The organism is Phaeobacter sp. B1627 (assembly GCF_006265095.1).
Classification (GTDB): Bacteria; Pseudomonadota; Alphaproteobacteria; order Rhodobacterales; family Rhodobacteraceae; genus Epibacterium.
The window spans coordinates 56280-113950 of the sequence record NZ_VCNK01000013.1 but is presented as its reverse complement, the minus strand read 5'-3'; the positions used below and the strand labels follow the sequence as shown (position 1 = coordinate 113950).

Here is a 57671-nt window from a genome sequence, read left to right as displayed (position 1 = left end):
GGAACAGAGCAGGACAAACGGAAGATCTGGCGCTTGTTTGCCCGGAATTTCCATCTGTTTCGCGGCACTCCGTCGCGCCTTTGGATTACCCATGCCTTTGAGCAGGTGTTTGGCATCACAGAACGGTTCTCCGAAGCGACTGCCGATGCCATCTACGACCGGATCGCAGAGTGTCTGTCACAGGATGCCTATCGGCCGCGCGCGTTGTTTGAGCGGTTCAATATCGAGGCGATCTCCACGACCGAAAGCCCCCTTGATGATCTGCGCTGGCACGAGATGATCCGCGCCAGCGGCTGGAAGGGGAGGGTTGTGACCGCATACCGACCCGATGCTGTGGTCGACCCGGAGTTCGAAGGCTTCGCGCGGAATATCGGTCGGTTTGGCGATTTGGCAGGCGAAGATGCAACCACATGGAGCGGTTATCTGGCTGCGCATCGCAACCGTCGTGCCTTCTTCAAAACCTATGGCGCCACCTCCAGCGATCATGGCCACCCGACGGCCCGGACCGAGGATTTGCCGCAGTCAGAAGCGGCAGAGCTCTTTGACAAGGCGTTGAGGGGCAAATGTTCGGCGGAGGAGGCAGACAGGTTTCGCGGCCATATGCTGACTGAAATGGCGCGGATGAGCCTCGATGATGGCCTGGTTCTGCAAATCCATCCGGGCTCCTTGCGCAACCATTCGAAAGACATCTTTGCACGGTTTGGCCGCGACAAGGGCTATGATATTCCCATGCGCACCGATTATGTCAGCAATCTGCGCCCCTTGCTGAACGCGGTCGGCGCAGCGCCCGGCCTCTCGGTGATCGTCTTCACATTGGACGAAACCAGCTATGCCCGCGAGCTGGCGCCCCTGGCAGGGGTTTACCCGGCGCTCAAGCTGGGGCCGGCATGGTGGTTCCACGACAGCTATGAAGGCATGATGCGGTTCCGCGAGATGACGACGGAGACGGCAGGTTTCTACAATACCGTCGGTTTCAACGACGACACCCGCGCATTTTGTTCCATTCCCGCCCGTCACGATGTGGCGCGGCGCGTGGACTGCTCGTTCATTGCCAATCTGGTCGAAACCGGCCGGCTGGACAGGGACGAAGCACACGAGGTCGCAACTGACCTCGCATACCGGCTTGCAAAACAAGCCTACCGGCTCTGATGGAGCCATTTTCTGGGAGGAAAACAATGACATATATGAAAACTCTGGGGGCGGCCTTGCTGGCGTCCGTGGCGATGGGAGCAGCGGCAACCGCCTGCGAAGTGACGCTGCGCTCCTCTGATACCCATCCCGACGGATATCCGACGGTCGCTGCCGTCAACGCGATGGGCGAGATGCTGAAAGAGCGCTCCGGCGACCGGCTGTGCATTGAAGTGTTCCACTCTGCGCAGCTCGGCGAAGAAAAAGACAGCATCGAACAGACACAATTTGGCGTGATCGATCTGAACCGGGTCTCGCTTGGCCCCTTCAACAATATCATCGAAGAAACCCAAATCCCGTCCCTGCCGTATATCTTCCGGTCGGTTGAACATATGCACAAGGTCATGGATGGCCCCGTCGGCCAGCAGATCCTTGATGCGTTTTCCGATCACGATCTGGTCGGGCTGGCCTTCTACGACAGTGGCTCCCGCAGCTTCTACAACTCGGAAAAGCCGATCAATTCCATGGCGGACCTGGCCGGTATGAAATTCCGGGTGATGCAGTCCGACATGTTCGTCGACATGGTCTCCGCTCTGGGGGCCAATGCGACGCCCATGCCCTACGGGGAGGTCTATTCTTCCATCCAGACAGGGGTGATCGACGGGGCCGAAAACAACTGGCCGTCCTATGACAGCTCCGGTCACTTTGAAGTGGCAAAGTTCTACACTCTGGATCAGCACCTGATTGTGCCAGAGGTGCTGGTGATGTCCAAAACCTCCTATGACAAACTGAGCGCCGAGGATCAGGCTCTGGTGCGTCAGGCTGCCAAGGACTCGGTCCCGATCATGCGGGAACTCTGGGCCGCGCGGGAATTGGAATCAGAGACCCGCGTGCGCGAAGCCGGGGTCGAGATCGTGACGGATATCGACAAGACGCCCTTCATCGAAGCAATGGCTCCCGTCTATGAAAAATATGTGACCTCGCCTGTTCTGAAGCAGCTCGTCGCAGACATTCAGGCAACAGAGTAAGCCATTTTCAGGCCCGCTGACCTCGGTCGGCGGGCTTTTTCGTGGTCATGGGAATACGACATGGAAGAGACGATGAAGTCGGTTGCGCGGGCCACATCACGCATCGCGCATATCGCATTGTGGGCTGCGGCCTGCGGATTAATTCTGATGACGGCGCTGATCGCAGCACAGGTCTTCTGGCGCTACGTCCTGAATGACAGCATCGTCTGGACCGAACCTGCCTCGGTGATGATCATGGGCTGGTTCATTTTCCTCGGCGCCGCGGTGGGCATCCGCGAAGGCTACCACCTGTCCTTCGATGTGGTGCTCTATATGAGCCCGCTTCGGCTCAAGAAAATTCTGCATTCCGTGTCCGATCTTGCGGTCGCGGCATTTGGCGGCGGCATGATCTGGTACGGCTGGCAACTCGCGGAAAAGACGTCTGGAAATATACTGCCGAGCCTCGGAATCTCCGGCGCTTTTGATTTCGTTCCATTGGTCATCGGCGGCGTTTTGATCGTGCTCTTCTCAATTGAGCGGGTCGCACGCCGGGCAGCGGGTCTGGCGACCGCGCGCTTTGGCGAAGATGCGACAGGGGACTGAATATGGAACTATACGTCCTCTTTGGCACTTTCGTGGTGCTGCTCCTGATCGGCACGCCGGTCGCATTTTGCCTCGGTATGTCGAGCTTTGCGACGATTGCATACCTGGGCCTGCCGCCGGTCGTCGTGTTTCAGCGGCTCAATTCCGGCGTCTCGGTCTTTGCGCTCATGGCGATTCCCTTTTTCATCTTTGCCGGCGATCTGATGGTTCGCGGCGACATCGCGCGCCGGTTGGTGGCCCTCGCGGGGGCTTTTGTCGGGCATTTGCGCGGCGGATTGGGGCAGGTCAACGTTCTGTCATCCGTCATGTTCGGCGGTGTGTCCGGTTCGGCCGCCGCTGATGCCTCTGCGGTGGGCGGGCTGATGGTGCCGCAGATGAAAGAGCGGGGCTATGACGTGGACTATGCCGTGAACATCACGGTCGTCAGTTCCATCATCGCCCTGCTGCTGCCGCCGTCGCATAATATGATCATCTACTCGATCGCGGCAGGCGGGCGGATCTCGATCGCGGATCTCTTTACCGCAGGCATCCTGCCCGGTTTTCTGCTGGCGCTGGCGCTGATGATCGTGTCCTGGTGGGTGGCAAAGCGCAAAGGCTACCCGGTACAGCCCTTTCAGGGGTTCCGGATGATCGGAGTGCTGTTTGTCGCTGCTGCTCCGGGTCTTGTTCTGGTGGCGATCATTTTCGGCGGCGTCCGGTCAGGGATCTTCACCGCCTCTGAATCCTCCAATATTGCCGTTGTCTATGCGCTGCTGGTGACGTTCTTCGTCTACCGCACCCTCAGCTGGCATGATTTTATCCAGGCGACCTTTGCCGCCGTCCGCACAACGGCCATGGTGCTGATGGTGATCGGCTGTGCCGCGTCCTTCGGCTGGCTGTTGGCCTACACCAAAGTGCCTGCGTCGATGGTCGCCTTGCTGCAGGGGGTGTCGGACAATCCGATTGTCATCCTGCTGCTGATGAACGTGGTCCTGCTGATCCTTGGAACATTCATGGATATGTCGCCGCTGATCGTGATCACGACACCGATCTTCCTTCCGGTGGCGCTCGCGTTTGGGATCGACCCGGTTCACTTCGGAGTCATCCTGATCCTGAACCTCGGCATTGGCCTGTGCACGCCACCGGTGGGGGCGGTGCTATTCGTCGGCTGCGCAGTGGGGCGCATTCCGATTGGCAATGCCGTTCGCTCGATCTGGCCGTTCTACGGTGCGGCCTTTGCTGTGCTGCTGCTTGTCACCTATATCCCCGGGCTGTCCTTGTGGCTGCCCTCCCTTTTCAGATGAGGACACTATGAGCTTTCCCGTTGTTGATGCCGATCCCGGCGTGACCCGCCAGGTGCTCGCCGAGACCCCCGATCTGATGGTTGTTGCCTTCCGGTTCGACACCGGTGGCGAGGGCAAACTGCATCACCATCCCCACGTCCAGTCCACATATGTGCAAAGCGGGCGGTTCCTGTTCCATGTGGACGGGACCAGCCACGAACTTGCGCCGGGCGACAGTCTGGTGATCCCCGGCAATACGGAACACGGATGCACCTGCGTTGCCGCGGGCACTCTGATCGACACGTTCACGCCGCGCCGTGATGATTTTTTATGAACAGAAAGCGATGATATCATGCTGAAATCCGAAACGCGCTATGCGATCGACCCGGCGACGGCCAAGACCCTTGATACGGAGCAGCTGCGGGATCATTTCCACGTCGGTGGCCTGTTCGCCGACGGCGAGATCAACCTGGTCTACAGTCACTATGACCGGCTCATCCTGGGATCGGCCGTCCCCGGCGGAGGAGCGCTGACGTTGGACCAGATGGAGGCCACTGGTACGGCCAGCTTTCTGGAACGCCGCGAAATGGGTGTGCTCAACATCGGCGATGCGGGCACGATCACCGTGGACGGGCAGACCTTCGAGGTAGACACCGGCGAGGTGCTGTATATCGGCATGGGGGCCGGAGCCGTCGAATTTGCCGGGGCGGGGCGGTTCTATATCCTGTCGGCGCCCGCGCATCAGACCTATCCCACCACCTTGATCAGGGTATCGGACGCCCGCCGCGTTGAAATGGGGTCGAAAGAAACTGCGAACGAACGGGTCATCATCCAGCTTTTGCACCCCGAGGTCTGCAAAAGCTGTCAGTTGCTGATGGGCTACACCCAATTCGCCGAGGGATCGGTATGGAACACCATGCCCGCACACACACATGACCGCCGCATGGAAGCCTATCTGTATTTCAACATGCCCAGCGACGCCCGCGTCTTTCACATGATGGGAGAGCCGAGCCAGACCCGCCATCTTGTCATGGCCAACGAGGAGGCGGTGATCTCGCCGCCCTGGTCCATTCATGCCGGTGCGGGCACGTCATCCTATACGTTCTGCTGGGCGATGGCGGGCGACAACGTTGATTTCACGGATATGGACATGATCGCGATGGAGGATTTGCGTTGAGTACAGCCTTTTCTCTCGCGGGGCGACGGGCGTTGGTGACCGGTGCCAACACCGGTATCGGGCAGGCGATTGCGCAGGGGCTTGCCACCGCCGGGGCCGAGGTCGTCTGCGTCGGGCGCCGGGCCTGTGACGAAACGGTCGCAAAGATCCAGGCCGCCGGCGGGGTGGCGACCTCCGTCCTCGCGGATTTCAGTGATCCGATGGCGGGCAGGGCGCTGTTTGACGGCGAAGCGGTGGATATTCTGGTCAACAATGCAGGTCTCATCCGCCGCAATGATGCAATCGACTTTACCGAAGACGACTGGGACTGCGTCATGGATGTGAACCTCAAGGCGCTTTTCTTTACCACGCAGGCGTTTGGCAAGGCCGTGTTTGCCCGCAAAGGACGCGGCGCGGTGGTCAATATTGCCTCGCTCCTGTCCTTTCAGGGCGGTATCCGGGTGCCGTCCTATACTGCATCGAAACATGGCGTGAGCGGGCTGACCAAGCTCCTGGCGAATGAGTGGGCCGCCAAGGGGATCAACGTCAATGCGGTCGCGCCCGGCTATATTGAAACCAACAACACGCAAGCGCTCCGGGATGACCCCGCGCGCAATGCCGCCATTCTGGAGCGTATTCCGGCGGGCCGCTGGGGCGCCGCAGAAGATATCGCCGGAGCAGCGGTCTACCTTTGTACGCCTGCTGCCCAATATGTGCATGGCGCCATCCTGAATGTTGATGGGGGTTGGCTTGCCCGTTGAACAGAAGTCTCCTGCGGCCGGTATCGTGCATCTGGGACTTGGCGCATTCTTCCGCGCCTTTGGATGTGTGTATGTGGCCGATGCGATGGCGGCCTCCGGTGGCGATTGGGACATCATCGGGGTCTCTTTGCGCAGCCCGGCAACCCGGGATGCGTTGCGGGCGCGAAATTGGGCCTATACCTCGGTAACGCTGGCGCCCGGGCAACAGCACTTCCGCGATGTCACGGTATTGAATTCCGTGTTGGTGGCACCGGAAGACCCACAGCGCGTGCTCGACGCGTTGGCCGCTCCCACCACGCGGATCGTATCGCTGACGGTGACGGAAAAAGGCTATTGTCACGACCCGGCCACGGGGCTTTTGAACATGGCGCATCCTGACATCCGCCACGATCTGACCCACAGGATACCAACATCGGCTTTGGGCTATCTGGTGCGCGGGTTGCAGATGCGCCGGGCGGCCGGCACCGCGCCCTATACCGTGCTGACCTGCGACAACCTGCCGGAGAATGGCAGGCTGGTCCGCCGTCTGGTGCTGCAACTCGCGGCAGAAATCGACCCGGAGCTGGAGCGCTGGATTGCTGTGGAAGGGCGGTTTCCGTCAACCATGGTTGATCGCATCACCCCGGCCACAACAGAGGCCGACATAACGCGGATCAGCGAGAGTCTGGGTTACCGAGACGCGGCCCCGGTCCTGCACGAGCCGTTCTCCCAATGGGCAATCGAGGATGATTTTGTCGGCGGGGCGCGCCCGGATTTCGCGGCGGCCGGCGCTGAAATGGTGACGGATGTCACCGCCCATGAACACATGAAACTGCGCATGCTCAACGGTGTCCATTCAGCCTTGGCCTACACAGGCTATCTTGCGGGGCATGCGACCATCGCCGAAACAGTGGCCGACCCGGTTTTTGCGGCTTACGCGCGCAGACTATGGGAGGAGATCACGCCGACCGTAGAGGCCCCTGAGGGGGTCAGCCTCACACAATACGCAGAGGCGTTGTTCGCCCGTTTCGCAAACCCTGCCATTCATCACAGAACCTGGCAGATCGCGATGGATGGCAGCCAGAAATTGCCTCAGCGCCTGCTTGGGACGCTGCGCGACAATCTGGAAAACGGGCGCGAGGTCGGCGCGCTCTGCCTCGCGGTTGCCGCATGGATGCGATACGCGGGCGGTGTGGATGAGGCGGGCCAGCCGATTGACGTGCGCGATCCAATGGCCGACACGCTGCGTCATCTGTCCGAGCGCGCCGCGTCGCCTGCTGAAACAGTGTCGGCTTTTCTGTCGCTGAGCGCGATCTTTCCACCGGATTTGGTCCAGCCGCTGCGCGCACCGTTGACGACGGCCGCCGCCCGTCTGTGTGCGCTGGGGGCGCGTGACGCAGTGAAAGATGTGACCTCATGATCGAGAGCTGGCGATGGTACGGTGACCTCGACAAGATTTCGCTATCGGAGATTTCGCAAACTGGTGCAGGCAGCATTGTGACCGCGCTCCATGAAATCCCCTATGGGGAGGTCTGGCCTACGCAGACGATTGCCGCGCGCAAATCCAGGATCGAAGCTGCGGGTTTTGACTGGACCGTAGTGGAAAGCCTGCCGATCCATGAGTCGATCAAACGCGGCGAGGGGGACTTGTCCCCGCTGTTTGCGAACTACCGCCAGTCGATGGCCAACCTCGCATCCCAGGGTATCAAAACGATCTGCTACAATTTCATGCCGCTTCTGGACTGGACCAGAACCGATCTCGCTGCGCCCGTCGCAGGGGGTGGGACTTGTTTGCGGTTCGATGCTGTCAAGATGTGTGCGTTCGAACTCCATATGCTCGGGCGTCAGGATGCGGCGCATGACTACCCGCCGGATGTTCTCGTCAAGGCTGGTGATTGGTATCAGACCTCTTCCGAAAGCGAGCGTTCCGCTCTTCTTGCTGCGATCATGGCGGGGATTCCCGGCGCGTTCGAACGGTATGACATTGCGGGTCTTCGCGGGGCGCTGCTTGCGTACGAAGGTGTTGGCCGGGATGAAATCCGCGCCAATGTCAAACGCTTCCTCAATGAAGTCGGGCCTGCCGCCGAAGATCTCGGCCTTCGCCTTGCGGTGCACCCGGATGATCCGCCACGCGATATCCTCGGCCTGCCACGCATCGTCTCGGACGCCGAGGATCTGAGGTGGCTGTTCAGCGCTTTTGACAGCCCGGCAAACGGGCTGACCCTGTGCTCCGGCTCTCTCGGGGCCAATCCAGAGAATGATGTCCCTGCACTTGCCGAGGAATTCGCGGACCGTATCTATTTTGCGCATTTGCGGAACGTGGCGAAGGAAGCAGATGGCTCTTTCGAAGAAGCGGCCCATCTGGAGGGGGACACAGATATGGTGGCTCTGATCCGGGTATTGCTGGCCGAGCAGGAGCACCGAAAATACGCGGGTCATGAGGATCACCTGATCCCGTTTCGCCCGGATCACGGGCATGTCCTGCTCAGCGACCATTCGCGCGAGCTGGTGTCGGGATACCCGCTGATCGGGCGATTGCGTGGGCTGGCGGAACTGCGTGGCGTGATCAGGGGCGTCGCGGGCTCCTGATCCACCGCAGGCGAATGCGCATCTGCGCTGGGCGGCCGACGTCCCCGTTCTGGTTCGAAAACCGGGCCGGAAAAAGTGGCCTGTCTGCCAGCTTTGCCCGTCACGCCTGGCCCCTCACCAGCGCCTGTTTTCTGAGCATCTTTTGATGAGGCCCTAGTGGCGCCGATACAGATCGGCCGCTTCGAAGATGTGCCTGGTTGACAGCATGGATCCTGAACCAATATGTAATTGGTGCAATGCGTTCAGGCCCAGCAGCTGCCAGAGGAGACCCGGATGTCGTCCGATCAACGAGTTCCAATAGAAGGGCCGACCCGGGTTTCCCCGGCAGCCATCCTACGGTTGGATGATTTCACACTGCGCTTTCGCGGGCAAACGGTAGCCACCGTCAACGGTATCAGCCTATCGGTTTCGGCGGGCGAAATCCTGTGCGTCGTGGGCGAATCCGGATGCGGCAAGAGCGTAACGGCGATGTCGATCATGGGGCTTTTGCCGAAAGGCGCCTCCGATGTTCTGTCCGGTGATCTTTCTTTTATGGGGAAATCCTACGATCTGCGCCGGGAAAACCTACCGTCGCATTTGCGCGGGAATCAGATCGCAATGATCTTTCAGGAACCGATGACCTCGCTCAATCCGGCCTTTTCCGTGGGCGATCAGATCGCGGAATCTGTATTGCAGCACCAGGGGGGCACCCGCGCTGAGGCCCTGCGGCGTGCGCGTGATTTGCTGGTCAAGGTGGGGATATCCGCGCCGGATCAGCGGCTGAAAGAATTCCCGTACCAATTGTCCGGTGGTATGCGTCAGAGAGTCATGATTGCTATCGCGCTCGCCAATGATCCCAAGCTGTTGATCGCGGATGAGCCGACCACCGCGCTGGACGTGACCATTCAGGCGCAGATCCTGAACCTGATTGACGACCTGCGCCGCGACACCGGCATGGGCACGATGATGATCACCCATGATCTTGGAGTCGTGGCCGAAATTGCCGATAGCGTGGCAGTGATGTATGGCGGCGAAGTCGTCGAATATGGTCCCGTGCGGGAGATCTTCGCCAACCCGCAGCATCCCTATACGATTGGTCTCATGAGTGCGATGCCGCGGCTCGACCGTCCCGGCGGGCGTCTGGCCATCGTTCCGGGCTCTGTTCCGGCGATTGAAAACATGCCCTCCGGATGCCGCTTTCGCACTCGTTGTGCCTTTGCCAATGAAACCTGTACCGAACGTCCCCTGCCGATGGCGGCCGGATCGGGCCATCGCGTCGCCTGCCATTTCGCGCCGTTGGAAGAGCACGTGATGGTGCAGGCATGAGCGGCGATCTGATCCTGCGGGCTTCGGGCCTGACGAAGCGATTTGGTGGCGGTGGTTTTCTGACCAGAGCGCCGGTGGTGCAGGCGGTCGATGATGTCTCGCTTGAGGTGCGCCGGGGGGAGACGTTTGCCATCGTCGGAGAGTCGGGATGTGGAAAATCCACGCTTGCGCGCCTCTTGATGCGGCTGCTGGAGCCGACGGCCGGTCAGGTCGTTTTCGACGGCGAGGACATCAGCCATGCCGCTGGTCCGGACCTGACCCGGTTGCGTCGCGACATGCAGTTCATCTTTCAGGACCCGTTTTCCTCACTCAACCCGCGGATGACAGTGGGCAAGCTGATCGGGGAGCCGCTGGAAGTCCATCGCCCCGACCTGACGGCACGGGAGCGGCGCGCCAAAATCGGCGATCTGTTGCGGACCGTGGGCCTGACCGACGCGCATGCAAACCGCTATCCGCACGAGTTCTCCGGCGGTCAGCGACAGCGGATCGGGATCGCGCGCGCGCTGGCTTCGGGACCCAAGCTGGTGATCGGGGATGAGCCTGTTTCGGCGCTCGACGTCTCCATTCAAGCGCAGGTTATCAACCTGATGGGGGATCTCAGCCGCGATCTGGGGCTGACGCTTGTGATCATTGCGCATGATCTTGGCGTTATCCGGCACATGAGCGACCGGGTCGCGGTCATGTACCTGGGACGCATCGTCGAAACCGGCACCGCAGCGGAGGTTTTTGACAGCCCCCGTCACCCGTATACGCAGGCGCTTCTCGCCTCCATTCCCGCCCCGCGCGTCGAGGGAGAAGGGCGTGCGCCGCAACTTTCCGGCGAAATGCCGAGCCCTACCGCGCCGCCGCCGGGCTGTCGGTTTCACACCCGCTGCCCCTTTGCCGGGCCAGAGTGCAGAAACTCCGTCCCGGAGCTTGCCCCTGTCGACACAGGCGAAGTCGGCTCACGCAAAGCTGCAACGGGCACAGATCACCGGGTGGCCTGTCACCATTGGCGAGAGATCCCCTTGCCGGCCGGTGCAGCCCGCTCCGCGCCTCATTCCGAACCGGTAGAGGCTCGGTTTGCCTTGTACCGCGCAGCGATCGAGGGAGGGCAGGTCGTGCTCAAGGCCCGCGTTCCCACTGCTGCGACCTGATCCGAATAAAACCAAAAAAAGACCAACAGACCAACACCAACAGAGAGGAAGACATCGATGAAACACCTGAAACCAACGCTCATGGCAGCGCTGCTGGGGGCAACTGCTCTGGGGTTGTCCGCCAATGAAGTCGCAGCCAAGGATCTGCGCATCGCCCTGCAATCGGATGCGGATGTGCTCGATCCGGATCAATCGCGCACCTTCGTCGGGCGCATCGTCTATGCCTCCCTGTGTGACAAGCTGGTCGACATCACTCCGGATCTGGAAATCATTCCCCAGCTCGCCACCGCATGGCAGGTTTCGGAAGACGGCACCGCCGTGACATTGCAGCTGCGCGAAGGGGTGGTGTTCCACGATGGCACGCCCTTCAATGCCGAAGCGGTGGCGGCGAACATAGAACGGTCCAAAACCATGGACGAATCCCGGCGCAAATCAGAGCTGGCGTCGATTACCTCGACCGAAGTCACCGGCGAATACGAGATCAAGCTGCTGTTGGCCGGTCCGGACGCGACGCTGATGGCGCAATTGGCAGATCGCGCCGGGATGATGGTCTCGCCGACGGCGGCGGCGGCTGCCGGGGTCGATTTTGGCCTCAATCCGGTCTGTTCCGGGGCCTTTACCTTTGCCGAGCGCGTGGCACAGGACAAGATCGTGCTGAAACGGTTCGCGGATTACTGGAACGCAGAGGCGATCGCCTTTGACAGCGTGACCTTTCTGCCGATCCCCGACACCACCGTGCGTCTGGCAAACCTCCAGTCCGGTGACATCGACATGCTCGAACGGCTGGCCGCAACGGATCTGAGCCAAGCCCAAGCCGACGCAAATATCACCGTCGCGGATGCGGTTTCGCTGGGCTATCAGGGGATTACCTTCAACGTGGGCAATGGGGCCAAGGGCGACAATCCGTGGGGCAATGACAAGCGCCTGCGCCAGGCCTTCAGCTATGCCATTGATCGTGACGCGCTGAACCAGGTGGTGTTTGAGGGCGCCTTTGCGGCCGGAAACCAGCCGTTCCCACCAACGTCGCCCTGGTATTATGCCGACTATCCGGTGCCTGCTCGGGATGTGGCCAAAGCCAAGGCGCTGCTGGCCGAGGCTGGCTACCCGGATGGGCTGCAGCTGGAGGTTCAGGTGCCCAACACCACGGTCCCGCTGCAGCTGATGCAGGTGGTTCAGGCGATGGTCGCAGAGGCCGGGATTGAGCTGAAAATCGTCTCCAAGGAGTTCGCGACCCTTCTCGCGGATCAATCGGCGGGCGATTTTACGGCCAGCCAGATCGGCTGGTCCGGCCGGGTCGATCCGGATGGCAATATTCATCAGTTCGTCACCACCGGAGCAGGCCTCAACGACAGCCATTTCTCCAACCCGGTCGTGGATGAGGCTCTGAACGGCGCTCGTGTGGCCGCCAGCACCGCCGACCGCAAGGCGGCCTATGATGCTGCCCGGGATGTGCTGGCTGACGAATCGCCCTTGGTCTACCTCTATCACCAGACCTGGATCTGGGCGCACAACAGCAAGCTCGAAGGGTTCACCGCCTACCCGGACGGGATGATCCGCCTCGAGGGTGTCAGCTGGGCTGACTGACGGTTTTGGTGCGTGCCGCTGGTTTTCGGAACCGGCGGCACGATCTTTTCGCTTTCCAGGATGCTCCCCGCACCCTCCAGACCTCCCAAGGCCACGCCATGTTCCTGTTTTTGACACGCCGCCTTCTGATAGCCGTGCCGACGATCCTTTTGATCTCGATCTTTGTCTTCGCCCTGCAAAAGCTCCTGCCGGGGGATCCTCTGCTGGTGTTGGCCGGTGAAGAGCGGGATCCGCAGGTGCTGGAGCTGCTGCGTGAGAAATATCGCCTGAATGATCCGCTGGTGGTGCAATATTTCACCTGGGTCACCAACGCCTTGCAGGGGGATCTGGGAATTTCGCTGCGCACCAATCAGCCGGTGAGCGAGCTGATTTTGCAAAAACTGCCGGTGACCCTGCAACTGGCGGCCATGTCGATGCTGTTTGCGCTCACGATTGGCGTGCCGGCCGGTATTCTGTCGGCCTACAAAAAAGGCTCCCTCACCGATTATATTGCCAATGTGATCGCGCTGTCCGGGCTCTCGATCCCGAATTTCTGGCTGGGCATCATGCTGATCCTGCTGGTTTCGGTGAAATGGCAGCTCTTGCCCGCCTCCGGCTATGTGCCGCTGAGCGAGGATTTCGGCCAGTCGCTCCGCACGATGCTGATGCCGTCGTTCGTGTTGGGAACCGCATTGGCGGCCACCATGATGCGGCACACCCGATCCGCCATGCTGAGCGTGCTCAGCGCCGACTATGTGCACACCGCGCGGGCCAAAGGGCTGCGGGAGCGGCGCGTGGTGCTGAAGCACGCGTTCCGCAATGCGCTGACTCCGATCGTGACGCTGACCGCGTTATTGTTCGGAGAATTGGTTGCAGGGGCAGTGCTGACCGAACAGATCTTCACCATTCCCGGCTTTGGCAAACTGGTCGTCGACGCGGTTTTCAATCGGGACTACGCGGTTGTACAGGGCATCGTTCTGGTCACTGCGGTGGGGTTCATCTTCATGAACCTGTTGGCAGACGCGATGTATTTCATCCTCAATCCCCGCCTGAGAGGGCTGTGACATGAGGGATGCAACCACCACAGCGGTTTCAGCATTCGAGGACCAGCCCGGAAAGGCCGAGAACCGCGTCTGGAAGAAATTCAAAACCCACCGCAGCGCCCTGTTCGGCGGGGTTTTGGTCAGCTTTTTCGTTCTGATTGCAGTGCTGGCACCGGTTCTGCCGATCCCGGACCCGGCAGCCACCGATTGGGGCGCGGTCCGCAAGGCGCCGTCTGCCGCGCATTGGATGGGCACCGATGAAATTGGTCGCGATGTGATGACGCGGCTGATCTGGGGCGCGCAGGCTTCATTGCTCGCAGGCGTGGTCTCGGTCGGCATTGCCCTGTGCATGGGTGTCCCTCTCGGCATCCTGGCCGGGTATTTCGGCGGCTGGACCGATGCCGTCATCTCGCGCTGTACCGAGGCACTGCTGGCCGCCCCCTTCCTTATTCTCGCGATTGCGCTGGCGGCCTTTCTCGGGCCGTCGCTGACCAACGCGATGATTGCGATCGGTATTTCGGCCACGCCGATCTTTGTGCGCCTGACCCGCGGGCAGGTTCTGAACGTGCGATCCGAGGACTACGTCGAGAGCGCCCGTGCGATCGGCTTGCCCACCGCGAAGATCCTGCGCCGCTACATCCTGCCCAACGTGCTGCCGCCGATCCTTGTGCAGGCAACGCTGACCATCGCGACGGCCATCATCGCCGAAGCCTCCCTGTCGTTCCTTGGCCTTGGACAGCAGGCCCCCGAGCCCAGTTGGGGATCAATGCTGAACACGGCGAAGAACTTTCTCAATCAAGCCCCCTGGATGGCCCTGTGGCCGGGCATCTCGATCTTTCTCGTGGTGCTGGGGTTCAACCTACTTGGCGATGGCCTGCGTGATGCGCTGGACCCGCGCGAACACTGAAAATAACGGAGTACACCATGTCCGATTTCACCACACGGCCCGAGATCCGTGGCACTTTCGGGGTTGCCACCTCGACCCACTGGATCGCCTCGGCCGTCGGCATGAGCATTCTGGAAAAGGGCGGCAATGCCTTTGATGCCTCTGTCGCCAGCGCTCTTGTACTGCAGGTGGTCGAGCCGCATCTGAACGGGCCCGCAGGCGATATGCCAGCGATCTTTCACAAGGCTGATACGGGCGAGACCAAGGTGCTTTGCGCTCAGGGTGTCGCTCCGGCGGCGGCCACCATCGAGGCCTATCAGGCGCAGGGCCTGACCCTCATTCCCGGGTCCGGCCTGATGGCGACGGTGGTGCCGGGCGCATTTGACGGCTGGATGCTGATGCTGCGCGACCACGGCAGCATGACCCTGCGCGAGGTGATGGAACCGGCAATCGGCTACGCCCGTGACGGCCACCCGATGCTGCCACGGGTGGCCAACACCATTGCAGGCCTCGCGGAGTTCTTTGCCGAGGAATGGCCAACGTCGGCCGCAGTCTGGACCCCCGACGGCAAAGCGCCACAGGCCAATGCCTTGTTCCGCAACCCTGATTTGGCCCGCACCTATGAGCGGCTGGTCGAGGCCGGAGAGGCCGCAGGCGGCGACCGGGCAGAGCAGATTGACGCCGCCCGCCAGGAATGGCGCGAAGGTTTTGTCGCAGAGGCAATCTTCACCTACCTGAAAGATGCCCATGTGATGGATGTGTCTGATGAAAAACACAGCGCCGTGCTGGCACCCGATGATCTTCGGGACTGGCGTGCCACCTATGAGGACACGCTGTCATACGAATACGAAGGCTGGACGGTCCACAAAACCCAGGCCTGGAGCCAGGGGCCTGTGTTGCTGCAGGCCCTCGCAATCCTCAAGGGCTTTGATCTGGGGGCGATGGACCCTCTGGGGGCCGAGTTCATCCATGTCGTCACAGAGGCGATGAAGCTCGCCTATGCCGACCGCGAGGCCTACTACGGCGACCCGGCCCACTCTGATATTCCGATGGAGTACCTGCTGAGCGACGGCTATAACGCAGAGCGGCGCAAGCTGATCACGGACGCAGCCTCGACCGAACAGCGGCCAGGGCGGGTGCCGGGCTTTGAACATCTGGCGGAGGCGTATATTGCGCGGGCCGCGCGTGATTTCAACGTGGGTCCGGTTGCCGCGCAGGAACCGACGATGTCGCATCTGACGGAAAAGCGCGGTGATACGGTTCATCTCGATGTGATCGACCGCTGGGGCAATATGGTCGCGGCAACCCCCTCCGGCGGCTGGCTGCAAAGCTCTCCGGTCATTCCGGGGCTGGGCTTTCCTTTGAATTCGCGCGCGCAGATGTTCTGGCTGGAGGACGGTCTGCCCACCTCGCTGGCTCCGGGCCGCCGCCCGCGCACGACATTGACGCCGAGCCTTGCCGAAAAGGACGGCGTCCAGATGGTGTTTGGCACGCCGGGCGGCGATCAGCAGGACCAATGGCAGTTGATCTGGTTCCTGCGCTTCGTCCATTTTGGTATGGAACTGCAGCAATGCATGGATGCGCCCTTGTTTCACTCCATGCATTTCCAGGGCTCCTTTTTCCCGCGCGAGGTGCGCAGCGCTGAAATGATGGTGGAGCCTGCCTTTGGTGAGGCGGTGATCTCCGAGTTGCGGGCGCGCGGGCACAAGGTGATCGTGGCCGACCCATGGACGGTCGGGCGTCTCACTGCGGCGCTGCGGGAACCGGACGGGCTCTTGCGGGCGGCAGCGACACCGCGCCTGATGCAAGCCTATGCGGTCGGACGATGACCTGGTCGTTGATCGCCCGCTGTCCTCAGGAGGGCGCGATCGGCGTGATCGTGGCCTCGCGGTTCTTTGCCTGCGGGGCGGCGGTGCCCTATGTGGGCGCACGGGTGGCCGTCGCCACACAGGCCTTTTGCAACCCGGTCTGGGGCACCGAAGGCAAGGCCCGTATGGCGGCCGGAGAAGCGGCGCAGGATGTTCTCGATGATCTGGCCGGGCGGGATTTGGGGCAGGCCATCCGTCAGGCCCACATGATGGACGCGGAGGGCCGGTTCGCGGCCTTCACTGGTGGCGATTGCACCGATTGGGCTGGGCATCTGACGGCGGAGGATCACTCTGTTGCGGGCAATATGCTGACAGCTGCCGAGGTGATCGAAGCGACCTCTGCCAGCTATCGCGAGAATGCCGATTTGCCCTTCGCCACGCGGTTGATCGTTGCGATGCAGGCGGGGGAGGCTGCGGGCGGGGACAAGCGCGGACGGCAGGCGGCAGGTCTTGTGATCCACCGCGGCGAAGAACACGCCTGGCTCGATATTCGCGCCGACGATCATGCTGAACCACTGGGGGAACTGGCACGCCTTTGGGACGTGGCCCAGGAACGCTATGTGCATTTCGCCAAGGGGATGCCCGGCGCCGCGAATTTTTCCGGCACTCCGGGCCGCGAAGGCATAGATGCGGATATCGCCCGCGCCGAGGCGCAGCGGATCGCAGACGGCCGCTGCAGCCGCTCATTCGCGGTCGATACGCCCCCTGATGAAAGAAAGTGACGTGTGGTCCCGCAGATGCTTTTTTTGATCTCCCATAGGAAAGCGGGCTTTTCTTCGCTGATCATTTCGGGGAATTTGCTGAAATGACATCATCAACACGTATTCCGTCGGTCGAGCCGATCAAACAAAAAGTCCTGTCCCTTATCAGATCCGGGGATCTCACCGCCGATGGTAAATTGCCGACAGAACGGGTTCTGGCCGGGCAATTCGACGTTAGCCGCCGGGCGGTGCGTCTGGCCTTGGACAGTCTGGAAGAAGAAGGCCTGGTCTGGCGCAAGCAGGGCAAGGGAACCTTTGCGGGCCAGCCAGCGGATCCTACCGCCGAACTGGCTGCCAAGATTGCCGGTGAAACCAACGCGTTGCAGGTGATGGAGGCGCGTTTGTGCATCGAGCCGGAGCTGGCTGCGCTCTGTGCCAAGCGCATGCAACCGGAGGAATTGGCGCGGCTCCGCCGCCTGGCGCAGCGTCAGTTTGAATCCAATGGTTCCGAAGCGATCGAACTCTGGGATGGTGCCTTTCACCGCCTGATCGCGCAATGCGCCCGCAATCGGCCCTTGCTCACTTCCTTTGCGCTGCTCGACAAAATTCGCTCCAACCGGGAGTGGATCCGCATTCGGGCACGCGCCCGCAGCGGGCCGTCGCTGGAAGTGTCCCATTGCGAACATGTCACGATCATCGAAGCTATCGAAACCGGCGATCCCGATGTGGCCCGCACGGCGATGCGCGATCACCTCACCACGCGATTTGACGCCCTGCGGATGGAGATGGACCCGGCGGATGACAGCTGGGATACTGAGCTGTTCGACATTGATACGGGCACCTGACGGGGCCTGTGAGGTGCTGATTTGACGCTGATTTCGCAACGACGGCATCAGCGCCAGCAGAGGAGGTGCGGTGCTCTCTCAGAGCCGCGTCGCCGCGCACGGCCGCTGATGCATGCACGGCGGGGTGGCTGCGCAGGGTGGGGGACCGGTTGCTAGCCGTAGGACGATCATCCGCACCGACCTTTCGCAGGGCAGTACGGATTTGAAATGGCCGTGTTCTACGCCTTTGGCCGATAGGCCTTGAGATCGATATCAAAGAGGATCGGGATCTCATCGGAGCCTTCGGCTTTGTTCGCGGCGGCCAGACGGTCATTTCCGGCCTTGATGCCTGTTGCCACGCCAGAATAGGCGATATCGGCAACGGGGCTGGTCTTTTGGCGACCAGCTGCGCGATGATCTGACCCGAGTTCTTTTGTCATGTGGCATCCCGGCAGCCGTCATGTTTCTTTTGAGCGCGGGGAGGCGAGAGCGTTGCCCCGGCGCCCAAGGTGAAGGGCAAAACGCAGTGCAAGAAAGCCGGGCTTGCGTTGTCATTCCGCAGCCGTATGCACGTGCGACATCCTTGATTGTGACCTTGGATTTCGCAGGTATGTTCCATAGCGCAGATTGCAACGGAAGCGTTTCTACATGCCGTTTACCTGATGTTTCCTACACACATATGATAGCAGTTCAGTTGGCCGAAGATTGCGGGTTACCCGTCAAATCGATGCCCGAGTTCGTTCCGAAGGATATTTCGGTCAATGATGTTCAGTTAACAAAACGAGAAGAAATCTCTGCGATAAAGCAGCAATACGAGTTTGAGAGGATCTCCCCATGAGATGGAGGCGGTCATAGTACCTAAGTTGGTTCGGGCATTTGAATATGTCATGGGGAATCGCACGTATCTTCCTGCGTGGATTGCCGTTTTTGTGGTGCTCGTCGCCATGGTATTTGCGGAAGCGCAGAACAGAATCATTCATGATCAGAGCGTCCGGGCGGATGTGTACCACGAGGCAGGCCTGATCCAGTCTCGTCTTGAAGGGTACGTGAATGCCGATATTCAACTGGTAAAGGGCCTGGTTGCGGTTCTCGCGTCTCGGCCGGATATGACGCAGGAGCAATTTAGCGAGATTGCCGCGCATGCGATCGGCGACAAGACGGAAATTCTGAACATTGCGGTGGCTCCGGATCTGGTCGTGCGTCTGGTCCACCCTCTGGAGCCCAACAGGGCTGTTCTTGGGCTCGATTACAACAAATCCGAAGCACAGCGGGAAGCCGCGCTGCGTGTGCGGGACGGCGGCGAAATGGTGCTGGCCGGACCGGTGGAGCTTGTGCAGGGCGGGACCGGCTTTATTGGCCGGTTTCCGATCTTTGTTGGCACGGGTGCATCCCGTCGCTTCTGGGGAATCGTGTCCGCGGTAATCGACACAACAGCGCTCTACGAAGAGACTGGCGTGATCAGCAAGGACATGTCGCTGGATCTTGCGCTGAGGGGACGGGATGGCACCGGGCATCAGGGAGAGCTGTTTTATGGGGATCCGGACATCGCGACCCAGAACCCGGTTCTGATGGATATTGCTCTGCCGACTGGGGGCTGGCAACTGGCGGCGATCCCGCGAGGGGGATGGCCGGACCATCCGAGCAACCTCTGGGCGATGCGGCTGGTCCTCTGTGTCGCAGGCATCCTGATCCTTGTGCCGACCTTTCTCGCCTGCCGCCTGTCAGCCATTCGGCGGGGGGCGATCAAAATCCTGCGCAAACGGGAGCAGGAACTGGAGCGCAAACAGGTCGAGCTGGAACAACTTTCGGCTGTCGCTCAGAACGCGTCGGACAGTATCGTTTTGACGGACCGGCAGGCACAGATCATCTGGGCAAATGACGCGTTTTCCACCATGACCGGCTATCCACTGGAGGAGGCATTGGGCAAAACGCCCGGTGAATTGCTCAACGGACCCGAAACCAACCCCGATACAATTCGTGAAATCGCCGAGCATGTCCGAGAGGGCAGGCGGTATCGGACCGAGATCATGAACTACACCAAAACCGGTGAGGTTATCTGGGTGGATACCCATCTCGTACCCGTCCACGACGAGAATGGTGAAGTGCGAATGGTGATCGGTATCGAGCGGGATGTAACGCTCGCCAAACGCCACGCCGCGGAGTTGGCCGAGGCCAAACGGGATGCCGAGCTCGCCGATCGGGCCAAATCAGAATTCCTCGCAAATATGAGCCATGAGATCCGCACGCCGATGAATGGCATCATTGGCATGGCAGATTTGCTTGCCGACATGGGTCTGCCCGAAGAAGAGCGACAATATGTTGAAAACATTCGGACATCTTCCAAAGCCTTGCTGAAGATCATCAACGACATTCTTGACCTGTCGCGGCTGGAGTCGGGCAAGTTGTCCTTGTCTGAAGTAGATTTCAATCTTCACGCCTGCATCAAGAACGCAGTGGAGATGTTGCGGCCCGTGGCACAGGACAAGGGGGTGGCACTGAACGTCAGCTATGCCACGAGCTTGCCGCAGGATGTGCGCACAGATGACGGGCGCCTGCGACAGGTCTTGGTGAATTTGATCGGGAACGCGGTGAAATTCACCTCCGTCGGGCAGGTGGATGTCCGGGTGTCTCATGCAAGGGACGATCCGTACAAAATTTCCATTGATGTGGAAGACACAGGGATCGGATTGTCTGAGACCCAACGCAAAAATATTTTCGAGCGGTTTGCGCAGGCGGATGCGGCAACCACACGGTCGTTCGGCGGAACAGGTCTGGGTTTGACGATTTCTCGACATCTCGCTGAACAGATGGGAGGAGGCATCGACGTGCGTTCTCAAATCGGAAAGGGCAGTTGTTTCTCCCTTACCGTGCAATGTTCGGCTCCGCTTGGGGTTGAGGAGCCCGCCGAAGCAGAGCAAATCGTTGATTTGGACCGGCTGCGGGGCCGCCGGGTGCTCTTGGCGGAGGATAACCACACCAACCGTCTGCTGATCCGTAAATACCTGGCGGGCTTGTCTATTGATCTGATCGAGGCCGACAATGGCTTGCGTGCGGTTCAGCTCTGCGCGGAGCGGAGCCCGGATGTGGTTCTGATGGATATGTCGATGCCGGAAATGGATGGCATCGCTGCGACGCGGGCGATCAGGGCGCTGTCGATCCCTCAACCGCCGATCCTGGCGTTGACCGCGAACGCCTTTGACAGTGATCGCGACGCATGCCTTGCGGCAGGTATGAACGGTTTCCTGTCCAAACCGGTGAACAAACCACAGCTATTGAGCTACATGGCCTCAATGATGAATGAGGCAGAGGAGATCCGCAGCGCCGAATCCGCCTGAGACAGGACTGCGGATCAAATGCGGATCAAAGGGTGCCTTCCCCGCAGGCGACCCGGATGCCGACGGGGAAGGGGGCTCTTTACTGCTATTCTGCCGCCGGCGCCATTGCAGTAGCCCGCGCCGTTTGCGGCAACACAAAAACACCTGCGTCTTGCGGGACAACCCCGGTGCGCAATGCGCAGCCGTAGACTTGCTTGAGGCGGGCGTCGGTTATTACTTCGGCAACAGGGCCGTCTCCGGCCGACCGTCCTGCTGACATGACATGAACATGATCGGCATACATCGCGGTGAGATTGAGATCATGCATCACGGCGACCACGCCGCCGCCGCCTGCAGCAAATCGCCGCGCCAGATCCATCACTGTCAGCTGATGCGCGATATCGAGGCTTGAGACAGGCTCGTCGAGGAACAGCCAGCAGGGTTTCCCGTTGCGGTGTGGTTGCCAGACCTGTGCCAGGACGCGGGCCAGCTGCACCCGTTGCTGTTCCCCGCCGGACAGTTCCTGATAGAAACGGCCCGCGTAGCCGTCCAGGCCGACGCGCGACAGGGCCTGGAACGGCAGGTCCGGGCTATTGGCGTCGGGACCTGCCGCAAGCCCAAGGCGCACCACCTCCAGCACGGTAAAGGGAAAGGCCAGAACGGTTGCCTGTGGCAGAACTCCGCGCAGGCTGGCGAGTTCCCAGGCCGCATAATCTGCCAGCAGCCGGGAGTTGAGCATGATCTGCCCGCTACAGGGCAACTCCCCCACCAGCGCTTTCAGCAGGGTGGATTTGCCGGATCCGTTGGGGCCGACGATGGCGGAGATTTCGCCGGCGCGCGCCTGGAAGGTGACGCCTTGCAGGATTGTCTTGCGCCCGATGGTCAGGTCTATGTTTTCTGCACGTAGGGTCATTGCTCTACCAACCCCCGACGATTCAGCAAAATCCACAAAAAGACCGGCGCGCCGATCACAGCCGTGACGATGCCGATCGGCAGTTCGGCCGGCGCTATGATGGTGCGGCTGATGAGGTCGGCACAGAGCAGGAGCGTCGCCCCCAACAGCGCCGCATTCGGCAACAGCGTGCTGTGGTCCGGGCCGGTGGCCAGCCGCAGAACATGCGGGACCACGATGCCGACGAACCCGATGCCGCCGGTCGCTGCAACCGCAACGCCGGTGGCGGCGGCAACGGAAAAAACGGCTGCGTTCTTCATGCGCTGGACCGGAATACCCATGTGGGCGGCCGCCGCCTCTCCGAGGGCCAGACAATTGAGCCCATGCGCCAGCCAGACCGACCCGGCCGTGGCCAGTACGATCACAGGTCCGGCAATGAGCGATCTTTCCCAAGTGGCTCCCGCCAATGACCCCATTTGCCAGAAAGTGAGGTCTCGCAACTGCTGGTCATTCGCCATGTAGATCATGATCCCAGACAGGGCTATCGCAAGGGCACCGAGCGCGATCCCCGCCAGCAGCATCGTTGCGACAGAGGTGCGCCCCCCGCGCGTGGATACCCGATACAGCACCAACGTGGTGCTCCAGCTGCCGATGAAGGCGGCCAGCGGGGTCATGTAGCCGCCAAGAAAACTCTGCAGGCCCAGAGGGAGCAGGCCGCCGAGGACAATCGACGCAATCGCACCGAGGCTGGCGCCGGCACTCACGCCGACCAGACCGGGATCCGCGAGCGGATTGCGAAACAGACCTTGCATCACCGCACCGGACACCGCAAGTGCCGCCCCGACGAGGATGCAGAGCACCACCCGTGGCATGCGAATGTCCCAAAGGACGACGCGTTCCATCGTGCTGAGGGGGGCTCCGGTGAGGAGCTTTGCGACAGCGCCCCAAAGGGATGTCCCCGAGGCGCCGAATGCAAGATTGACAACCGCCGCAACCGCAAGCAGACAGAGCAGCAAAACGCTCAGTTTGCGGGCCAGGATGCGCCGGTCAAGACCGCGCATGTCGGGTTGCAGCGGACTGGTTTCAGTCGGATTTATGGCCACCATCGATCATAGTGCTCCATAGAGGGTCTGGGCGAGGTCCAGCGCCGCCGCCGCCGTGCGCGGGCCAAAACCCAGCAGGTACAAACCGTTCATACGCACCACAGAGCCGGTCTTTGCGGCCGGGGTGGTGACGATGGCGGACATGGCCAGAAGGTCTTCGGTGGCAGCACCGTGATCTCCGCCGCGATCCATCATCAGGATCACGTCCGGTGCGGCTTCGGAGATCGCCTCGTCCGACACCAGTTTGTAGCCCTCAAACCCGGACAGCGCGTTGATGCCGCCTGCCATGGCGATGATCCCATCCGCCGCCGTCGCGCGGCCAGAGGCCATGATGCGTCCGCCCTGTGTGGACAGGATGAAGAGAACGCGTTTGCGCTTTGTGTCATCAATGGTCGCGATCTTTTCAGCAACATCGTTCAGTCCGGCCTCGACGTCCTCTGCGAGAGCCGCCGCCTCGGCCGAGCGGTCAATCGCGTGACCGACGGCGTTGATTTTTTCAATGATGCCCGCCCCTGTATATACTTCGGGCACTTCGATAAATGGGATCTCGGCGTTCTGGAGAACCTCGATCGTTTGCACAGGCCCGGCGCCAGCCTCCGAGACGATGAGGTCCGGGTTCACGGCGAGAACCCCCTCAGGGGAGAGCGCACGCATGTAGCCGACATCGGGAAGCTTCCGTGCGGCCTCAGGGTAGATGGATGTGGTATCACGGGCGATCAGCCGGTCACCGGCGCCAAGGGCGTGGATGATTTCGGTGACCGAGCCGCCAATCGACAGGATACGATCAGCGGCCGCAGCCGGCAACGGTGCACTCAGGGTGGCGGCCAGCGCGATGAGGGTCAGAAAAGCCGGGCGCTTCATGCGTTTTCCTCTTGTTGGATGCGCGGCAGGTCAGCAACGATAGCGTCCCATGCCGGACGGCTGTCGAGAGCTTCGGTCCGGCGTCCGAAAATTTGCAGGATGATACTGCCGTCGGCGTCGAAGGCTTCGACGGAGACCGCATCGCCACGCTGGGTCGGCTTTGTGACGGCGTAGACCTCGGTGATGTGGTCGAGCCGCAGATGCAGGTTGAACCGCGGGTCCATCACGTTTTGCCATGGCCCCATCGCGCGCAGGGTTTCGATAGGTCCGCCGTGGATCTGGATGCAGCCCTTGTTGCCCACAAACACCATGATTTCGGTGCCCGTTCCGGCTACGGCCTGCAATGCGTCGTTGACGGCGGTTGTTTCAAGCCGGTTGACGAAAGGGGCGCCGACGTGGCGATAGGCTCCAAGTCGGTTCATCCGGAGCTTGGAAGTCAGCCGCATGAATTGATGGGTGTCGGTCATCTTTGCCCATTCGCTGCGCAGGATGTCCATTTTCTCGAGGTTGGCTTTGGGCGCTTCCGGCGCCTTGCGGGCCTCGACCTCCAGCCGGTCGGAGGTCTCGCCAGTGGCAAGCGTCGCCACCACATCTTCCCAAACGTCATGCTCCGAGGTGTCACGCAGGTGAATTTTATGGATCGCGTCCCCTGCGGCATCAAAGACCTGGATGGAGCGTTTCACTCCGGATTCGCTCTCGTTCTCCACCGCGAATGCCGTGACCCAGTAGGATGGGAAAATCCGCAGATCGATTTCCGGCTGCAGAATCATCGCCGCATGAGGACCGCTTTTGTAGTTGCCATAGGTTCCGACCCGTTCATGAACACAGGACGCATTGCGTGTCAGGGCCATCACTTCGCCGAGGCGTTCGATCTGGGGCATCAACGCGTCCGGATGGGCCGAAATCCGGGTCACTCCCTGACCTGTATATGCTGCCACCAACTGTGCCTCGGCGATGTCGTGGCTGTCGCAAAAGTCGCGGGCGCGCAAAGTGTTCTTTTCTGCGCGTAGTGCACGGATTTCTTCCGGAGAAGTCAGTATATCCTGGGCCATCATGGTCCTCGATTTTGTGTTGTGATTTTTGCTGGCTTGCGGCCGGTGATCCCGATCCGTCAGGCTGACGTCCGGCAAGGATGGGGTCATCACAATGCCGGGATATTTCTTGACAGAATTAATAAATTAAATTAGGCGCCGCAAGAGAGAACGCCCGATTGCCAACACTTATCGGGGTTAAATCAAAGCCAGATACCAAGCCAGCCCTGAGGCAAGCATGCGGTACCAGCCTGCATCGAACTATTGGGGACGTTATGAAAATCAAAAATATGCGCCGGGCACTCCTGTGCTCTGTCTCAGGCGTGGCACTCGCCATGACTGCAAACGTAAGCGCCGCACAAGACCTGGCCGAGGACGAAGGCTTCCTGGGCTTTTTGGTCCTGGGCAATAACAAAAGGGACGTTCAGACAGACACGGCCACGCCGGAAACTGTCATCAACGCCGAAGAAATTCAGGATCGCCAGGCTGCCAGCGTTGCTGAGCTGATCGATTCCGTGCCGGGCGTGACCCTGGTCAATGCCGGAACGCCAACAGGTGCCGGTATCAACATCCGCGGTTTTGGCGCCGATGGCACCTACGGTTCCAACCAGAAGGTGCAGATCCTTCTGGACGGTGCCAGCATGGGATCCGAAGAGCTCTACCGTATCGGCACGCAACTCTATACTGACCCGTCGCTGTTCCGCGAAGTCTCGGTGATCCGCGGCACCGTGGGATCGTTCGAATACGGCTCCGGTATTGTCGGTGGCGTGGTGAAACTGGAAACCATCGATGCCGCCGATTTGACCGATGGCGAGATTGGCCTGTCCGGTCGGCAGACCTTTGAGCATTACGGCAACGGCAACACTCGTGTATCTTCGACCATCCTGGGCTGGCAGCCGACGGAGCAGCTGGAATTCCTTCTGAACTACACCTACCGTGAGCAGGATAACTACAAGGACGGTGACGGCAACGAAATCGGCAACACCGGCTACGAACTGCCGTCCTATCTTGTCAAAGGTAAATACAGCTTCGGCGAAGCCGCCGATCAGTCGCTGACTTTCTCCTATTCCCACACCACCTCTGAGGAAAAGGACGTCCCCTATGACGCCTTCCAAGCGCTCTGGTTCTTCGGCAATGTGGATCGCTACATCGAAACGACGACCAGCAGCCTGGAATATGCCTACAATCCAATCGGCAACGACCTGATCGATCTGACGGCGACCCTATCCTACGCGGATCAGTATATTGAACAAGAGGAAGTGGTTAACACCAACGATGAACTGTTGAATGCTGACCACCGCTACGAGACCACCAAACTGACGGTAAAGAACACCTCGCTGTTCCAGACATTTGGTGTGGGCCACAGCCTGCGTACCGGTGTGGAGGTCATCCGCAAGGAACGTCTCGACGCCGATTCTGCGCCCGGCGGAACGGACAAGCGGTTTGCGCTGTTTGCAATCGACGAAATCGACTTCGGCAACGGACTGAGCCTGACCCCGGCGCTGCGCTACGAGATTCAGGATCTGAAAGCGAGCTCGGACGGGACCTACGTGACGGCCGGCGAAAGCTTCAGCAACAGCGAAGTGATGGGCGGGATTTCCGCGCGCTATGCTTTTGAAAACGGTTTCGCGATCTTCGGTTCGCTTGCCTACACCACCGGCATGCCGATCCTCGACGATTTCGACTATGCGACCTATGAGACCTTAATGGCCCAGAGCGAAAAGGCCGTGACCTATGAACTGGGTGCGTCCTATGACAAGGTCGGTCTCTTTTCCGATGATGATCAGCTGAAAGCCAAGGTCAACTACTGGACCACGCGCCTGTGGGATTACACCTCCGGCACCAACTACCAGACCATTGACCGCATCGAGACAGAAGGCTTGGAAATCGAGGCGTCCTACAGCCATGGATCCGGCGCCTATGTTGACATGAACGCCAACCTGTCCAGCGGTGAATGGACCTACGTGGACACCTCGGTTGCGGATTATGAACGTATGCCTGCCAACAGCATGGGCCTGACCGTCGGCAAGAATTTCAACGACACCCTCGACCTTTCTTGGGAAGCCGTGCTGACAAAGGACATCGGGACCACATCCGGCTACGCGGTGCATAATGTGCGTGCCACCTATGCGATCGAAACCGGGTTCCTGAAAGAAGCCGAAGTGCGCCTGGGGATCGAGAACCTGTTTGACGCTCAGTATACGCCGCATCTGGCCACTCGCGCCGCCGCCGGCCGCAATGTCAAACTGTCGCTTGCAGCCGCCTTCTGATCACGAGGTTTGAACAATGAGAAAACTTAGCCAGGTTCACACACTCGCTTGTGCCGCTCTCGTCCTTTCCTCCCTCGGTGGGGCGGGCGTGGTACATGCGGGAGACACCCCGCCACAGTCGGGCGTTCAGATCGAACTCAATGCGCTTTCGGATCAGGGCGGCGCGTGCCGCCTGTCGTTCCTCGCGCAGAACGCCCGGAACACAAACATTGAGGAGGCGGTCTATGAGACCGTCCTCTTCGATCAGACCGGCGGCGTGATGATGCTCACGCTGTTTGATTTTCGTGACCTTCCCGCTGCCCGCCCGAGAGTACGGCAGTTCGATTTGCCGGGTATTGCCTGCGCCGATGTGGGCCGCGTGCTGATCAACGGTGCCAGCCGCTGCACAAGCGGCGGTAACGACAGTCTGATATGTGAAGACGGACTTGTCCTCAGCAGCCGTACCGATGTGGAGCTGCTGGGATGAACAACTTGACCGAGATCTGGACAGGCGTGCTGGCTTCGGTTGCCGAAATCGTCACTGTGGGTGGCCCGGTTGTGGTGTTGCTGATGGCGCTGTCCGTCGTGAGCTTTGCCACGGTTCTCTATAAAATCTGGCAGTTTCGCCGGGCAGGCGTGGGGCGCCACCGTCGCGTCAAACTGGCGTTGCAGGCCTTCGAAAGAGGCGATATGGCCACCGCAAACGCGACCCTGTCCGCCTCGCGCAGCTACCTTGCAAATGTCGTCGCACGTGCGATCAAAGGCACCGGCACGGCGGAGAGCCCGGCCTGTTCCGATCGCTGCGATGCCGAGGCAGAAGCCTTGTTCCTGCGTCTTGAAACGGGTCTGGGATTTCTCGACCTGGTGGCGCAGCTGGCACCACTGATCGGACTGTTCGGGACTGTTCTGGGCATGATCGAAGCCTTCCAGGGTCTGCAGGCTGCCGGGACTTCGGTGGATCCGACGGTTCTGGCCGGAGGCATCTGGGTCGCTCTGTTGACCACCGCGGCGGGGCTTGCGGTGGCAATGCCGGTCGCCGCCGTTCATGGCTGGCTGAGCGGCACGGTCGAACGGGATCGGGTGTTCGCCAATTGCGCGTTGCGACAGGCGTTCTCGCCAGAGCAGGTCGCCGACACCCACGCGGCCCCGCGCGAGGTCGCCTGATGGCCTTGCGGATGGGCAAGCGCAGCGCCCGGCGTTTGTCGATGACCTCGCTGATCGATGTGATATTTCTTCTGTTGCTGTTCTTCATGCTCTCTTCGACGTTTTCCCGCTACGGTGCCATCGATCTGATGGCTGCAGAGGGCGGGCAGGGCGTGGCGGCCGACAGTCGCCCGCTGTTTCTGAAACTGGACACGGCGCAGATTTCATTGAATGGCGAGACGCTGGCACTGGCGGATCTGGACCTGCGGCTCAAGTCGATGACCGGCGCGGCTGCTTCGCCAGAGCAGCAGACGCAGCAGGTGCTTCTGAGCCTCTCGCCCGAGGTCACATCGCAGCGTCTGGTCGACGTGCTGGCGATCCTGAACCGGCAACCCACGCTGACTGTCACGGTTTTGGGCTAGGCACATGTTATCGCGACGCGGCACACAAAAACGCCACCGGGAGCCCACGATCGCACTGATCAACGTGGTCTTCCTGATGTTGATCTTCTTCATGGTCGCCGGATCCCTGGCGCCCTCGATGGATCCGGCCGTGCGCCTGGTCGAGGCCGCCGATCTGGAAGCCAGCCCGCCACCCGACGCGTTGGTCATCCGCTCCGATGGCACGCTGACCTTTCGCGGGGCCGAGATGACCTCGGCGCAGGCCTATGTGCGTATCGTGCGCGAGGAAGACGCCGATTTCGCGGCCCGAGTGGTTCCCGACCGGGATCTGCCGGCCATACAGCTGGTGGCGGTGGCAAAAGAACTGCGCGCCCTTGGTGCGGCGCGTATCACCTTGTTGTCAGAACGGAATTTGCCATGATTCCGCGTTCGCCCGTGATCGGAGCGGTGTCCCTCCTGCTGGCTCTTGCGGCCCATGGGGCGATGCTGGTGGACACGGACCTCAATGCAGTCGAGATCGAAGGCGGCGGCAATGTGGCGCCTGCGGCCTTGGGCAGCAGTTTCGCTGACCTCGCCCGGGGAACCGCCACTCCGGTCGAGGCAGAGGTCACGTCTGAGGCTGAGAGCGAGACGACGCCTGTTCCCCCTGTGCCGGTTCCTCCTGTCGAAGAGAGTCCCGTCACCCAAAGAACGGATGTCGTGGCGGCGCAAAGCCCGCTGCCGCCAACTGCAACGCGATCCGAGGTGTCCTCCGAAACTCCTGTGGCAGTCCCGACTGTATCAGCGACAGTGGCGGCGCTGCCGGAGGCGACGGCTCCGGCGACCGAGGTTGCGGCCGTCGCTGTTGCGGTCGCGCCGAATGCGCCCGTTCCGACTACGCCCCTGCCGGCGACTCCGGTGACCCCGACCCCGGTGACACCAGAGGTTGCGGCCACACCCGCCCCCGAATCCGTCCCCGAACCCGTCGAGCCCACACCGCCCGAAGAGGTCGCCCCGGTTCAGGAGCCGTCAGAGCTCGCACCGGAAACCAGCATGCGACCCGCGACAAGGCCTGCACCCGAGCCGAAACGGGAAAAACCGCCTGAGAAAGTGGAGAAGCCGCGCAAACCTGCCGAAAAACCAGCGGTGGCGCCCCGTGGAAACAGCACTGTTTCAGCTAGGGCCGGAACGGAAACAGGGGACGAGGATCAGAGCGCCGCGCAGGCGGCCAGTCAGAAGCCCGGCCAGTCCACAGGGGCCGGGAACGCGGCTGCATCCAATTACCCCGGCAAGGTGCTGCGGCAGATTTCCCGATTGAGAAAGCCGAAAACTTCGGTCAAGGGCACCGCGCATGTGGCCTTTGCAATCGGACCCGGCGGCGCGTTGACCTCGGTCAGCATCGCACGCAGTTCCGGCTCGGCTGAGCTGGATGGGCTGGCGATGCAGCAGATCCGCAAGGCCGCGCCCTTTCCGCCACCGCCCGCAGGCGCCCGCCGCCAGTACACCATCGGGATCAAAGGACGCTGACGCGGTCCCCTCTGCGGTTTGCAATGCGCCCGCTGCGGTCGCATCAACCGCCTTGCGCGGGCAAAAACGGGTCTTCATGCGCGGGGCCACCTTTTGTCTGATGCGCGTCGCAGAATGTATTTGAAATGACCCCCTGTTGCCGACAGTCTGAAGGGCAACATCGGACAGGGAATTCACATGTCATCTCAGCATATTGTTGTCGTCGGCGCCGGTATCGTGGGCGCTGCCAGCGCCATCTGGCTGCGTCGCGCCGGGATGGCGGTCACCCTCGTCGACAAAGGCGCACCCGGCAGGGGGGCCTCCTATGGGAATGCCTGCATTCTTGCCCGTTGTGCGATGGTGCCGGTGACCACGCCCGGGCTCATTGCGAAGGGGCCGAAATACCTGCTCGACCCGGAGTTTCCCTTGTTCATGCGGTGGTCATATCTGCCCCGCCTGCTGCCCTGGCTGACCAGGTATCTGAAACATGCCAATGATGCAGATACCCGGCGGATCGCCAGGGGAGTGGCGACAATCGTCGGTGACAGTGTCGAACAGCACAAGGCGCTGACAGCGGGAACACCGGCGGCGAAGTGGATCCGGGACAGTGATTATAACTTTGTCTACCGCGATCGCGCCGCCTTTGAAGCCGATGCATATACCTGGGCCCTGCGCCGCGAGGCGGGGTTCGTGCCCGAGATCATCGAAGGGCCCGCGGTGCAGGAACATGAACCGATCCTGTCACAGGAAATGGGGCTGTTGGCGGTCAACAAGGATCACGGCTATATCCTCAATCCGGGTGACTACGTCGCCGACCTTGTTCAGCAGCTGCAGGCCATGGGCGGTCGCTTCATCCAGGCCGAGGTGAAGGATTTTGACCTTCTGGGCGGTCAGATCACCGCAGTGGATACGGATCAGGGGCGCATCGCCTGTGACAAGGCGGTTCTTTCTGCCGGTATCTGGTCCGGGGAGCTGGCGAAAAAGTTGGGCTTGAATGTGCCGTTGGAGGCCGAGCGCGGCTATCACATCGTATTCAAGAACCCGAGCCAACTGCCCAAAAGCCCGATGATGCTGAGCGAAGGCAAGTTCGTCGCGACGCCGATGGATCAGGGGCTGCGCTGTGCCGGCATCGTCGAGTTCGGCGGCCTCACCGAGGACAAATCGCCGAAACCACTGGAGTTCCTGCGCCGCACCGTTGCCCGGACCTTTCCGGATCTCAGCTACACTTCGCAGGAGGAATGGCTCGGCTTTCGGCCTGCTCCGGCTGACAGCCTGCCGCTGATTGGTGAACTGCGCGGCAGTGGCGTCTACACGGCCTTTGGCCATCACCACATAGGCTTGACAGGCGGGCCCAAGACAGGCCGACTGGTGGCCGATATGATCACGGGCGACTGGCCGAATGCGGATGTCAGCGCCTATGATCCAATGCGTTTTGCAAAACCATAATAACAAAAGAGATAATACCAACACGGGAGATAGAAAATGACCCTCATGACCCTGAAAGCTACGGCAAGGGCTTCTGTCGCGGTTGCGGCGCTCGCGGTTGCAGCGGGCAGTGCACAGGCCGAAAAATGGGATATGCCCATGGCCTATGCGGCCTCGAACTTCCACACCGAGATGGGCGTGGAGTTCGCTGACAAGGTTCGCGACTATACTGGGGGAGCCGTTGATATCACCGTGCATCCGGGCGGGTCCCTGTTCAAGGGCGGCGAGATCAAGCGTGCGGTGCAGACCGGTCAGGCCCCGATCGGCGAGCGTTTCATGTCTGCCCATGCCAATGAAGTTCCGCTGCTGGGCTGGGACAACCTGCCGTTCCTCGCCACCTCCTATGCTGACAATGCCAAGCTCTGGGCCGTCGCAAAGGATCAGGTCAACGCCCAGCTGGCGGACCAGAACCTGGTGACCCTATATACCTGTCCGTGGCCAGGGCAAGGGTTCTACTTCAACAAGGAAGTCAGCTCCTCCGAGGACACTCAAGGGGTCAAGTTCCGCTCCTACAACACCGCGACGGCCACTTTTGCCGAACAGCTCGGCATGATCCCGGTCCAGGTTGAGGCGGCCGAACTGTCGCAGGCTCTGGCGACCGGCGTGGCGGAGGCGTTTATCTCCTCCGGTTCGACGGGTTATGACCGCAAGGTCTGGGAACATCTGAGCCACTACTACAAGGTCAACGCATGGCTGCCCCGCAACTATGTGATGGTGAACAAACAGGTCTGGGACGGGCTGGACGCGACCACTCAGGCGTCGGTCCAGAAGGCAGCCGACGAGACCGGAGCCGCCTGCGCCGCGAAATCCGAAGAGTTGGCGAACTGGTACTTCGAGCAACTCGAAGCCAACGGCATGACCGTGGTCGACGCAGGCCCGGAATTCCTCGCAGAGCTTCAGAAAATCGGCAGCACGATGACCGAGGACTGGCTGGCAGCGGCCGGTGAGGACGGTCAAGCGATACTCGACGCCTTCAAAGCCGCCAACTGATCCCGCGCGCGGATCGGTGATGCCTCCGAGGGGCCGTGCTCCGCGCCCTCTGATCAGACATCAGAACTGAAGGACAAGATATGCGTGACTGGCAACCTGTTCTGGGCTTGCCCCTCTGGGTCTGGCTTTTCGTCCTGCCCGGGGTGCTGATGCTGCTCTGTTACCTGCGCCCGCAGGTGATGCGGCGGGTGCTGCAGCCGATCTGGCGGGTTCTGGATCGGCTCTACAACGGCGCCGGAGTGATTGCCGCCTGTTGCATGGTCACCATCCTTCTGCTGATTATGGGCCAGATGGGTGCGCGCTGGGCGTCGCTGACCTTTCCCGGCTCAACGGAATACGCAGGCTACGCGATGGCGGCGACGTCCTTCTTTGCACTGGCCTATACATTGACCCATGGCGGCCACATCCGGGTGTCGATTTTCCTCAACCTCGGTGGGCGCCATCACTTTTGGCTGGATGTGGCCGCGATGCTGGTTTCGGCGGTCATAGCCACGTATTTCGCCCGCTACGCGATCAAAACCAATCTCCTGTCGGAGATGCTGAATGACCGCACGCAGGGACAGGACTTCGTGCCAGAGGCGCTGCTGACCGCTGTCTCCATGTTTGGCACCTGGCCGTGGAACTGGGGGGAGCTTTGGGCCAGCAGCGGATCCGGGTGGGTCTATACGCCCGTCTGGCTGCCGCAATTGCCGATGTCGATCGGCACCGTGCTTCTGGCCATTGCGCTCTGGGACTATCTTTCGCGCATGCTGGTCACGGGGTCGCCGCAGATCCGGGGCGAGGTTCTCGAATGATTGAAATCTACACCACGGTCATCTTTCTCTTTGTCCTGTTCGCGCTGCTTGGCGGCTCCGTCTGGATCGGCCTTGCGCTGATGGGCGTGGCATGGGTCGGAATGGAGCTGTTCACCCTCCGCCCCGCAGGTGACGCGATGATCACCACCATATGGACCGGGGCCTCAAGCTGGACCCTGACGGCGCTGCCTCTGTTCATCTGGATGGGCGAAATCCTCTATCGGACGCGATTGTCCGAGGACATGTTTCGGGGACTGGCCCCCTGGATGCGGTTCCTGCCGGGGGGACTGCTGCACACGAATATTGCCGGATGCACGATCTTTGCGGCGGTTTCCGGGTCCTCGGCTGCAACGCTGAATATGGTCGGCAAAATGTCGATCCCCGAACTGCGGGCAAGGGGCTATCCGGAGTATATGATTATCGGAACCCTTGCGGGGGCGGCCACGCTTGGTCTGATGATCCCGCCCTCGCTGACGCTGATTGTCTACGGGGTCACCATCAACGAAAGCATCACCAAGCTCTTTATGGCCGGCGTCTTTCCCGGTTTGGTGCTGGCGGGGCTGTTCATGCTCTATATCGTGGGCTGGCATTTCCTTGGCACCGGCGAACGCCCGCAGCAGGAACCAAGGCTGAGTTTTGGTGACATGATTGCCGAGAGTCGTTTTCTGCTGCCGATTTTCGGCCTGGTCGTTGTGGTGATCGGGTCGATGTACATGGGGTTTGCGACCGCGACCGAAGCGGCCGCCGTCGGGGTTCTGGGCGCGCTGGGCCTCTCGCTGATGCAGGGGAGCCTCGGTTGGCGAACCTTCTCTGAAAGCCTGATGGGCGCGACGCGGACGTCGGCAATGATTGCCTTCATCCTGATGGGGGCGGCGTTTTTGTCGCTGTCGATGGGGTTCACGGGGCTGCCGCGGGCGCTGGCGGGGGCCATCGACAGTTTCAACCTCTCTCCGATCGCGTTGATTGCAGTTTTGACTGTCTTTTATTTGATCCTCGGCATGTTCATGGACGGATTGTCCTCGGTTGTGCTGACGATGGCGATTGTCGAACCGATGATCCGGCAGGCTGGGATTGACGTGATCTGGTTCGGGATCTTTCTCGTGGTGGTGATTGAAACGGCACAGGTGACGCCCCCCATCGGCTTCAACCTCTTTGTGCTTCAGGGGATGACACGACACGAGATCTCCTACATCGCCAAAACCGCTATTCCTATGGTCGGTCTGATGCTGGTGATGGTCGGCATTCTGATTATCTGGCCTGAGCTCGCGACCTGGCTGCCGGACAACATACGTGGCCAGTAGCAGCCGTCTGCCTGACCGTTTGCCGAGCATTCACCGGCGGGCGGCATATGTCTGCTGCTGCGAATCGCCAGGCAGTGGCTTCGGGTGTCGTCAATTTTGTTAAAATACCTCAGATAAAACACCGCTCTGGCGATGGCATGGCACCCGCAAGACCCGTGAAATCACTGCAATGACAGGGTCAAGCTCACAGCGTTTCATCGAATATTAAGCGCCCGCGTCACAGTGTAGCCGGTAATAGAAACTGGAGACGTTTGTGACCTTTGAAATTTGTCAGGTAGATCCAAAGTGGAGCCAGCCCCGGGTTGTCCGGCGTCGCTGTGTCCTTTCCGATCCCTGCGATCAGATGACAAAAGCTTGCGGCTCAAAAATCCAATTTTCCCCTTCATATGACCGCATGATGCATTCTTTGCACATTGTGGTCTCTCTTCATCGCTCAGGGTAACATGATGTCTGATACCAATGAAACCAACACGCCTCCTCGTCGCCGACGCGGCATCTTGCGCAGTATCCGGGCGAAGATGGTGCTCATTTTGTTGATGATGGCAGGATCGGTCGGCACGTTTGGCTACTTTATGAACAATGTCCTTGTCGGCATTGAGAAAAACATGGCGGTGTTGACCGAGGCGCGATTGCCTGCGCTGACAATCACCGGTGAAATCACCAAGACGGCCGGTCACACGAAGGACAATATGATTGCGCTGATGGTGGCGACAGAGGTTGCCGACATCAATGCCGCCAAAGCCGATATGGTGGAGACGGTTGCCACGCTCGACAATCTGATTGCAGGCCTCGACGCTAGCGTGCGCGCGGACCTCGAAGTCAAACTGCAGGCCGCAGAGGTCGCTTTGAACCGGCTCGCGGATGCACGTCAAACGCTTGTGGAAAGCGATCAGCAGATAGAAGAACGGGTGGGTGAACTGCAAAATATCAGCGGTGAACTCCGCGATATTATGACAGAGATGTCGCAGACTGCCTCGGTCGAGCTCAACAAGGGCGCGGTCAACACCTACAACGCAATCGACACATCGCTCAAGAACCTTGTCCAGGTCGACTTCGAGATGCTGCAGCTTTTGTTGGAGGCACGCGCCGAGCTGAACCTGCTCGCCGGAACGGCCGTGGCCTTCGGGGGAACCAAGGATAAGGAAACGCTGTCGCGTTTGACAGACATAGCCGAGAGTTCCGACGCGAGACTGCTTGAGATCGCCGACGAACTTCACGAAAGAGCGCCGGATATCCTCGATGTGCAGCTCCTGCATACGGCGTCATTCACCCTGCAATCCGTTATCGCGCAGAGCCTCTTTCCCTCGGAAACCCTGCGCCGGGCGGCAATGACCGCGCGGGCCGACACCGACGCCATTCTGGCCGAGGCCGTCGCGAGCCGCGTAGTCGCACTGGAAGAGGCTGCGAAACGCGCCAGCAGTGAAAATGGCGAGGCACTGCGCCAGTTGATGTCCAATCAGGTGGGTTTCCTGAATACCCTGATGGAAATCAGTACCTGGGTCAGCAGCTTTCAGGTCGCAGCGATCAATGTGCTGACATCCCGCGATGAAGCCGGTGTCAAGAATGCCGCCTTCGACATGGAAGGCGCAAGTCTGAACCTGTCCTTCTATGAGGATTTCGGGGATGCCCGAGTGGGCGATCTGTTGAAAAAACTGACCGTTCTCAATGATCCCGAACAGGGGCTCGCGGCTCAGAAATATATCGCTCTGAAGGCGCAGGAGGCTGCGGACGAGGCGACGCAGACAACCGAAGGGGCCGTTGTGCAGATTTCGGCCGAGGCCGGAGCGCTCTCAGTCAAGACCAGAGACACCATCGCCGGGATGGCCAAAGAGATCTCTGAGGAGGTGGTGGATGCCGAAATGAATATGTACGGCGCCCTGGCTCTTGCTGCGGTTGTGTTCACTATGGCCTTCTTTTCCATTCAGTTGATGATGCTGCGCCCGCTGAACCGGATCAGCGCCAGTACCGAAAGGCTGGCGGACGGTGACCGCGGCCCGATCACCGGCTTTGAGCGGTCCAGTACCGAGATTTTCAGGATCGCACGGTCTCTGTCAGTCTTTCGCGACGGAATCGTCGAAAAGGAAGAAATGGAGCGGCTGGCCGAGGAGGAGCGCAATCACCGCATGGCGGCACAGAATACTGCGGTCGCCGCATTGGGGAGCGGTCTGTCACGCTTGTCGGACGGGGACCTGACTGCGCGGATCGAGGAGGAGCTTGCGGAAGGATATGAGAAGCTTCGCCAGGACTTCAACCGGACTTTGGATACGCTGAATGACACGGTCGGGCAGGTGGTCGAATCCTCCAGTTCGATCCGCAACGGAGCGTCTGAAATCAGTCAGGCCTCTCAGGATCTGTCGCACCGGACTGAGAGCCAGGCGGCCACCCTGGAACAAACCGCAGCCGCGCTTGATCAGATGACCGCCAGTGTTAAATCCGCCGCAGAAGGTGCACGCGATGTGGAGCGCACGACCAACGAAGCCCGGAGCGAGGCAGAGGCCAGTGGCGAAATCGTGCAAAATGCCGTGGCCGCAATGACGGAGATAGAACAAAGTTCCGGAAAGATTTCCCAGATCATCAGCGTGATTGACGACATTGCTTTCCAGACCAATCTCCTCGCGCTCAATGCGGGCGTTGAGGCGGCGCGTGCGGGCGAAGCCGGGCGTGGGTTTGCTGTGGTTGCCTCCGAAGTGCGTGGTCTTGCGCAGCGCTCGTCAGATGCGGCACATGAGATCAAGACCCTGATCAGCGATAGTTCCACACAGGTGGAGCGTGGTGTGGACCTGGTTGGCAAAGCGGGGGACGCTTTGCAATCCATCCTGCAGCGTGTTGGCCATATCTCTGAATTGATTTCCAATATTGCAACGGGATCGCAGGAACAGTCGACAGGCCTCTATGAGATCAACACCGGAATGAGCCAGCTGGATCAAGTGACGCAGCAAAATGCGGCTATGGTTGAAGAAGCAACTGCAGCCGGGCAACTGCTGAATTCCGATGCACAGAAGCTGGGTGAACTGGTCGCGCGCTTCCAGACCGCCAAATCCGGAACTGCACGGGTGGTCAGTGTGTCGGATGCCGCGGAACCTGCGCCTGCTCCGACCAGTTGGGGGGAGGACGAAAATACCGATTGGGATGTAGATGCGGCGGTTCCGGTCGAAGCGGCTGCCTCCTCTGCTGAGACGGACTGGTCAGATTTCAACTGGGACGAAGACGAGCAGGCCACCGGAACGTCCTAACGTCCACACGCCCAATCAGAAAAATTCCTCGCACCCCCGGCGGTCTGATGACCTCGCCGGGGGTGTTGCCGTTTAAAATGACGCTGCGGAGGAACTGTAGATCTAAATTCCACAATGGAAGACTAAATTCCACATATTGAAATTATTGAGGTTCCGCCGTAGGAATAGATCAGAATCAATGCCACGCTGTGGAAAGAGGAGCCGCCCCGTGTCAAACGTCGTGCTGAACGTCGAGCCTGATCCTGTTTCCACCGAGGTCCTCGACGGCATTGCCATCGTTGCAATCGCCAATCCGCCGGTCAACGCATTGAGCCACGCCGTACGGGCAGGGCTGGACACTGCCCTGGCGTGTATTGAGCAGGACGACACCATTCGCGCAGTGGTGATTTACGGTCGCGACCGGACGTTCATTGCCGGCGCTGATATCCGCGAATTCGGAAAGCCGCCGCAAGCTCCCTTGTTGCCGGACGTGATCAACCGGATTGAGGCCTGCGACAAACCGGTTGTCGCGGCGCTGCATGGTACAGCGTTGGGAGGCGGGCTCGAGGTCGCGATGGGCGCGCATTATCGCATCGCCGTGCCGTCCGCACGTTTTGGCCTGCCCGAGGTGACCTTGGGGATTTTGCCCGGAGCGGGCGGGACACAGCGTTTACCAAGACTGACGGGCGTTCGTGTGGCTCTCGATCTGATCACCTCCGGCCGTCAGGTGGATGCGGAGGAGGGGCTGAGGATGGGGCTGATCGACCGTATCGCAGCCCCGACAGACCCTGTTGAAAACGCGGAACCCAGCGCCGCCGCGCGCGCTGCCGGGCTTGATTTCGCGCGTGATCTCATCGCAGCCGACGCCCGCCCGCGCCGAACCCGCGACATCGACCTTGCCGACGGATCCGACGAAACATCGGGTGTATTTGCGGAGTTCCGGGCCAAGATGGCCAGTAAATCCCGTGGCCAGCTCGCGCCGCAGAACTGTATCAGCGCCGTCGAGGGCGCCGTGAACCTACCGTTTGCCGAAGGGCTGTCCAACGAACGCATCCTGTTTCAGGAGTTGATGAACAGTGACCAACGCGGCGCATTGATCCATGCATTTTTTGCCGAGCGCGAGGTTGCCAAACTCCCCGAGATCAAGGGCGTCTCTGCGCGCGAACTGGCCAGGCTGGGGGTGATCGGCGGCGGAACCATGGGGGCCGGGATAGCGGTGGCGGCGTTGCTTGCTGGTTTGGACGTGACATTGATCGAACGCGATGCCGGGGCGGTGTCGCGTGCGCAGGCCAGTGTCGCGCGCATATTGCAAGGCTCCGTCAAACGGGGAAAGCTGAGCGAGGGCGCATACAACACCCTCATGGCCGGTTCGTTCCGCGCCAGCAGCGACTACGGGTCCCTGTCTGCGGCGGATATGGTGATCGAAGCCGTATTCGAGAGCATGGATGTCAAGAAGGACGTGTTCACCCGGCTTGATGCGATCTGCAAACCCGGCACCGTGCTGGCAACCAATACGTCATATCTCGATATCAATCAGATCGCCGCAATGACCGCGCGGCCAGAGCATGTGATCGGATTGCACTTCTTCTCGCCCGCCCATGTGATGCGGTTGTTGGAAGTCGTCGTGGCCGAGAAAACGGCACCCGAGGTGACGGCGACCGGGTTCGCGCTTGCCAAGCGATTGAAAAAGATCGCCGTTCGGGCCGGTGTCTGCGACGGGTTTATCGGCAACCGGATCCTCAGCCACTACCGCAAGGCCGTGGATGGCGCGGTGCTGGCGGGAGCCAGCCCCTTCGCCGTGGATCGCGCATTGGTTGAATTCGGCCTGGCGATGGGCCCCTTCGCGGTCAGCGATCTGGCGGGGCTCGATATCGGCTGGGCGACCCGCAAGCGGCTGGCGCCGACGCGCGACCCGCGGGAAACCTATGCCGCGTTTGCCGATCGCCTGTGCGAGGCGGGCCACTTCGGGCGCAAGACGGGCATGGGATTTTATATTTATGATGCCGACGGCACACGCCCAAATGATGAGGTTCTGGACCATGTTGCCCGGGATCGCATGGCGAAGGGAATGACCCCGCGCGAAATTTCCGATCAGGACATTGTCGACCGGTATATGGCCGCCATGGTGAACGAAGCCGCCCGCGTGGTGGAAGAGGGCATTGCCCTCAGGCCGCTTGATGTCGACGTGACGCTTCTCAATGGCTATGGGTTTCCGCGCTGGCGGGGAGGGCCGATGCACTACGCCGATACCGTCGGGCTGGACAAAATTCTCGCCGATATTGAGCGGTTTGCCAGGGAGGACGATTTTCTCTGGCAGCCGGCGCCGCTTCTCAAACGTCTGGTCGCCGAGGGCAAGACCTTTGCCGACCTGAATGCCGCCTGATCGCACCGAAGGACTTCTGATATGAAACAAGCCGTTATTGTCTCTACTGCCCGGACCGGGCTTGCGAAATCCTATCGCGGGGCGTTCAACGATACCCACGGCGCGCATATGGCCGGTCATGCGATCGGGCAGGCGGTGTCACGGGCGGGCATTGACCCGGCCTTGATCGAAGACGCCTTTGTCGGCTGCGGCTACCCCGAAGGGTGGACCGGCGGCAATATCGCGCGCCAGGCCGTCATTCGTGCCGGTCTGCCCGTCACCGTCGCCGCGGCAACGGTGAACCGGTTCTGTTCCTCCGGCCTCCAGGCCGTTGCCATGGCGTCCCATGCGATCACGGTGGAAGGGGCCACGGCGGCGATCGCGGGCGGCGTGGAGAGCATCAGCCAGATGCCTCCCTCGCGCCCGGCGCAACGCCGCGATGCATGGGTCGAGGCCAATAAGCCAGCGGTCTACATGACCATGATCGAGACCGCCGATATCGTGGCTCAACGCTACGGTATCAGCCGCGAGGCGCAGGATCAGCTGTCATACGAAAGTCAGATGCGCACCGCAGCCGCGCAGGCCGCAGGGGTCTTCGCGGATGAGATCGTCCCCGTCACGGTCACGCAGAAGATCGTCGACAAGGACACCAAAGAGGTCTCGTTCAAGGAGGTGACTTTTGCCATGGACGATTGCAACCGTCCGGGCACCACGCTTGAGGGGCTCTCCGGTCTGAAGCCCGTGCGGGGAGAGGGGCAGTTCGTCACGGCCGGCAATGCCTCACAACTCTCTGATGGGGCGGCGGCGCTGGTCGTGGTGGATGCGGATCTGGCGGCAAAGCAGGGTCTGGAGCCGCTGGGCGCGCTCAGGGGCTTTGTCACCGCGGGCTGTGAGCCGGATGAAATGGGCATCGGTCCGGTCTTTGCCGTGCCGCGTCTGCTGAAACGTCACGGACTGAAGGTGTCCGACATTGACCTGTGGGAGCTGAACGAGGCCTTCGCCTCGCAGGCGCTCTATTGTCGCGACCGTTTGGAGATTGATCCTGCCATCTGCAACGTCAACGGCGGCTCGATTTCCATTGGCCACCCCTTTGGCATGACCGGTGCGCGGATGACCGGTCATCTGCTGCTGGAAGGCAAGCGGCGCGGCGCCAAACTGGGTGTGGTCACAATGTGCATCGGCGGTGGTCAGGGCGCGGCCGGCCTGTTTGAAATATTCTGAGCGGAGGCGGAGATGGATCTGAACTACACCCCCGCCCAGCAGGCCTTTCGGACGGAGGTGCGCGATTTTCTCGCCACCGCCCTGCCCAAACGGCTGAGCGACAAGGTCCGGCTTGGCAAGCGTCTGAGCAAAGCTGAGATGGAGGAATGGCACGCCATTTTGAACGCGCGCGGCTGGCTGGCGCCGAATTGGCCGGCAGCCTACGGCGGCGCGGAATGGGATGCGGTGCAGCGGCAGATCTTTGAGGAAGAAGCCTGCCTCGCACATGCGCCACGGGTGGTGCCCTTTGGCCTGATGATGCTGGCGCCGGTCCTTTTGGCCTTTGGCTCCGAGGCGCAGAAGCAGCACTATCTGCCACGCATCCTGAATGGCGATGACTGGTGGTGTCAGGGCTATTCCGAACCCGGGGCGGGGTCTGATCTTGCCAGCGTCCGCACCCGTGCAGTGCGCGATGGCAGCCATTTCGTCGTGAACGGGCAAAAGACCTGGACCACCTTGGGACAGCACGCCAACTGGATCTTTTGCCTTGTCCGCACGGATCCCGACTGCAAACCACAGGCGGGGATTTCCTTTCTTCTGATCGACATGGACTCGCCCGGGGTGAAACTGCGCCCGATCACCCTGATCGATGGCGAAGCGGAGGTGAACGAGGTCTTTTTCGATGATGTTCGCGTGCCGGTGGAAAATCTCGTCGGCGAAGAGAACAAGGGCTGGACCTATGCCAAGTACCTGCTGACCCATGAGCGGACCAATATTGCGGGCGTCGGATTTTCCAATGCGGCGCTTACCACGCTGAAGCGGGTGGCGGCTGCGACCATGTCCGGGGGGCGCCCTCTGGCCGAGAACCCGCATTTTGCAGCGCGCATGGCGCAGGTGGAAATCGATCTGATGGCGATGAGAACCACCAACCTGCGGGTGGTCTCGGCGGCGGCGCGCGGACAGGCACCGGGGGCAGAAAGTTCGATGCTGAAGGTCAAGGGGACGCAGATCCGTCAGGAACTCACCTCCCTGTTGCGGCGGGCGGCGGGGCCCGATGCCCTGCCGTTCCTGCCGGAGTACCTCGACGGCGGCGACAACCAGATCACCGACCTTCCCGATCACGCGCCCGCGACGGCGCCGGGGTATTTCAATATGCGCAAACTGTCGATCTTTGGCGGCTCGAACGAGATCCAGCGCGGGATCATTACCAAGGCTATTCTGGAACTCTGAGGGGCTCATCGCGATGGATTTCACACTGACAGACGACCGCGTGATGCTGCAGGATATGCTGCGTCGCTTCCTGAGAGAGAATTACGACCACGAAAAGCGCCGTGCTCTGCTGGCGCGGGGAGAGGCCTTTGACCACGCGATCTGGGGTCAACTGGCCGAGCTGGGCATTCCCGGCGCTCTTTTCACCGAGGCGCAGGGGGGATTTGCCGGTGCCGGTTTCGATATTGCGCTGGTGTTTGAAGAGCTGGGCCGGGCCGGTGTGATCGAGCCGCTGCTGTCCTCTGCGGTTCTCGGTGGGGGGCTGCTGGCGGCGCTGGGCGATGACAGCCAGAACGCCATGGTTGCAGAAGTCATCACCGGCGAGGCGCTCCTAGCCTTTGCCCATACGGAACCGGGCGCACGCTATGATTTGTCAGCGGTGCGCGCCACGGCCAAAGCCACCACCACCGATGGGATCGTCTTGTCCGGCACCAAGACTCACGTGTTGGGCGGGGCGGAGGCGCAGACATTGATCGTCTCCGCACGCGAGGCCGGCGCCGATCATGACCGGGAGGGGATCTCGCTTTTCCTCCTGCCCGCAGCGACTGCGGGTGTCACCGTGGCGCAGCATGTGACGATCGACGGGTTTTCGGCAGCCACCGTCACATTGGCGGATGTGGTTGTGCCGCCGTCCGCACGGCTCGGCGCGGCGGGGGCGGCCTATGACGCCATTGAAACCGTCACTGCCCGCGCCACACTCGCGGTCTCTGCCGAGGCGCTGGGCGCGATGGAAAGCGCCAAGGCGATGACGATCTCCTACCTGAAGGAACGGCAGCAATTTGGCCGCCCGATCGGAAAGTTTCAGGCCCTGCAGCACCGGATGGCGGATGTTCTGACCGAGGTGGAGCAAGCACGCTCGGCCGTGGTGAACCTCGCCGGTCATCTTGAGGCCCCCCGCGCGCTGCGCGAACGCAACGTCAGTGCCACCAAGAACCTGATCGGTCGGGTCGGGGCGCTGGTCGCCGAAGAGGCGGTGCAGCTGCACGGGGGCATCGGCATGACGGATGAATACGCCTTGTCGCATTTCGTGCGCCGGATCGTGATGATCGACCACCTGTTTGGGGACGTCGATCACCATCTGGAGCGGTTCATCCAACTTGGGCAGGAGGCCGCCTGAGGTGGGGGATCTCTTTCGCAGTGAACATCGCGGCGACCATGTCATTCTTTGGAATTGCAATGGCGCGCGTCGAAATGCGCTCAGCCCGGACTACTATGCCGGGGTGATCACCGGGCTTGAGGCGGCTGCTGATGATCCCTCGACCGCCGCTGTCATTCTCGCGGGCGAAGGTGATTTCTTCTGTGCCGGCGGTGATCTGACGCTGCTGAAGGCGCGGCGCGCGATGTCACTGGAGGAGCGCAAGGCGAATATTGAAAAGCTCCACGATGTGATCCGCGCCATTCGCAACTGCCCCAAACCGGTGATCGCAGCCGTCGAAGGCGGTGCGGCGGGGGCGGGGCTGTCGATTGCCATGGCCTGCGATCTGATCGTTGCGGGGGCCGACGCGAAATTCACCCTCGCCTATGTCAAGGCGGGGCTGGTGCCGGATGGTGGCGCCACATGGACGTTGTCGCGGGTGTTGCCGAGGGCCACATTGGCGCAAATGGCCATGCTGGGCCGCCCGATCGGGGCCGGACGGCTCCATGCGCTGGGGGTGGTCAGCGAACTGGTTGCGGATGGAACGGTGCTGGACGCGGCAGCTGCGCTCGCGGGGGACATCGCGCGGGGTCCGCAGCAGGCCATTACCAGCATCAAGCAGTTGCTCACCACTGCAGAGGCCAGCCTGTCTCTGGAGGATCAGCTGGCGCGCGAACGCGATGCCATGGCCGTGGCACTGGGGGGCGAGGAGGCCCGCATCGGTATCACCGCCTTCCTGAACAAGGCGCAACCGGTGTTCCGGTAAAAGACGCGTTGGCGCGCGCCCCGGCGGCGCGCCTCGCAACCAAATGAATGGCCTCAGGGGAGGGAGAGCTATGACCGAGATCGTCACCGACAGAGTGCACGACCTGCTGGACCGGGCCGCCGGGGATCGCGGCGACGCGATTGCGTTGGTTGAGTATTCCGGCCGCCAAATGAGCTGGTCCGAGCTTGCTGCCGCCAGTTTCGAAGCCGCCGCCACGCTGGCGGAAGCGGGGGTCAAGGGCGGCGACCGTGTGGTGCTGGTGTTTGAGAACTGCGCGGCGGTGCCTGCGTTCTTCTTTGCCTGCAGTCGGCTGAATGCCTCGGCTGTGGTGGTGAACGCACGTCTCTCGGAGGCGGAGCTCGCCCGGACCATCACCCACAGCGATCCCTCGGCCCTGGTTTTCACCACCGACGTGTCTGAGGCGGCCCGTGCGCATGCCGACAGGCTGGCGGCCCAGCCGCTTGAGGGGGCCTTTGGGACCGTTGCGATCCTGGCGCGGGACGGGGCCACGCCGGAAGAGGTCCACCGCTCGGCCGAGGCGCAGGTTGCCCTGATGCTCTATACCTCCGGCACCACCGGCGCGCCAAAAGCGGCGATGCTGACCCACCGCAACCTGATTGCCGCCTCCGAGGCCACGGCTGATGTCAGGGGGATCAATGCCTGCGATGTCTGCTTCCTCGCCCTGCCTTTGTCCCATGTCTTCGGTCTGGTCACCTTGCTTGCGGTGACACGGACACAGGGCCGAATGCGGCTCGAGGCGCGGTTTCAGGCCGAGCGGCTGTATGATGCGTTGCAGGAGGATGTGACCTTTTTGCCCGCAGTGCCCCAGATGCACGCGCATTTGTTCCACTACATGCGCGAAAACGGCAAGCCGCAGTATTCTCGGGGCCTTTTGCGCGCGGTGTCCTCGGGCGGGGCGCCGCTGGACCCGGCCTGGAAGCGGGAGGCCGAGGCGTTTTACGGGCTGGCGCTTCAGAACGGCTATGGTCTGACCGAGGCCTCGGCCGGGGTCTGTGCCACCAGAAACGACATTGGCGACCCGGATATTTCCGTCGGCCGCCCGATGGGACATTGCGTGTTTCGCCTCGATATGGCGGCCACAGGTGCGAACCCCGAAGAGCAGATCGGAGAGATCCTTGTCGCCGGACCACAGGTGATGAAAGGGTATTTCCGCGATCCGGAACAGACCGCACGGGCCTTCACCGACGACGGGTTTTTCCGAACCGGGGACCTTGGCCGGTATGATGCTCTGGGCAGGATGCATATCGTCGGCCGCTCCAAAGAGCTGATCATCCGCTCCGGGTTCAATGTCTATCCCGTCGAAATAGAGGCAACCCTGACGGACCATCCCGAGGTGATTGTCGCGGGGGTCATCGGGCGCGCCGTGGCTGGCAACGAAGAGGTTCTGGCCTTTGTCAAAGTTGGCGCCGAAAGCCGCGTGACCGAGGCGGAGCTGAAGGCTTTTGCCGCGGATCGTCTGGCCCCGTACAAGCGGCCGTCGCGCATTATTCTGGCGCAGGATCTGCCCGCCGCCCCGACAGGGAAGATCCTGAAGGCAAAACTGATCGACACCTTTGCCGATCAACTGAACTGAGCGCCGGTGCCAATCTCGGAGGAGTCGGCAAGGTTATGATAACAAATGCAAATTAAACAAGGGGCGACAATCCGTCATGCAGATGATGTTGCCTGGGGCCAAGACGAAAACACAGACCAGCAACGGCGATACAGACGACCAACTTTGAGAAACAGAACTGAATTCTGACATATGAAACGGAGGAGAATCCAATGACTGGAGGAGGCATTCGGATGAACACATTGAAAACCCTTGCGGCCGCAGCGGCTCTGAGCCTTGGAACGGGCGCCATGGCACTGGCTGAGACGACGATATTTTACGGCCATGCCGGCCCGCCGCGCGGCACGGTTCCGGCTGCGCTGAACTGGGTGAACGAACGGTTGGCAGAGCTGTCGGACAGCGAAATCAAGATGGACATCCAATGGGGCGGCGCTCTGTTCAAAGCCTCCTCTGCGGTGCAGTCCATCGGCGACGGCGTAGCGGATGCAGGCTCTATCATCTCGGCCTATTTCCCCAAGGAAATGGCGGCCTATGCGCTGTCGGACCTGCCGCTCGGCGGGCCTGACCCCTGGGTCGGCATGCGGGCCACGGACCGGATGATGCGTCTGCCGGCGGTCACGCAGCATCTGGCCGCACAGAATCTGGTCTATGTCGGCACCTTCACAGCATCGGATGTGAACGTCGCCTGCAAGGGCAGCGAGATCAATTCAATCGCCGATATCGCGGGCAAGAAGGTGCGCGGTGCGGGTGTCTACGGCAAGGTCTTCGGCGAGCTGGGCGCAACCATGGTGAACCTTTCAGTCTACGAGGCCTATCAAGGGCTTGACACCGGGCTGATCGACTGCACGCAGGGCTATTCCTACATCATCCCGGCGTTGAAATGGCACGAACAGATCGACAGCTATACCGTGCTCAACTGGGGCCAGATCGGCGGCTATGGGATGTTCTTCAACAAGCAGATCTTTGACAGCTATCCCGAGAGCGTCAAAGCCGCCCTGATCCAGGTTGGCGAAGAGCTGCCCGACAAATTTGCCCAGATCGTGATCGGTGCAAATGAAAAGGCGCTCAATACTCTGCGCGACGGGGGCTATGACCGTCCGATCAAGCTGATCGAAGCGGGCGGCCAGGAGGCGGAGGCCCTGAATGCGGCGGCTCAGCCGTTCATTGCCGAGTGGAAGGAGACCGCGCAGACGGTGGGCCTCGACCCGGATGCTTTGATGAAAGTCTATGGCGATGCGGTCGTGGAATACACCGCCGAGCTTGAGGCCAAAGGGTATCCCTGGCTGCGGGACTGACACCCGCCAACACGTGCGCCCCACACCGGATAGCTAGTGAATATTCGGTGAGTTGCCAGTGAATTGAAGGTGAGTTGCCGGAGCAGATCCGGCAATTCCCAAGGTACAGGCCGGGGGCGCAGGATTTTGAAACCGTCTCCACCAGAGCAAGGGAAGACAGGCATGCTGAACCGGGTAGAACGGATCTTTGTGGATGTTGCGGCGATGGCCATCATCCTTCTGGGTCTTCTGATCTTTGCCGATGTGGTGGCGTTGAATGTGTTTGCGGCACCATTGCCCGACACGATCATCATCGTCCGGGAGCTGATGGTGATTGCCATCGTGTTGCCGCTGGCGGCCGCGACGTTCAGCCGTGCGCATATCGCGGTAGAGTTCGTGACGAATTTCCTGCCAGTTCGGGTGGTCAACTGGTTCGTGGTCTTCGGCGGCCTGTTTGCCCTGCTTGCGCTCAGCCCGCTGGTCTATGCGGGCACCAAGGATCTGCTCCATCAATGGCGCACCGGCAGCGTTTTCTACGGTGATCTCGGTCTGCCGCAATGGCCGGGGCGGCTGGCCTTTGTGATTGGAACCGGCCTCACCTGGATCCGCTTGCTGGTGATGCTGGCGGGGGATGCTGTGACCGCGCTGCGGGGCGGCGAGATTACGTTCAAGGGGCATTGAAATGGACGCAGGCCGCTTGAACGCTCAACACGATACCGACGGATAGGGAATATAATATGGATCCGGCAACTATCGGACTGCTGGCCTTTGGCCTCATGCTCATTCTGCTTGCAATGCGGGTGCCGATCGCATTTGCCCTGATGGGTGTCGCAACGATCGCGGCCTTTGCGATCTTTGCTTTTCGCACCGGGACCTTCATGCCCGAGAGGGCGCTTCGGGCAACCGCGTCTATCGTGTTCTCGAATTCCTTTGATCTGATACACAGCTTTGATCTGTCGATGATCCCGCTGTTCGTGGTGCTGGGCAATATCGCCTACCGGGCCGGGATCACCACCGCCGTCTACAACTCCGCCCGGGTCTGGCTGCAGCAGCTGCGCGGCGGGGTTGCGATGGCATCCATTGTCGGCTGCGGCGGGTTCTCGGCCATCACCGGCTCGTCGATTGCCTGCGCCTCGACCATGGGGCGGATCTGCACGCCCGAGATGCTGCGTATGGGATACGACAAGCGCCTAGCCACAGCCAGCGTTGCGGCCGGCGGCACGATGGGTTCCCTGATCCCGCCCAGCGTCCTCTTCATCGTCTACGCGATCTTTACCGAGACATCGGTCTCCAAGCTGTTTCTTGCTGGCATTTTGCCCGGTTTCCTGACGCTTGTCGGGTTTGTCACTGTCGTGGTGATCTGGTCCGCGGTTGACCCCAAGGTCGCGCCGCTGGCTGCGCAGCGGGCAACGCGTGACGAACGCCTGCGGGCCGCGCTGGAGGCCTGGCCCGCGATCCTCATTTTCCTGATCGTCGTGGTCGGCATCTATGGTGGATTTTTCACCGCAACCGCCGCCGCCGCCGTCGCGGTCGTGGTGACCACGGCCATCGGGTTTGCCCAACGCCGCCTGTCCCTGCGCGACATGTGGGAGGCCGTGCGCGAGACCTGCGTCCAGTCCACCTCCATCTTCATCGTGGCCGCTGCCGCCAAGATCTTTGTCGCGGCCATCGCGTTGACCGGCCTCGCGCCTGCTCTGGTGCAAACGGTCTCTGAGGCGCAATTGTCGTTTCCGGTTCTGCTGCTGTGCATCTGCGCGGTCTACCTTGCGCTCGGCATGTTCCTCGATCCCATCGGGATCATGGTCCTGACTTTGCCGCTCGCGGTGCCGATGGTCGAAGCCTATGGCATGAACCTGATCTGGTTTGGCGTCGTCGTGGTCAAGCTGCTGGAGATCGGACTGATCACGCCGCCTGTCGGGCTGAATGTCTTTGTTCTGTCCAATGTGGTCGGGCGGGCCGCTCCGATTGGCGCGATTTTTGCGGGCATCTGGCGGTTCCTCTGTGCCGATGTGATCGTTTTGGGGCTGATTTTGGCATTCCCGGCGATTTCACTTGTGTTGTCAGAGGCCGTGAAGTGAAGGTGCTTTTCTTTCCTCGGGAAACCCCAGTATGATGCCCCCTCCGAATGCAGCAACCGGACGAAAGACAATGCGCGAGCTTGAGCAGGACCGGCGCTACGCCAATACCCTTGCCCGCGGGCTGCGTATCCTGCGGGCGTTTCGGCCATCTGACAACGGTCTCGGCAATCTTGAGATCTCGCAGCGCACCGGCATTCCACGATCCACCGTATCGCGGCTGACCTTCACCCTCTGCGCCCTTGGCTACCTGACCCACGGGCGGCATTTCGACAAATACCGTCTCGGGCCTGCGGCGCTGGCCTTGGGCAATATCGCCTCGGCGGCCTTCGGCTTTGTCACGGTCGCCTCGCCCCTGATGCAGAAACTGGCCGATGAGGTGAACGCGCTGGTCGGCGTCTCCATTCAGGACGACGGCAATATGTTGATCGTCAAGACCTGGCGCCCGGCCCAATCCCACACGATCTGGCTGGATGTGGGCTACCGGATGCCGGTGCTGACCTCCTCCTCCGGGATCGCCTATCTCGGGGCATTGTCGCGCGAAGAACGGGAAAGGCTGGAAACCCTGATGCCGGAAGAGGCGGCCGCCGACTGTGCCGAGGTCTGGTCCAGGGAACGGTCGCAGCTGCGTCGCGACGGCTATGCCTTTGTGCAGGGGGAGGCCCGCTATTCCAGGTCGATCAACGCTGTGGCGACGCCCTTTCACCCGTCCGAGATCGGCGAGCCGGTTTCGTTCTTCTGTGGCGCAAATGTGGACGACCTCAGCGATCAGCGTATCCGTGAACAGGTCGGACCTGCCCTGGTGCGCACTGTCAACAGCCTCAAGGGGCTGACCGGACAAGCGGTATCCGCCGTCTCCTCGGGCTGATTTTCCCGGCTGTCAAATGACTGACATGATCGGCGCGTACACCCGGTGGGTACGCCAATCCGAAGGACACTGACAGCCATGACCACGTTTCGCCCCGATCCAATGCGTTTCCTGACCGGTGCGAGCGCAGACACATCGCGCCCCCGGGCCATCACGGAACCGGGACAGGGTGGCAAGTTCACCCCTGACGGCGCGCCCCTGCCATTTCCCGGTAACACGGTCATCTGCCATATCGATCCTGCCAGCGATGCCCATGCCGCACTCTGCGACATGCAGGTTGAGGTGCGCGCCAGCGACTTTGGCGCATTGTTCACCTACCTGCCGCCGTCGAGCCTCCATATGACGGTTTTTCAGGGTATCTCGCCGGGCGAGCAGAACTGGCCCCGGGGCATCCGCCCGGAGGCCTCACGCGATGAGGTCACGGCGGAGTTCTATGATCGTCTGATTGAGCAGGGCCTGCCATCGCACCACCAGGTCCGCGCACGGGGCCTCTATGCCGGGCATTCCGTGACGCTTGAGGGGGCGGATGCCACCGAGGAGGCCCGGCTGCGGGCCACGCGCCTGTCGTTGCGGGATTTGACCGGCCTGCGTCATGATCATTTCGACACCTATACGTTCCACAGCACGCTGGGCTATCTGCTGCGCTGGCTGGACGCGTCCGAGGCCTCTGACCTGATTTCTTTTTCCGACGAGGTGTTTGCCCGCCACAGGGATCGGTTGTCGCGGATTGATCTCGGGCCGCTGGAGCTGTGCAATTTTGAGACCATGCATCATTTCGAACCGGTTGCCATTCTGTCCTGAGCCTTGGCTGTCCTGAGCCATGGCCGGCCTTGGTGGAGGCGCAAACGCCTGTGTTTTGCATTTTGCGTGCCATGACCTGCACTGACGGCGGAGGATCTGCTGCAAAGCAGGGGCGAAAGCGCGGGCAGGGCTTGACCTGCGCCGCATGAGCCTGTTTGACCACTGGCAAATGACAACCTGAGCATCGAAGTCGCGCGGCCTTCCGGCTGCGTCGGTCTGGAGGGGCAAAGATGTGGAATCTCATCGCTGATGTAGGCGGGACCAATATGCGGCTTGCGGCCGTGAATGCCGAGGGCGAGATCCTTGAGCAGTCTCGCTATGACACCAAGGGGACGCTGAATCTGGAGCAGGCCTGTGCCGATTTTGCGGCCCATCGTGGCAGCGCCCCGGGTCGGGCCGTCATCGCGGCCGCGGGCGTGGTGCGGGGGGGATCGGTACAGCTGACCAACGCCCACCAGAGCTTTTCCGAACGCGGCATTGCGTCATCGCTGAAGATTGAGCGCGCGCGCGTACTGAATGATTTCGAAGCCGCCGCCTGGTCGCTGGCCTCGGTCGGCGAAAGCGATGTGACCGTGCTGCAAGGCCAGGCGGTTTTCCCGAAGGAGCCCTGCCTGATCATCGGCCCCGGCACCGGGCTGGGCGTCGGCGCGCTGGTCTGGAGCAACGGGGACCCCTGTGTCGTACCGGGCGAGGGCGGCCACGTGGCATTGGGGCCGCGTACGCCAGAGGAAGTTCCGATTTTCGAAGCATTGCGCGAGGAATGGCCGGAGGTCGGCATGGGGCCGGGGCTGGTGGTGGAAGCCGAGGCGATCCTGTCGGGGACCGGGCTGCCGGTGTTCTACCGGGCGGTGGCCAAGAGCATGCATCTGACCGCGCCTCTGACCACGGGCGCGGAGATTTTTGCATCCGCCAAGGCCCGGCTCGACACCGCAGCGGTGCGCAGCGTTGCATTGTTTGCGCAATACCTCGCCGGGGTCGCCGGTGACCTCGGCCTCGTCTTCGCGGCCAAGGGCGGCGTGTTCGTGACGGGCGGTGTGGCAGCCGCAAACCCGTGGATCTTTGACCAGGCCTTTGTCGATGCGTTCAATGCGGGGGGGCGCCATACGTCCTGGCGTCAGGAATTGCCCTTGCACCTCTATCATCAGCCGAATTTTGGCCTGATCGGCGCGCGCAACTATCTGGCTGCGCGCTAGCCTCTCGCGAGAGGCGCCAAAGCCCGAGGGGCAGGGACGCCAAACCGCCCGACAGGTCGGGCAGGGCGGCCTTTTCTCCCGGGGACGGCCATGCCGGCGCTTGAGGGCGCTACAGCAGCTCGGCGATGTCCACGGCCCGGTGCTCCGTCATGGAGATTTGCGCAGCCATCCCCATCAGAACCGCCATTTTGCCGTCCTCGAGAGAGACGTCGGGCCGCGGGCGCAGACCCCGGACCATTTCGAGAAACCCGCGATGCTGATAGAAGGTGGAGCCATTGTGGTCTCCGGCCTCCAGAAGCGTCGGATCGACGGGGATGTCCCGCACCTCCGGCCCCTTGGGGGTGCGTGGGGAGACCACGACCTGCGGCACCGGCGGCGCGCCGAGATGTTCAGGCCAGAACCGCCCCGGTCCCGGGACATGCGCCTCGATCTTGCCCTTGGGCCCCACTGCCGAAATCTCCTCCTGATAGCGCGATCCTTCTGCGAACATGCACAGCTCCAGCATCGCGCGGGCGCCATTGGCGAAATCCACAATCACATAGCCATTGTCGAAGATATCTGGCGTCTCGCCATCGTATGTCTCGTCGAGATGGTTCACATCCATGCCGCCGGAGGCCAGCACCCGCAGGGGTTCGGATTTCAGTGCAAACCGCATGAGATCAAAGAAGTGACAGCATTTCTCGACGAAGGTGCCGCCGGTGAACCGGTTGAACCGGTTCCAGTCTCCGACCTTTTCAAGAAACGGAAAGCGATGTTCGCGGATGGTCAGCATCCGAATGCCGCCGGTGGCGGCCTCCGCCTCGGTCAGCAGGGTCGCGACGGGCGGCATGTAGCGGTATTCCATCGCCACCCAGACCGGCGCCGGATAGGCGGCGCGAAAGGCGTCGAGCCGGGCGATATGCGCGGCATCGGTGAACAAAGGTTTTTCCACCAGCACCGGCAGCGGGCGCGTGGCGGCGAGCGCTTCCAGTTGCTCCACATGGCGGAAGTTCGGGCTCGCGATGAGAATGCAGTCGAGGTTTTCGACCGCCAGCAGCGCCTCGATACTGTTCACCAGTTGCGCTCCGGGGGCAAAGGCCAGGCTGGCCGTGGCCATGTGCGGATCCGGTTCAAAGATCGCCGAAACCCGGGTCCCCTCCAGCAGCGCGATATTGCGCAGATGTTCCTGCCCCATCATGCCGCAGCCGATGATGCCGTAGTGAATGATATCTGACACGGGTCTTCTCCCTCAAATCAGGCGCTGAACATAGAGCGCTTTGTCTGTGTCGAACCAGGTTCTGGAAAATTCCACCGGCGCAGGATCCTGCGCCCAGCTGAAACGTTCGATAAATCCGGTGAGCGTGCCGGGCCGGAGCGCAAAGCTCTGCGGTGCCCAATCCGGGACGGCACCGATCGAGACCCGGTCTTCGGCGCGGGCGATGATCAGGCCCAGCTGCAACTGATAGGTCCGATAGAGCGAATCCGACATCTTTTGGGGTCTGATCTCTCCCGCCGCCCCATCAAGCCAGATCTCTTCGACGGCGATGGGCAGGCGGTTCAGATAGCGCAGCCGGCGAATGCGGGTGCCGTGATCCGCGCGCCCGAACCGGGGCAGATCCGCCGGTTTCTCCACCACGGCAAGGTCCAGAATATCCGCTGTCGGCAGGCCGCCTCCGGTGGTCAGCTCCAGCCGGAACATGGAATAGACGCTCGGCGCCGCGTGGGTGCTCCGGATGTAGTTCCCCGATCCCTGCACGCGCTCCAGCATGCCTTTTTTCTCAAGCTCCGACAGGGCCTTGCGCAGGGTGCGGACCGTTGTGCCGTGGCTTTTTGCCAGCTCCCGTTCCGGCGCCAGCCGCTGCCCGTCGACCAGACGCCCAGCCGCAATCTCGCGGATCAGGAATTCGCTGATCTGCATATAGATCGGCAGCGCCGTCGGGGTGTCGCGATCAAGGTCATGTATCGGGGTCATGCAATCGCCGACTGTGGGAGGGGAGGGGATGAAAATAATTGATGCACCATTGATGTACTTTAAATCTGCTGCTACGCAAGAGGAAATTCGTTCGCTCATCAGGAGACAGAAATGACCGTAGTCCCCATCACCTCTCCCGATCTGGATGCCGCCGAAGTCTCGTGGTTTTCGGCTCTGTGCTCGGACGACTATCAGTTTCTCGGGTTGCCGGACGGGGACCTGCGGTCCTCCTGGGCCCATTGTTCCGAGATCGTGAAGACCGCCGAAGAACAGGGGTTCCGCAATATCCTGTGCCCCTCTTCCTATCAGGTCGGTCAGGACACCCTGTCCTTCGTTGCGGGTTGCGCGCCGATCACGTCAAAGATCAACATGCTCGCGGCGGTGCGCTGCGGCGAGATGCAGCCGATCATGCTGGCCCGCACCATTGCGACGCTGGATCACATGCTTGAGGGGCGGTTGACGGTCAATATCATCTCCTCGGATTTTCCCGGAGAGACGGCGGCCAGCGACTATCGGTATCAGCGTTCGCGTGAGGTGGTGGAGATCCTGAAACAGGCCTGGACGCAGGATGAGATCAACTACAAGGGCGAGGTCTACAATTTCGAGGGCCTCACCACGGACCCGGCCAGGCCCTATCAGAGCGGCGGGCCGCTTTTGTATTTCGGCGGCTATTCCCCGGCGGCGCTGGAGCTGTGCGGGCAGCATTGCGACGTCTACCTGATGTGGCCGGAAAAAATGGAAGAGCTGCGCGCCCGGATGGAAGCCGTTCACGCGGTCGCAGAGAGATACAACCGCACTCTGGACTATGGTCTGCGGGTACATGTCATCGTGCGTGACACCGAGGCAGAAGCGCGGGAATATGCGGATTACCTCGTCTCCAGACTCGACGACGAGCAGGGCACTGCGATCCGTGACCGGGCATTGGATGCCAAATCGCTTGGGGTCAGCCATCAGGCCAAAAACCGGGAAATCGCGGATGATGCCGGTTTCATCGAACCCAACCTGTGGACAGGGATCGGGCGGGCGCGGTCGGGCTGCGGCGCGGCGCTGGTCGGGTCCACCGATCAGGTGATGAGCAAGCTGGAAGCCTATCAGAAAATGGGCATCCGCGCTTTCATCCTGTCCGGTTATCCGCATATTGACGAGGCGCGCCATTTTGGCAGCCGTATTTTGCCCAATATGAAAACCTGCTCGCTGCCGGAGGCCTATGGCCGGGTGCCCGCGAGCACACCGGAAACGCCGCTTGGTGTAGGAGTTCGCCGCTAATGGACCGTATCAAACTCAACGATGACCTGGAATTTTCGCGCCTGATTTACGGCATGTGGCGGATCGGCAACGACAGCGACACCTCCGTCAAACATGTAGAGGCCAAGATCGAGGCCTGTCTCGAACAGGGCATCACCACCTTTGATCAGGCGGATATCTACGGCGACTACGGCGCCGAGGCGATCCTTGGTGCCGCATTGAAGGCCAACCCCTCCCTGCGCGACCGGATGGAGATCGTGACCAAATGCGATATCGTCGCCCCGATCGGGCGTTATGCGCACAAACCGGTGAAATATTATGACACCTCGCGGACCCATATCGAGCTGTCGGTCGAGACCTCCCTGCGTGAAATGGCGATAGAGCAGATCGACCTGCTGCTCATCCACCGCCCGGATCCTTTGATGGATCATATGGAAACCGGTGCCGCGCTGGATGATCTGGTCAAGGCGGGCAAGGTGAAATCCGTTGGCGTGTCGAATTTCCGGCCCTGGGACTGGGAGCTGCTGCAGTCGGGCATGCGCACGCCGCTGGCCACCAACCAGATCGAGCTTTCCCTCTCCGAGCTGTCGCCCTTCACCAATGGCGACCTGGCGTTCCATCAGAAAAACGGTCAGCCGGTCATGGCCTGGTCGCCCTTGGGCGGCGGCAGCCTGATGACCGGGACCAGCGATCTGACGGCGCTGATGGATCAGATCGCAGCGGCACAGGGCGTTGATCGCGCAGCGGTGGCGGTGGCGTTTCTGCTGCGCCACCCGGCGCGGATCCTGCCGGTTCTGGGCACCAATAACCTGACCCGGATCAAGTCTATCTCGGATGCGCTGACGGTCGAGATGGACCGGGAAACCTGGTTCAACCTCTACCAGACCGGTCTGGGCCGGGAGGTTCCGTGACATGGGCCTACAGATGAGCGACAAGAGCTTTCAGGCCTTTGTGCCGGACGAAAGCAACACGCGGCTGCTGCGCGACGCCTTCGGGCGCTTTGCCACCGGGGTCACCATCGTGACCGCCGCCACTGACGAAGGCGTCGTGGCGATCACCGCCAGCAGCTTTTCGTCCGTCTCGCTGACGCCGCCGATGGTGCTGTGGTCGCCGGATCGCACCTCCCGGCGGTTTCCGCATTTCGAACGCGCCGAGCATTACGCGATCCATGTTCTGGCGGCAGATCAGGACGACCTGTGTTTCCGGGTGGCAAAGGATGCAGGCGGGTTGCGGGCGCTGGATCTGGCCTGCAATGCCGAAGGCGTGCCCGTGCTTGAGGGGTGTCTGGCCCGGTTTGAATGTACCCGCCGCGCGGTATACGACGGAGGAGACCATGCCATTGTGCTGGGCGTCGTAAACCGGGCGGAAATGCGGGACGGCGGCGAGCCGCTGACTTTTTTCAAGGGACAGTTGGGACGAATTTCGGCGCATTGATCCGGGCATTGATCCGGGCAGGGTGCAGAGCCTGAGGGACGCCTCGGGATGTCTGTATAGGGGAGGACGGAAATGAACGCTTTGATGGCGGTAGTGACACCGCTGTATTGGGTCAACGCGACCCTGCTGCGCCTCGGGCGCTGGGTGGGCTGCGCCGCCGTGGCCGCCATGGTGGTGGCCATCCTCATTCAGGTCTTCTGTCGCTACGTGTTGAACAACGCGCTGCCCTGGCCTGATGAAGCCGCCCGGTTCTGTATGCTTTGGATGACCGGGCTGATGGCGCCCACGGCCTTTCGCCAAGGTGGCTTTGTGGCCATTGACACCCTGTCGGCGCTGCTTCCCGTCCGGCTCGGCAGCGCGCTGTCGCTGCTGCTTCTGTGTCTCAGCCTGCTGGTCCTGATCGTCGCCATTCAAATCGGATACAAAGAGGTCACCGGCATCGGTGGCCGCTTC

The 57671-nt window shown here is 61.3% G+C and carries 52 protein-coding genes (2 of these 52 cut by a window edge); 45 read left to right on the top strand and 7 right to left on the bottom strand.

The genetic code is table 11. From position 1 onward, the window contains the following. The 17 genes from uxaC to FGE21_RS07875 all read left to right on the top strand — a co-directional run. A protein-coding gene (gene uxaC / locus FGE21_RS07955) for a glucuronate isomerase (protein ID WP_139662761.1) crosses the window boundary here: on the top strand, window positions 1-1149 show its 3' portion. The gene continues 258 nt to the left of window position 1, outside the view; only the last 1149 of its 1407 coding nucleotides appear in the window; its start codon lies off the left edge, out of view; the stop codon is at window positions 1147-1149. Window positions 1150-1175: 26 nt separating this feature from the next. Beyond that, entirely contained in the window at window positions 1176-2156 is a 981-nt protein-coding gene (locus tag FGE21_RS07950; RefSeq protein WP_139662760.1) for a TRAP transporter substrate-binding protein, read from the top strand. Window positions 2157-2216: 60 nt separating this feature from the next. Beyond that, window positions 2217-2738 carry a TRAP transporter small permease gene (locus tag FGE21_RS07945; protein ID WP_139662759.1) on the top strand — a complete coding sequence of 174 codons (522 nt, stop codon included), beginning with the start codon at window positions 2217-2219 and terminating at the stop codon, window positions 2736-2738. A gap of 2 nt (window positions 2739-2740) precedes the next feature. Next, complete coding sequence (locus FGE21_RS07940; protein WP_139662758.1) at window positions 2741-4021, top strand: TRAP transporter large permease; 1281 nt, start codon at window positions 2741-2743, stop codon at window positions 4019-4021. Between the two features lie 7 nt (window positions 4022-4028). Beyond that, a complete protein-coding gene (locus tag FGE21_RS07935) occupies window positions 4029-4334 on the top strand; it encodes a cupin domain-containing protein (RefSeq protein WP_139662757.1) in 306 nt (101 codons plus the stop codon). A gap of 18 nt (window positions 4335-4352) precedes the next feature. Next, window positions 4353-5177: a 5-dehydro-4-deoxy-D-glucuronate isomerase gene (gene kduI / locus FGE21_RS07930; RefSeq protein ID WP_139662756.1), complete on the top strand. Its 825-nt coding sequence runs from the start codon at window positions 4353-4355 to the stop codon at window positions 5175-5177. Continuing rightward, window positions 5174-5917, top strand: coding sequence for a 2-dehydro-3-deoxy-D-gluconate 5-dehydrogenase KduD (kduD, locus tag FGE21_RS07925; RefSeq protein ID WP_139662755.1), 744 nt, complete (start codon window positions 5174-5176; stop codon window positions 5915-5917). The genes kduI and kduD overlap by 4 nt, the downstream gene beginning before the upstream one ends. Further along, on the top strand, window positions 5889-7316 hold the full coding sequence (locus FGE21_RS07920) for a mannitol dehydrogenase family protein (protein ID WP_139662754.1): 1428 nt from the start codon (window positions 5889-5891) through the stop codon (window positions 7314-7316). The genes kduD and FGE21_RS07920 overlap by 29 nt, the downstream gene beginning before the upstream one ends. Then, the gene (gene uxuA / locus FGE21_RS07915; protein WP_139662753.1) at window positions 7313-8485 is read left to right on the top strand and encodes a mannonate dehydratase; all 1173 of its coding nucleotides are present in this window, start codon (window positions 7313-7315) and stop codon (window positions 8483-8485) included. Before FGE21_RS07920 ends, uxuA begins: the two co-directional genes overlap by 4 nt. A gap of 273 nt (window positions 8486-8758) precedes the next feature. Beyond that, window positions 8759-9790 (top strand): ABC transporter ATP-binding protein, encoded by a 1032-nt coding sequence (locus FGE21_RS07910; protein WP_139662752.1) that lies wholly within the window; start codon window positions 8759-8761, stop codon window positions 9788-9790. Then, window positions 9787-10926 carry an ABC transporter ATP-binding protein gene (locus FGE21_RS07905; protein WP_139662751.1) on the top strand — a complete coding sequence of 380 codons (1140 nt, stop codon included), beginning with the start codon at window positions 9787-9789 and terminating at the stop codon, window positions 10924-10926. The genes FGE21_RS07910 and FGE21_RS07905 overlap by 4 nt, the downstream gene beginning before the upstream one ends. Before the next feature lie 57 nt (window positions 10927-10983). After that, window positions 10984-12510, top strand: a complete 1527-nt coding sequence (locus FGE21_RS07900) for an ABC transporter substrate-binding protein (protein WP_139662750.1) — start codon at window positions 10984-10986, stop codon at window positions 12508-12510. Window positions 12511-12608: 98 nt separating this feature from the next. Continuing rightward, window positions 12609-13553 carry an ABC transporter permease gene (locus FGE21_RS07895; protein ID WP_139662749.1) on the top strand — a complete coding sequence of 315 codons (945 nt, stop codon included), beginning with the start codon at window positions 12609-12611 and terminating at the stop codon, window positions 13551-13553. 1 nt (window position 13554) lies between these two features. Then, window positions 13555-14439 (top strand): ABC transporter permease, encoded by an 885-nt coding sequence (locus tag FGE21_RS07890; protein WP_139662748.1) that lies wholly within the window; start codon window positions 13555-13557, stop codon window positions 14437-14439. Between the two features lie 17 nt (window positions 14440-14456). Further along, window positions 14457-16247: a gamma-glutamyltransferase family protein gene (locus FGE21_RS07885; RefSeq protein ID WP_139662747.1), complete on the top strand. Its 1791-nt coding sequence runs from the start codon at window positions 14457-14459 to the stop codon at window positions 16245-16247. Next, window positions 16244-17008: a DUF1028 domain-containing protein gene (locus FGE21_RS07880; RefSeq protein WP_139662746.1), complete on the top strand. Its 765-nt coding sequence runs from the start codon at window positions 16244-16246 to the stop codon at window positions 17006-17008. The genes FGE21_RS07885 and FGE21_RS07880 overlap by 4 nt, the downstream gene beginning before the upstream one ends. An 83-nt stretch (window positions 17009-17091) precedes the next feature. After that, window positions 17092-17832 (top strand): FadR/GntR family transcriptional regulator, encoded by a 741-nt coding sequence (locus FGE21_RS07875; RefSeq protein WP_139662745.1) that lies wholly within the window; start codon window positions 17092-17094, stop codon window positions 17830-17832. A 218-nt stretch (window positions 17833-18050) separates the two neighbouring features. On the opposite strand, the gene FGE21_RS07870 is transcribed toward FGE21_RS07875, so the two are convergent. Further along, on the bottom strand, window positions 18051-18251 hold the full coding sequence (locus FGE21_RS07870; protein WP_139662744.1) for a hypothetical protein: 201 nt from the start codon (window positions 18249-18251) through the stop codon (window positions 18051-18053). A 447-nt stretch (window positions 18252-18698) separates the two neighbouring features. On the opposite strand from FGE21_RS07870, the gene FGE21_RS07865 reads away from it, so the two are divergent. Continuing rightward, window positions 18699-21146: an ATP-binding protein gene (locus FGE21_RS07865; RefSeq protein WP_139662743.1), complete on the top strand. Its 2448-nt coding sequence runs from the start codon at window positions 18699-18701 to the stop codon at window positions 21144-21146. 85 nt (window positions 21147-21231) lie between these two features. Here the strand turns inward: FGE21_RS07865 and FGE21_RS07860 are convergent, their stop codons facing one another. From FGE21_RS07860 to FGE21_RS07845, 4 genes are read right to left on the bottom strand one after another with little or no spacing between them, the layout of a single operon-like run. Beyond that, window positions 21232-22038, bottom strand: coding sequence for a heme ABC transporter ATP-binding protein (locus FGE21_RS07860; protein ID WP_139662742.1), 807 nt, complete (start codon window positions 22036-22038; stop codon window positions 21232-21234). Further along, window positions 22035-23123, bottom strand: coding sequence for an iron ABC transporter permease (locus tag FGE21_RS07855; protein ID WP_139662741.1), 1089 nt, complete (start codon window positions 23121-23123; stop codon window positions 22035-22037). Before FGE21_RS07855 ends, FGE21_RS07860 begins: the two co-directional genes overlap by 4 nt. A 3-nt stretch (window positions 23124-23126) precedes the next feature. Then, a complete protein-coding gene (locus FGE21_RS07850) occupies window positions 23127-23981 on the bottom strand; it encodes a hemin ABC transporter substrate-binding protein (protein WP_139662740.1) in 855 nt (284 codons plus the stop codon). Further along, on the bottom strand, window positions 23978-25033 hold the full coding sequence (locus FGE21_RS07845) for a hemin-degrading factor (RefSeq protein ID WP_139662779.1): 1056 nt from the start codon (window positions 25031-25033) through the stop codon (window positions 23978-23980). Before FGE21_RS07845 ends, FGE21_RS07850 begins: the two co-directional genes overlap by 4 nt. 314 nt (window positions 25034-25347) lie before the next feature. On the opposite strand from FGE21_RS07845, the gene FGE21_RS07840 reads away from it, so the two are divergent. The 23 genes from FGE21_RS07840 to FGE21_RS07730 all read left to right on the top strand — a co-directional run bounded on the left by FGE21_RS07840 (window position 25348) and on the right by FGE21_RS07730 (window position 52588). Next, window positions 25348-27282 carry a TonB-dependent receptor domain-containing protein gene (locus tag FGE21_RS07840; protein ID WP_255731433.1) on the top strand — a complete coding sequence of 645 codons (1935 nt, stop codon included), beginning with the start codon at window positions 25348-25350 and terminating at the stop codon, window positions 27280-27282. 16 nt (window positions 27283-27298) lie between these two features. Then, window positions 27299-27748 (top strand): hypothetical protein, encoded by a 450-nt coding sequence (locus FGE21_RS07835; protein ID WP_139662739.1) that lies wholly within the window; start codon window positions 27299-27301, stop codon window positions 27746-27748. Further along, window positions 27745-28425 (top strand): MotA/TolQ/ExbB proton channel family protein, encoded by a 681-nt coding sequence (locus FGE21_RS07830; protein ID WP_139662738.1) that lies wholly within the window; start codon window positions 27745-27747, stop codon window positions 28423-28425. The genes FGE21_RS07835 and FGE21_RS07830 overlap by 4 nt, the downstream gene beginning before the upstream one ends. Beyond that, window positions 28425-28826 (top strand): biopolymer transporter ExbD, encoded by a 402-nt coding sequence (locus FGE21_RS07825; protein WP_139662737.1) that lies wholly within the window; start codon window positions 28425-28427, stop codon window positions 28824-28826. Before FGE21_RS07830 ends, FGE21_RS07825 begins: the two co-directional genes overlap by 1 nt. Before the next feature lie 4 nt (window positions 28827-28830). Further along, window positions 28831-29226: a biopolymer transporter ExbD gene (locus FGE21_RS07820; RefSeq protein ID WP_139662736.1), complete on the top strand. Its 396-nt coding sequence runs from the start codon at window positions 28831-28833 to the stop codon at window positions 29224-29226. After that, window positions 29223-30311, top strand: coding sequence for a TonB family protein (locus FGE21_RS07815; RefSeq protein ID WP_139662735.1), 1089 nt, complete (start codon window positions 29223-29225; stop codon window positions 30309-30311). The genes FGE21_RS07820 and FGE21_RS07815 overlap by 4 nt, the downstream gene beginning before the upstream one ends. Before the next feature lie 177 nt (window positions 30312-30488). Beyond that, window positions 30489-31736 carry an FAD-binding oxidoreductase gene (locus tag FGE21_RS07810; RefSeq protein ID WP_139662734.1) on the top strand — a complete coding sequence of 416 codons (1248 nt, stop codon included), beginning with the start codon at window positions 30489-30491 and terminating at the stop codon, window positions 31734-31736. A 36-nt stretch (window positions 31737-31772) separates the two neighbouring features. After that, complete coding sequence (locus FGE21_RS07805) at window positions 31773-32765, top strand: TRAP transporter substrate-binding protein (protein WP_139662733.1); 993 nt, start codon at window positions 31773-31775, stop codon at window positions 32763-32765. A gap of 80 nt (window positions 32766-32845) precedes the next feature. Beyond that, a complete protein-coding gene (locus FGE21_RS07800; protein WP_139662732.1) occupies window positions 32846-33559 on the top strand; it encodes a TRAP transporter small permease in 714 nt (237 codons plus the stop codon). Then, window positions 33556-34860, top strand: a complete 1305-nt coding sequence (locus tag FGE21_RS07795; RefSeq protein ID WP_139662731.1) for a TRAP transporter large permease — start codon at window positions 33556-33558, stop codon at window positions 34858-34860. The genes FGE21_RS07800 and FGE21_RS07795 overlap by 4 nt, the downstream gene beginning before the upstream one ends. A 443-nt stretch (window positions 34861-35303) precedes the next feature. Beyond that, window positions 35304-38093 carry a methyl-accepting chemotaxis protein gene (locus FGE21_RS07790; protein ID WP_370285550.1) on the top strand — a complete coding sequence of 930 codons (2790 nt, stop codon included), beginning with the start codon at window positions 35304-35306 and terminating at the stop codon, window positions 38091-38093. Window positions 38094-38271: 178 nt separating this feature from the next. Next, on the top strand, window positions 38272-40455 hold the full coding sequence (locus tag FGE21_RS07785) for a 3-hydroxyacyl-CoA dehydrogenase NAD-binding domain-containing protein (protein ID WP_139662730.1): 2184 nt from the start codon (window positions 38272-38274) through the stop codon (window positions 40453-40455). Window positions 40456-40476: 21 nt separating this feature from the next. Further along, window positions 40477-41655, top strand: a complete 1179-nt coding sequence (locus tag FGE21_RS07780; RefSeq protein WP_139662729.1) for an acetyl-CoA C-acyltransferase — start codon at window positions 40477-40479, stop codon at window positions 41653-41655. A gap of 12 nt (window positions 41656-41667) precedes the next feature. Next, window positions 41668-42864 (top strand): acyl-CoA dehydrogenase family protein, encoded by a 1197-nt coding sequence (locus FGE21_RS07775; RefSeq protein WP_139662728.1) that lies wholly within the window; start codon window positions 41668-41670, stop codon window positions 42862-42864. A 13-nt stretch (window positions 42865-42877) separates the two neighbouring features. After that, window positions 42878-44020, top strand: coding sequence for an acyl-CoA dehydrogenase family protein (locus FGE21_RS07770; protein WP_139662727.1), 1143 nt, complete (start codon window positions 42878-42880; stop codon window positions 44018-44020). Between the two features lies 1 nt (window position 44021). Next, a complete protein-coding gene (locus tag FGE21_RS07765) occupies window positions 44022-44804 on the top strand; it encodes an oxepin-CoA hydrolase, alternative type (RefSeq protein ID WP_139662726.1) in 783 nt (260 codons plus the stop codon). Window positions 44805-44874: 70 nt separating this feature from the next. After that, window positions 44875-46398: a class I adenylate-forming enzyme family protein gene (locus tag FGE21_RS07760; protein WP_139662725.1), complete on the top strand. Its 1524-nt coding sequence runs from the start codon at window positions 44875-44877 to the stop codon at window positions 46396-46398. A gap of 212 nt (window positions 46399-46610) precedes the next feature. Beyond that, a complete protein-coding gene (locus FGE21_RS07755; RefSeq protein ID WP_139662724.1) occupies window positions 46611-47672 on the top strand; it encodes a C4-dicarboxylate TRAP transporter substrate-binding protein in 1062 nt (353 codons plus the stop codon). A 162-nt stretch (window positions 47673-47834) separates the two neighbouring features. Continuing rightward, complete coding sequence (locus tag FGE21_RS07750) at window positions 47835-48332, top strand: TRAP transporter small permease (protein WP_139662723.1); 498 nt, start codon at window positions 47835-47837, stop codon at window positions 48330-48332. A gap of 56 nt (window positions 48333-48388) precedes the next feature. After that, window positions 48389-49729: a TRAP transporter large permease gene (locus FGE21_RS07745; protein ID WP_139662722.1), complete on the top strand. Its 1341-nt coding sequence runs from the start codon at window positions 48389-48391 to the stop codon at window positions 49727-49729. 70 nt (window positions 49730-49799) lie between these two features. Beyond that, window positions 49800-50594 carry an IclR family transcriptional regulator gene (locus FGE21_RS07740; protein WP_139662721.1) on the top strand — a complete coding sequence of 265 codons (795 nt, stop codon included), beginning with the start codon at window positions 49800-49802 and terminating at the stop codon, window positions 50592-50594. A 78-nt stretch (window positions 50595-50672) separates the two neighbouring features. Beyond that, entirely contained in the window at window positions 50673-51395 is a 723-nt protein-coding gene (locus FGE21_RS07735) for a DUF1868 domain-containing protein (RefSeq protein WP_139662720.1), read from the top strand. Between the two features lie 230 nt (window positions 51396-51625). Continuing rightward, entirely contained in the window at window positions 51626-52588 is a 963-nt protein-coding gene (locus tag FGE21_RS07730) for an ROK family protein (RefSeq protein WP_139662719.1), read from the top strand. A 109-nt stretch (window positions 52589-52697) separates the two neighbouring features. Here FGE21_RS07730 and FGE21_RS07725 read toward each other — a convergent pair whose 3' ends face one another. Next, on the bottom strand, window positions 52698-53804 hold the full coding sequence (locus tag FGE21_RS07725) for a Gfo/Idh/MocA family protein (RefSeq protein WP_139662718.1): 1107 nt from the start codon (window positions 53802-53804) through the stop codon (window positions 52698-52700). A 12-nt stretch (window positions 53805-53816) separates the two neighbouring features. Continuing rightward, the gene (locus FGE21_RS07720) at window positions 53817-54539 is read right to left on the bottom strand and encodes a GntR family transcriptional regulator (protein WP_139662717.1); all 723 of its coding nucleotides are present in this window, start codon (window positions 54537-54539) and stop codon (window positions 53817-53819) included. Window positions 54540-54650: 111 nt separating this feature from the next. On the opposite strand from FGE21_RS07720, the gene FGE21_RS07715 reads away from it, so the two are divergent. The 4 genes from FGE21_RS07715 to FGE21_RS07700 form a co-directional block, all read left to right on the top strand. Further along, entirely contained in the window at window positions 54651-55805 is a 1155-nt protein-coding gene (locus FGE21_RS07715; RefSeq protein ID WP_139662716.1) for an LLM class flavin-dependent oxidoreductase, read from the top strand. Beyond that, window positions 55805-56695 carry an aldo/keto reductase family oxidoreductase gene (locus tag FGE21_RS07710; protein WP_139662715.1) on the top strand — a complete coding sequence of 297 codons (891 nt, stop codon included), beginning with the start codon at window positions 55805-55807 and terminating at the stop codon, window positions 56693-56695. The genes FGE21_RS07715 and FGE21_RS07710 overlap by 1 nt, the downstream gene beginning before the upstream one ends. Before the next feature lies 1 nt (window position 56696). Beyond that, window positions 56697-57218: a flavin reductase family protein gene (locus FGE21_RS07705; protein WP_176695385.1), complete on the top strand. Its 522-nt coding sequence runs from the start codon at window positions 56697-56699 to the stop codon at window positions 57216-57218. 72 nt (window positions 57219-57290) lie between these two features. After that, a protein-coding gene (locus tag FGE21_RS07700; protein ID WP_139662714.1) for a TRAP transporter small permease crosses the window boundary here: on the top strand, window positions 57291-57671 show its 5' portion. It continues 210 nt past the right edge of the window; 381 of the gene's 591 nt are visible here — the first part of the coding sequence; the start codon lies at window positions 57291-57293; the stop codon falls past the right edge of the window.

Excerpts from the sequence above, each read along its gene's own strand:
- FGE21_RS07730 (WP_139662719.1), top strand. The coding sequence starts at position 51,626 with ATGTGGAATCTCATCGCTGATGTAGGCGGGACCAATATGCGGCTTGCG.
- FGE21_RS07835 (WP_139662739.1), top strand. The coding sequence starts at position 27,299 with ATGAGAAAACTTAGCCAGGTTCACACACTCGCTTGTGCCGCTCTCGTC.
- FGE21_RS07750 (WP_139662723.1), top strand. The coding sequence starts at position 47,835 with ATGCTGAACCGGGTAGAACGGATCTTTGTGGATGTTGCGGCGATGGCC.
- FGE21_RS07950 (WP_139662760.1), top strand. The coding sequence starts at position 1,176 with ATGACATATATGAAAACTCTGGGGGCGGCCTTGCTGGCGTCCGTGGCG.
- FGE21_RS07740 (WP_139662721.1), top strand. The coding sequence starts at position 49,800 with ATGCGCGAGCTTGAGCAGGACCGGCGCTACGCCAATACCCTTGCCCGC.
- FGE21_RS07860 (WP_139662742.1), bottom strand. The coding sequence starts at position 22,038 with ATGACCCTACGTGCAGAAAACATAGACCTGACCATCGGGCGCAAGACA.
- FGE21_RS07785 (WP_139662730.1), top strand. The coding sequence starts at position 38,272 with ATGCCACGCTGTGGAAAGAGGAGCCGCCCCGTGTCAAACGTCGTGCTG.
- FGE21_RS07875 (WP_139662745.1), top strand. The coding sequence starts at position 17,092 with ATGACATCATCAACACGTATTCCGTCGGTCGAGCCGATCAAACAAAAA.
- FGE21_RS07805 (WP_139662733.1), top strand. The coding sequence starts at position 31,773 with ATGACCCTCATGACCCTGAAAGCTACGGCAAGGGCTTCTGTCGCGGTT.
- FGE21_RS07735 (WP_139662720.1), top strand. The coding sequence starts at position 50,673 with ATGACCACGTTTCGCCCCGATCCAATGCGTTTCCTGACCGGTGCGAGC.
- uxuA (WP_139662753.1), top strand. The coding sequence starts at position 7,313 with ATGATCGAGAGCTGGCGATGGTACGGTGACCTCGACAAGATTTCGCTA.
- FGE21_RS07945 (WP_139662759.1), top strand. The coding sequence starts at position 2,217 with ATGGAAGAGACGATGAAGTCGGTTGCGCGGGCCACATCACGCATCGCG.
- FGE21_RS07790 (WP_370285550.1), top strand. The coding sequence starts at position 35,304 with ATGATGTCTGATACCAATGAAACCAACACGCCTCCTCGTCGCCGACGC.
- FGE21_RS07710 (WP_139662715.1), top strand. The coding sequence starts at position 55,805 with ATGGACCGTATCAAACTCAACGATGACCTGGAATTTTCGCGCCTGATT.
- FGE21_RS07780 (WP_139662729.1), top strand. The coding sequence starts at position 40,477 with ATGAAACAAGCCGTTATTGTCTCTACTGCCCGGACCGGGCTTGCGAAA.
- FGE21_RS07840 (WP_255731433.1), top strand. The coding sequence starts at position 25,348 with ATGACTGCAAACGTAAGCGCCGCACAAGACCTGGCCGAGGACGAAGGC.
- FGE21_RS07845 (WP_139662779.1), bottom strand. The coding sequence starts at position 25,033 with ATGGCCCAGGATATACTGACTTCTCCGGAAGAAATCCGTGCACTACGC.
- FGE21_RS07905 (WP_139662751.1), top strand. The coding sequence starts at position 9,787 with ATGAGCGGCGATCTGATCCTGCGGGCTTCGGGCCTGACGAAGCGATTT.
- FGE21_RS07920 (WP_139662754.1), top strand. The coding sequence starts at position 5,889 with ATGTTGATGGGGGTTGGCTTGCCCGTTGAACAGAAGTCTCCTGCGGCC.
- FGE21_RS07760 (WP_139662725.1), top strand. The coding sequence starts at position 44,875 with ATGACCGAGATCGTCACCGACAGAGTGCACGACCTGCTGGACCGGGCC.
- FGE21_RS07885 (WP_139662747.1), top strand. The coding sequence starts at position 14,457 with ATGTCCGATTTCACCACACGGCCCGAGATCCGTGGCACTTTCGGGGTT.
- FGE21_RS07820 (WP_139662736.1), top strand. The coding sequence starts at position 28,831 with ATGTTATCGCGACGCGGCACACAAAAACGCCACCGGGAGCCCACGATC.
- FGE21_RS07940 (WP_139662758.1), top strand. The coding sequence starts at position 2,741 with ATGGAACTATACGTCCTCTTTGGCACTTTCGTGGTGCTGCTCCTGATC.
- FGE21_RS07850 (WP_139662740.1), bottom strand. The coding sequence starts at position 23,981 with ATGAAGCGCCCGGCTTTTCTGACCCTCATCGCGCTGGCCGCCACCCTG.
- FGE21_RS07830 (WP_139662738.1), top strand. The coding sequence starts at position 27,745 with ATGAACAACTTGACCGAGATCTGGACAGGCGTGCTGGCTTCGGTTGCC.
- FGE21_RS07810 (WP_139662734.1), top strand. The coding sequence starts at position 30,489 with ATGTCATCTCAGCATATTGTTGTCGTCGGCGCCGGTATCGTGGGCGCT.
- FGE21_RS07775 (WP_139662728.1), top strand. The coding sequence starts at position 41,668 with ATGGATCTGAACTACACCCCCGCCCAGCAGGCCTTTCGGACGGAGGTG.
- FGE21_RS07825 (WP_139662737.1), top strand. The coding sequence starts at position 28,425 with ATGGCCTTGCGGATGGGCAAGCGCAGCGCCCGGCGTTTGTCGATGACC.
- FGE21_RS07755 (WP_139662724.1), top strand. The coding sequence starts at position 46,611 with ATGAACACATTGAAAACCCTTGCGGCCGCAGCGGCTCTGAGCCTTGGA.
- FGE21_RS07890 (WP_139662748.1), top strand. The coding sequence starts at position 13,555 with ATGAGGGATGCAACCACCACAGCGGTTTCAGCATTCGAGGACCAGCCC.
- FGE21_RS07895 (WP_139662749.1), top strand. The coding sequence starts at position 12,609 with ATGTTCCTGTTTTTGACACGCCGCCTTCTGATAGCCGTGCCGACGATC.
- FGE21_RS07720 (WP_139662717.1), bottom strand. The coding sequence starts at position 54,539 with ATGACCCCGATACATGACCTTGATCGCGACACCCCGACGGCGCTGCCG.
- FGE21_RS07870 (WP_139662744.1), bottom strand. The coding sequence starts at position 18,251 with ATGACAAAAGAACTCGGGTCAGATCATCGCGCAGCTGGTCGCCAAAAG.
- FGE21_RS07855 (WP_139662741.1), bottom strand. The coding sequence starts at position 23,123 with ATGGTGGCCATAAATCCGACTGAAACCAGTCCGCTGCAACCCGACATG.
- FGE21_RS07900 (WP_139662750.1), top strand. The coding sequence starts at position 10,984 with ATGAAACACCTGAAACCAACGCTCATGGCAGCGCTGCTGGGGGCAACT.
- FGE21_RS07795 (WP_139662731.1), top strand. The coding sequence starts at position 33,556 with ATGATTGAAATCTACACCACGGTCATCTTTCTCTTTGTCCTGTTCGCG.
- FGE21_RS07935 (WP_139662757.1), top strand. The coding sequence starts at position 4,029 with ATGAGCTTTCCCGTTGTTGATGCCGATCCCGGCGTGACCCGCCAGGTG.
- FGE21_RS07745 (WP_139662722.1), top strand. The coding sequence starts at position 48,389 with ATGGATCCGGCAACTATCGGACTGCTGGCCTTTGGCCTCATGCTCATT.
- FGE21_RS07910 (WP_139662752.1), top strand. The coding sequence starts at position 8,759 with ATGTCGTCCGATCAACGAGTTCCAATAGAAGGGCCGACCCGGGTTTCC.
- FGE21_RS07715 (WP_139662716.1), top strand. The coding sequence starts at position 54,651 with ATGACCGTAGTCCCCATCACCTCTCCCGATCTGGATGCCGCCGAAGTC.
- FGE21_RS07705 (WP_176695385.1), top strand. The coding sequence starts at position 56,697 with ATGGGCCTACAGATGAGCGACAAGAGCTTTCAGGCCTTTGTGCCGGAC.
- FGE21_RS07800 (WP_139662732.1), top strand. The coding sequence starts at position 32,846 with ATGCGTGACTGGCAACCTGTTCTGGGCTTGCCCCTCTGGGTCTGGCTT.
- FGE21_RS07815 (WP_139662735.1), top strand. The coding sequence starts at position 29,223 with ATGATTCCGCGTTCGCCCGTGATCGGAGCGGTGTCCCTCCTGCTGGCT.
- FGE21_RS07880 (WP_139662746.1), top strand. The coding sequence starts at position 16,244 with ATGACCTGGTCGTTGATCGCCCGCTGTCCTCAGGAGGGCGCGATCGGC.
- kduI (WP_139662756.1), top strand. The coding sequence starts at position 4,353 with ATGCTGAAATCCGAAACGCGCTATGCGATCGACCCGGCGACGGCCAAG.
- FGE21_RS07865 (WP_139662743.1), top strand. The coding sequence starts at position 18,699 with ATGGGGAATCGCACGTATCTTCCTGCGTGGATTGCCGTTTTTGTGGTG.
- FGE21_RS07770 (WP_139662727.1), top strand. The coding sequence starts at position 42,878 with ATGGATTTCACACTGACAGACGACCGCGTGATGCTGCAGGATATGCTG.